50 protein-coding genes, 1 tRNA gene and 1 pseudogene (1 of these 52 running past the window's edge) are annotated in these 57671 nt (G+C 69.7%); 28 read left to right on the plus strand and 24 right to left on the minus strand.

The window, feature by feature from the left end:
* The 3 genes from AB0N29_RS19605 to AB0N29_RS19615 form a co-directional block, all read right to left on the minus strand.
* Positions 1-380: hypothetical protein (locus AB0N29_RS19605; RefSeq protein WP_364869554.1), on the minus strand; the 380-nt coding region annotated here is incomplete at its 3' end.
* Between the two features lie 59 nt (positions 381-439).
* Positions 440-1225 carry a crotonase/enoyl-CoA hydratase family protein gene (locus tag AB0N29_RS19610; protein WP_364869557.1) on the minus strand — a complete coding sequence of 262 codons (786 nt, stop codon included), beginning with the start codon at positions 1223-1225 and terminating at the stop codon, positions 440-442.
* A 5-nt stretch (positions 1226-1230) separates the two neighbouring features.
* Positions 1231-2052, minus strand: coding sequence for an SGNH/GDSL hydrolase family protein (locus AB0N29_RS19615; RefSeq protein WP_302268335.1), 822 nt, complete (start codon positions 2050-2052; stop codon positions 1231-1233).
* Between the two features lie 180 nt (positions 2053-2232).
* Between AB0N29_RS19615 and mptB the strand changes: the two genes are divergently transcribed.
* A complete protein-coding gene (gene mptB, locus AB0N29_RS19620; protein WP_364869561.1) occupies positions 2233-3669 on the plus strand; it encodes a polyprenol phosphomannose-dependent alpha 1,6 mannosyltransferase MptB in 1437 nt (478 codons plus the stop codon).
* Here the strand turns inward: mptB and AB0N29_RS19625 are convergent.
* Together AB0N29_RS19625 and AB0N29_RS19630 are read right to left on the minus strand one after the other, a co-directional pair.
* Positions 3644-4759, minus strand: coding sequence for a glycosyltransferase (locus tag AB0N29_RS19625; protein ID WP_364869564.1), 1116 nt, complete (start codon positions 4757-4759; stop codon positions 3644-3646). The genes mptB and AB0N29_RS19625 overlap by 26 nt on opposite strands.
* A gap of 1 nt (position 4760) precedes the next feature.
* On the minus strand, positions 4761-5879 hold the full coding sequence (locus AB0N29_RS19630; RefSeq protein WP_364869567.1) for a glycosyltransferase family 1 protein: 1119 nt from the start codon (positions 5877-5879) through the stop codon (positions 4761-4763).
* A gap of 91 nt (positions 5880-5970) precedes the next feature.
* On the opposite strand from AB0N29_RS19630, the gene AB0N29_RS19635 reads away from it, so the two are divergent.
* The 3 genes from AB0N29_RS19635 to AB0N29_RS19645 all read left to right on the plus strand — a co-directional run bounded on the left by AB0N29_RS19635 (position 5971) and on the right by AB0N29_RS19645 (position 9167).
* Positions 5971-6183 (plus strand): hypothetical protein, encoded by a 213-nt coding sequence (locus AB0N29_RS19635; RefSeq protein WP_364869570.1) that lies wholly within the window; start codon positions 5971-5973, stop codon positions 6181-6183.
* Between the two features lie 305 nt (positions 6184-6488).
* Positions 6489-8294 carry a thiamine pyrophosphate-requiring protein gene (locus tag AB0N29_RS19640; RefSeq protein WP_364869573.1) on the plus strand — a complete coding sequence of 602 codons (1806 nt, stop codon included), beginning with the start codon at positions 6489-6491 and terminating at the stop codon, positions 8292-8294.
* A gap of 483 nt (positions 8295-8777) precedes the next feature.
* Positions 8778-9167 (plus strand): helix-turn-helix transcriptional regulator, encoded by a 390-nt coding sequence (locus AB0N29_RS19645; RefSeq protein ID WP_364869745.1) that lies wholly within the window; start codon positions 8778-8780, stop codon positions 9165-9167.
* On the opposite strand, the gene AB0N29_RS19650 is transcribed toward AB0N29_RS19645, so the two are convergent.
* From AB0N29_RS19650 to AB0N29_RS19675, 6 genes are all read right to left on the minus strand, one after another.
* Positions 9129-9201 (minus strand) — tRNA-Lys (locus tag AB0N29_RS19650). The two genes, AB0N29_RS19645 and AB0N29_RS19650, sit on opposite strands and share 39 nt — an antisense overlap.
* Positions 9202-9787: 586 nt before the next feature.
* On the minus strand, positions 9788-10960 hold the full coding sequence (locus AB0N29_RS19655; RefSeq protein ID WP_364869575.1) for a HEPN-associated N-terminal domain-containing protein: 1173 nt from the start codon (positions 10958-10960) through the stop codon (positions 9788-9790).
* Positions 10961-11092: 132 nt separating this feature from the next.
* The gene (locus AB0N29_RS19660) at positions 11093-12811 is read right to left on the minus strand and encodes a UvrD-helicase domain-containing protein (RefSeq protein ID WP_364869579.1); all 1719 of its coding nucleotides are present in this window, start codon (positions 12809-12811) and stop codon (positions 11093-11095) included.
* Positions 12804-14906, minus strand: coding sequence for an AAA family ATPase (locus AB0N29_RS19665; protein WP_364869582.1), 2103 nt, complete (start codon positions 14904-14906; stop codon positions 12804-12806). Before AB0N29_RS19665 ends, AB0N29_RS19660 begins: the two co-directional genes overlap by 8 nt.
* Before the next feature lie 238 nt (positions 14907-15144).
* The gene (locus tag AB0N29_RS19670; RefSeq protein ID WP_364869585.1) at positions 15145-16158 is read right to left on the minus strand and encodes a hypothetical protein; all 1014 of its coding nucleotides are present in this window, start codon (positions 16156-16158) and stop codon (positions 15145-15147) included.
* 291 nt (positions 16159-16449) lie between these two features.
* The gene (locus AB0N29_RS19675) at positions 16450-18312 is read right to left on the minus strand and encodes a hypothetical protein (RefSeq protein WP_364869588.1); all 1863 of its coding nucleotides are present in this window, start codon (positions 18310-18312) and stop codon (positions 16450-16452) included.
* 316 nt (positions 18313-18628) lie between these two features.
* On the opposite strand from AB0N29_RS19675, the gene AB0N29_RS19680 reads away from it, so the two are divergent.
* The 3 genes from AB0N29_RS19680 (at position 18629) to AB0N29_RS19690 (ending at position 21949) form a co-directional block, all read left to right on the plus strand.
* On the plus strand, positions 18629-19645 hold the full coding sequence (locus AB0N29_RS19680) for a site-specific integrase (protein ID WP_364869591.1): 1017 nt from the start codon (positions 18629-18631) through the stop codon (positions 19643-19645).
* On the plus strand, positions 19642-21147 hold the full coding sequence (locus AB0N29_RS19685) for a hypothetical protein (protein ID WP_364869594.1): 1506 nt from the start codon (positions 19642-19644) through the stop codon (positions 21145-21147). Before AB0N29_RS19680 ends, AB0N29_RS19685 begins: the two co-directional genes overlap by 4 nt.
* A 295-nt stretch (positions 21148-21442) precedes the next feature.
* Positions 21443-21949 (plus strand): hypothetical protein, encoded by a 507-nt coding sequence (locus AB0N29_RS19690; RefSeq protein WP_364869597.1) that lies wholly within the window; start codon positions 21443-21445, stop codon positions 21947-21949.
* 1200 nt (positions 21950-23149) lie between these two features.
* Here AB0N29_RS19690 and AB0N29_RS19695 read toward each other — a convergent pair.
* Positions 23150-23692, minus strand: a complete 543-nt coding sequence (locus AB0N29_RS19695) for an SHOCT domain-containing protein (protein ID WP_364869600.1) — start codon at positions 23690-23692, stop codon at positions 23150-23152.
* Positions 23693-24202: 510 nt separating this feature from the next.
* Between AB0N29_RS19695 and AB0N29_RS19700 the strand changes: the two genes are divergently transcribed.
* Positions 24203-24916 carry a thermonuclease family protein gene (locus AB0N29_RS19700; RefSeq protein WP_364869604.1) on the plus strand — a complete coding sequence of 238 codons (714 nt, stop codon included), beginning with the start codon at positions 24203-24205 and terminating at the stop codon, positions 24914-24916.
* 594 nt (positions 24917-25510) lie between these two features.
* On the opposite strand, the gene AB0N29_RS19705 is transcribed toward AB0N29_RS19700, so the two are convergent.
* Positions 25511-25783, minus strand: a complete 273-nt coding sequence (locus AB0N29_RS19705; RefSeq protein ID WP_364869607.1) for a hypothetical protein — start codon at positions 25781-25783, stop codon at positions 25511-25513.
* A gap of 274 nt (positions 25784-26057) precedes the next feature.
* Between AB0N29_RS19705 and AB0N29_RS19710 the strand changes: the two genes are divergently transcribed.
* Positions 26058-28130, plus strand: a complete 2073-nt coding sequence (locus tag AB0N29_RS19710; protein ID WP_364869610.1) for a serine/threonine-protein kinase — start codon at positions 26058-26060, stop codon at positions 28128-28130.
* A gap of 437 nt (positions 28131-28567) precedes the next feature.
* Here AB0N29_RS19710 and AB0N29_RS19715 read toward each other — a convergent pair whose 3' ends face one another.
* The 3 genes from AB0N29_RS19715 to AB0N29_RS19725 form a co-directional block, all read right to left on the minus strand.
* Positions 28568-29164, minus strand: a complete 597-nt coding sequence (locus tag AB0N29_RS19715) for a hypothetical protein (RefSeq protein WP_364869613.1) — start codon at positions 29162-29164, stop codon at positions 28568-28570.
* Positions 29165-29629: 465 nt separating this feature from the next.
* On the minus strand, positions 29630-29938 hold the full coding sequence (locus AB0N29_RS19720; protein ID WP_364869616.1) for a DUF2442 domain-containing protein: 309 nt from the start codon (positions 29936-29938) through the stop codon (positions 29630-29632).
* Between the two features lie 975 nt (positions 29939-30913).
* Positions 30914-31276, minus strand: coding sequence for a MerR family transcriptional regulator (locus tag AB0N29_RS19725; protein WP_364869619.1), 363 nt, complete (start codon positions 31274-31276; stop codon positions 30914-30916).
* 187 nt (positions 31277-31463) lie between these two features.
* Here AB0N29_RS19725 and AB0N29_RS19730 point away from each other — a divergent pair.
* Positions 31464-31916: pseudogene (locus AB0N29_RS19730) on the plus strand (flavin reductase family protein).
* A gap of 15 nt (positions 31917-31931) precedes the next feature.
* Complete coding sequence (locus AB0N29_RS19735) at positions 31932-33254, plus strand: NtaA/DmoA family FMN-dependent monooxygenase (RefSeq protein WP_364869622.1); 1323 nt, start codon at positions 31932-31934, stop codon at positions 33252-33254.
* A 174-nt stretch (positions 33255-33428) separates the two neighbouring features.
* Here the strand turns inward: AB0N29_RS19735 and AB0N29_RS19740 are convergent, their stop codons facing one another.
* Together AB0N29_RS19740 and AB0N29_RS19745 are read right to left on the minus strand one after the other, a co-directional pair.
* Positions 33429-33560 carry a tyrosine-type recombinase/integrase gene (locus tag AB0N29_RS19740; RefSeq protein ID WP_364869625.1) on the minus strand — a complete coding sequence of 44 codons (132 nt, stop codon included), beginning with the start codon at positions 33558-33560 and terminating at the stop codon, positions 33429-33431.
* A gap of 791 nt (positions 33561-34351) precedes the next feature.
* A complete protein-coding gene (locus AB0N29_RS19745) occupies positions 34352-35107 on the minus strand; it encodes a tyrosine-protein phosphatase (RefSeq protein WP_364869628.1) in 756 nt (251 codons plus the stop codon).
* 99 nt (positions 35108-35206) lie between these two features.
* On the opposite strand from AB0N29_RS19745, the gene AB0N29_RS19750 reads away from it, so the two are divergent.
* The 9 genes from AB0N29_RS19750 (at position 35207) to AB0N29_RS19790 (ending at position 44106) form a co-directional block, all read left to right on the plus strand.
* A complete protein-coding gene (locus tag AB0N29_RS19750) occupies positions 35207-35836 on the plus strand; it encodes a hotdog domain-containing protein (protein WP_364869631.1) in 630 nt (209 codons plus the stop codon).
* 62 nt (positions 35837-35898) lie between these two features.
* Positions 35899-36993, plus strand: coding sequence for a phosphotransferase family protein (locus AB0N29_RS19755; RefSeq protein ID WP_364869634.1), 1095 nt, complete (start codon positions 35899-35901; stop codon positions 36991-36993).
* Entirely contained in the window at positions 36990-38531 is a 1542-nt protein-coding gene (locus AB0N29_RS19760) for an AMP-binding protein (protein ID WP_364869637.1), read from the plus strand. Before AB0N29_RS19755 ends, AB0N29_RS19760 begins: the two co-directional genes overlap by 4 nt.
* Positions 38532-38647: 116 nt before the next feature.
* The gene (locus tag AB0N29_RS19765; protein WP_364869640.1) at positions 38648-39865 is read left to right on the plus strand and encodes an ABC transporter substrate-binding protein; all 1218 of its coding nucleotides are present in this window, start codon (positions 38648-38650) and stop codon (positions 39863-39865) included.
* 3 nt (positions 39866-39868) lie between these two features.
* The gene (locus tag AB0N29_RS19770) at positions 39869-40741 is read left to right on the plus strand and encodes a branched-chain amino acid ABC transporter permease (protein ID WP_364869643.1); all 873 of its coding nucleotides are present in this window, start codon (positions 39869-39871) and stop codon (positions 40739-40741) included.
* A gap of 4 nt (positions 40742-40745) precedes the next feature.
* Positions 40746-41771, plus strand: a complete 1026-nt coding sequence (locus tag AB0N29_RS19775; RefSeq protein ID WP_364869646.1) for a branched-chain amino acid ABC transporter permease — start codon at positions 40746-40748, stop codon at positions 41769-41771.
* Complete coding sequence (locus AB0N29_RS19780; protein ID WP_364869649.1) at positions 41768-42544, plus strand: ATP-binding cassette domain-containing protein; 777 nt, start codon at positions 41768-41770, stop codon at positions 42542-42544. The genes AB0N29_RS19775 and AB0N29_RS19780 overlap by 4 nt, the downstream gene beginning before the upstream one ends.
* The gene (locus AB0N29_RS19785; protein ID WP_364869652.1) at positions 42541-43245 is read left to right on the plus strand and encodes an ATP-binding cassette domain-containing protein; all 705 of its coding nucleotides are present in this window, start codon (positions 42541-42543) and stop codon (positions 43243-43245) included. Before AB0N29_RS19780 ends, AB0N29_RS19785 begins: the two co-directional genes overlap by 4 nt.
* A gap of 69 nt (positions 43246-43314) precedes the next feature.
* Entirely contained in the window at positions 43315-44106 is a 792-nt protein-coding gene (locus tag AB0N29_RS19790; protein WP_364869654.1) for a LuxR C-terminal-related transcriptional regulator, read from the plus strand.
* 10 nt (positions 44107-44116) lie between these two features.
* Here AB0N29_RS19790 and AB0N29_RS19795 read toward each other — a convergent pair whose 3' ends face one another.
* A complete protein-coding gene (locus AB0N29_RS19795; protein ID WP_364869658.1) occupies positions 44117-45241 on the minus strand; it encodes an LLM class flavin-dependent oxidoreductase in 1125 nt (374 codons plus the stop codon).
* A gap of 119 nt (positions 45242-45360) precedes the next feature.
* On the minus strand, positions 45361-46575 hold the full coding sequence (locus AB0N29_RS19800; protein ID WP_364869661.1) for an ABC transporter substrate-binding protein: 1215 nt from the start codon (positions 46573-46575) through the stop codon (positions 45361-45363).
* Positions 46576-46709: 134 nt separating this feature from the next.
* Here AB0N29_RS19800 and AB0N29_RS19805 point away from each other — a divergent pair, with 134 nt between their 5' ends.
* Together AB0N29_RS19805 and AB0N29_RS19810 are read left to right on the plus strand one after the other, a co-directional pair.
* Positions 46710-48323, plus strand: coding sequence for an AMP-binding protein (locus AB0N29_RS19805; protein ID WP_364869664.1), 1614 nt, complete (start codon positions 46710-46712; stop codon positions 48321-48323).
* Between the two features lie 137 nt (positions 48324-48460).
* Positions 48461-49354, plus strand: coding sequence for an IclR family transcriptional regulator (locus AB0N29_RS19810; protein ID WP_364869667.1), 894 nt, complete (start codon positions 48461-48463; stop codon positions 49352-49354).
* Positions 49355-49429: 75 nt separating this feature from the next.
* Here AB0N29_RS19810 and AB0N29_RS19815 read toward each other — a convergent pair whose 3' ends face one another.
* Together AB0N29_RS19815 and AB0N29_RS19820 are read right to left on the minus strand one after the other, a co-directional pair.
* On the minus strand, positions 49430-50440 hold the full coding sequence (locus AB0N29_RS19815) for a hypothetical protein (RefSeq protein WP_364869670.1): 1011 nt from the start codon (positions 50438-50440) through the stop codon (positions 49430-49432).
* Positions 50441-50558: 118 nt separating this feature from the next.
* Positions 50559-51164, minus strand: a complete 606-nt coding sequence (locus AB0N29_RS19820) for a TetR/AcrR family transcriptional regulator (protein WP_364869673.1) — start codon at positions 51162-51164, stop codon at positions 50559-50561.
* 112 nt (positions 51165-51276) lie between these two features.
* Between AB0N29_RS19820 and AB0N29_RS19825 the strand changes: the two genes are divergently transcribed.
* Entirely contained in the window at positions 51277-52440 is a 1164-nt protein-coding gene (locus AB0N29_RS19825) for a CaiB/BaiF CoA-transferase family protein (RefSeq protein ID WP_364869676.1), read from the plus strand.
* A 37-nt stretch (positions 52441-52477) separates the two neighbouring features.
* On the opposite strand, the gene AB0N29_RS19830 is transcribed toward AB0N29_RS19825, so the two are convergent.
* Entirely contained in the window at positions 52478-53512 is a 1035-nt protein-coding gene (locus tag AB0N29_RS19830; RefSeq protein WP_364869748.1) for an MBL fold metallo-hydrolase, read from the minus strand.
* Complete coding sequence (locus AB0N29_RS19835; RefSeq protein ID WP_364869679.1) at positions 53509-54663, minus strand: acyl-CoA dehydrogenase family protein; 1155 nt, start codon at positions 54661-54663, stop codon at positions 53509-53511. The genes AB0N29_RS19830 and AB0N29_RS19835 overlap by 4 nt, the downstream gene beginning before the upstream one ends.
* A 197-nt stretch (positions 54664-54860) precedes the next feature.
* On the opposite strand from AB0N29_RS19835, the gene AB0N29_RS19840 reads away from it, so the two are divergent.
* The 5 genes in view from AB0N29_RS19840 to AB0N29_RS19860 are tightly spaced (at most 20 nt apart) and all read left to right on the plus strand, a layout consistent with a single transcriptional unit that may run on beyond the window.
* Complete coding sequence (locus AB0N29_RS19840) at positions 54861-55313, plus strand: MaoC family dehydratase (protein ID WP_364869682.1); 453 nt, start codon at positions 54861-54863, stop codon at positions 55311-55313.
* Entirely contained in the window at positions 55310-56047 is a 738-nt protein-coding gene (gene fabG / locus AB0N29_RS19845) for a 3-oxoacyl-ACP reductase FabG (protein ID WP_364869685.1), read from the plus strand. The genes AB0N29_RS19840 and fabG overlap by 4 nt, the downstream gene beginning before the upstream one ends.
* Before the next feature lie 20 nt (positions 56048-56067).
* A complete protein-coding gene (locus AB0N29_RS19850; protein WP_364869688.1) occupies positions 56068-56808 on the plus strand; it encodes an enoyl-CoA hydratase/isomerase family protein in 741 nt (246 codons plus the stop codon).
* Between the two features lie 16 nt (positions 56809-56824).
* Positions 56825-57628 (plus strand): enoyl-CoA hydratase-related protein, encoded by an 804-nt coding sequence (locus AB0N29_RS19855; RefSeq protein WP_364869691.1) that lies wholly within the window; start codon positions 56825-56827, stop codon positions 57626-57628.
* A protein-coding gene (locus AB0N29_RS19860) for an enoyl-CoA hydratase-related protein (protein WP_364869694.1) crosses the window boundary here: on the plus strand, positions 57625-57671 show its beginning. Its footprint extends 733 nt past the window's final position; only the first 47 of its 780 coding nucleotides appear in the window; the start codon lies at positions 57625-57627; the stop codon falls past the right edge of the window. Before AB0N29_RS19855 ends, AB0N29_RS19860 begins: the two co-directional genes overlap by 4 nt.

Consider the following 57671-nt stretch of genomic DNA (forward strand, 5'->3'; position numbering starts at 1 on the left):
GGCTCGGGGGGCCCCCCGCGGGGGCGCGGTGGGGGGGCCCCCCGCGGCCCGCGGCGGGTCCGGGGGCGGCGCCGCCGCGCCGGGGCGCCCCGCCGCCCCCCGCGCGACCCTGCCCGCTCCTGCCTGCGGCGGGCCGAGGGGATGATCACCGGCTCGAAGTCGAGCTGCAGCTGCTGCGGTGCGGAGGCCTCGAACAGCGGCGCCTCCACCTCCTCCGGTGCCGGCTCGAAGGACTCGTCGAAGAGCGGGTCCTCCGCGTCCACGTCGGTCGCCGACCCCGAGTCGACGGCGCCGGCGACCGGCGTGCGCGCGGCACCGCCCTGCTCGCGGTGGGTCAGCCACCGGTCGAGCAGGTCGGCGGGCTCACTCTCCTGCGCCATGCCCCACAAACTACGCGCGGACCCGCTCGTCACGGGCCGCTTCGGCAGGTCTGGTCCGGTCAGCGGTTCCGCCACTGGGGCGGCCGCTTCTCGGCGAAGGCCCGAGCGCCCTCCTGGGCGTCCTCGGAGGCGAAGACCGGGGCCATCAGCGCCGACTGCTGGTCCCAGAAGTCCTGGGCGCCCCAGTCGGCCTGCTCGGCGAGGATGCGCTTGGTCGCGGCCATGGCGAGGGGGCCGTTGGCGGTCATCCGGCCGGCCAGCTCCAGGGCCGCGTCCAGGGCACCGCCGGGCTCGGTGAGCCGGTTGACCAGGCCGTACCGCTCGGCCTGCTCCGCGGTCATCGGGTCGCCGGTGAGCGCGAGCTCGTGGGCGACGTTCTGCGGGATCTTCCGCGGCAGCCGGACCAGCCCGCCGGCGCCGGCGACCAGTCCGCGCTTGACCTCCGGGATGCCGAACCTCGCCTCCCGCGAGGCGACGACCACGTCGCAGGCCAGGACGACCTCGCACCCACCGGCCAGGGCCCAGCCCTCGACCGCGGCGACCAGCGGCTTGGCCGGCGGCCGGGTGGCGATCCCGGCGAGCCCGCGCCCGCCGGCCATCACGTCCTCGCCGCCGAGGAACGCCTTGAGGTCCATGCCGGCGCAGAAGGTCCCGCCCGCTCCGGTGATGACGCCGACCGAGAGGTCGTCGCGCGACTCGAGCCGGTCCATGGCCGCGGCGACCGCGGCCGAGACCGCGCCGTTGACGGCGTTCCTCGCCGCGGGACGGTTGATGGTCACGACGAGGACGCGGTCGCGCTCCTCGACGAGGACGACGGGCTCGGCGGTGCCGGCGGTCTCGCTCATGCGGCTCACCCTGCCGGGGCGGGGGACGCCTGTCCACGGCCGGGCTCGCCCAGCGGCACGGCGGGAGCGTGGTGGCCGTGCGGCAGCTCGTCGGCCAGCGAGAGGGCGACCAGCACGCTCGGCAGGACGGCCTTCGCGGTCCGCTTGTAGCCCGCGCTCGAGGGGTGGAACCGGTCGACGGCGAACATCTCGTCGGGCCGGGTGACGAAGAACGGACCGACCACGTCGGCCAGCGAGACCGCGAGCGCGCCCTGCTCGAGGGCGACGTCGCGCTGGGCCGCGGCCAGCTGGCGCGACGCGACGCGGGCGAGGGTGCGCAGCGGCTGCTGCAGCACGCCGAGCGCCCCGAGGTCTGGGCAGGTGCCGACGACGACCGGGACGCCGGCCGCCCGGAGCGTCGAGATCGCCTCGGCGAGGTGCCGGCGCGACTCCGAGACCCGCACCCGGTGGGTGACGTCGTTGCCGCCGACCACGATCACGGCGACGTCGGGGCGGTAGCCGCCGGGCAGGCCGGCCAGCTGCGCGCGCAGCATCGAGGACTCCGCCCCGACCACCGCGGCGGTGTGCAGCCGCACCGACCGGCTTGCGGCCTTGGCGAGCCGCTTGGCGAGCTGGGCGCCGAAGGTGCCGCCGGGGGAGTCCGCGCCGAGCCCGGCCGCGATCGAGTCGCCGAGCACGAGCAGGTCCAGCGGGTCGCCGTACGTCTTCTTCCACACCTTGTCCGCGCGGTGGGCGTCCTCGCCGAGCGGCTTGCCGACGATCCGCCGGGCGGCCGCCGCCTGCCGCTGCAGGACCCCGCGGCCCGTGAGCAGGCCTCCGAGCACCACCGCACCGCTGCCTCCGACCAGCCACCGACCCCGCACGCACCCACCAGACCCCGCCCGGACGGCCGGGAGGTGGCGGTGAGGCGACCGGACGGTGACGGCGGCCCGACGGCGCACGAGCGTTCGGGGAGCGTTCACGGCGAGGTCGCCGGGAGGTGCCGCCCGGTCCCTAGCGTCGACAGGGTGCTGACGCGTGGTGTCCTCGGCTACGTCCTGGTGCTGCTCGGCGGTCTCGTCGTGTCGGTGCTGCCGGTCTCGAGCCCCCTCGACGACCTCCCCCTGCGCCACGACACCCCCGGCCGCCTGGTCGGCCTGGTCCTGGTCATCGGCGGCCTGGGCCTCGGCGGGCACGCCTGGCTCGAGCTGCTGCGCGACGTGCGCCGCGGGGCCGGCGCCGCACGGATGCTGCTGGTGCACCGCGCGACCGCCTGCTGGTCGTTGCCGCTGCTGCTGGCGCCGGCGATGTTCAGCCGGGACGGGTGGAGCTACGCGGCCCAGGGCGTGATGGCGCGGATCGGCGTCTCGCCGTACGAGCACGGACCCGGGGTGCTGCGCGGCGAGGTGGTCGAGGCGGTCGACCCGATGTGGCTGGACACGGCCACGCCGTACGGTCCGCTGCCGCTCGCCTGGGGCGCCTTCGCCGCAGGCTTCACCCGTGAGCCGTGGGACCTCGTCGTCGCGCACCGCCTGCTCGCGCTGGCGGGCCTGGCGCTGCTGGCGTGGGCGGTGCCCCGCCTCGCGGCGGCGGCCGGCCGCGACCCGGCGTACGCCGCGGCGCTGGTCCTGCCGAGCCCGCTGGTGCTGGCGCACGGAGTCGCCGGGCTCCACAACGACCTCCTGATGGTCGGCCTGATGGCCGCGGCGCTCGCCGTGGCGGTCGAGCGGCACTGGGTCCTCGGCGCGGCCCTCGGCGGGGCCGCGGCAGCGGTGAAGCTGCCCGGGGGCCTGGTCTGCGTCGCGGTCGCCCTGGTCGCGCTGCCGGCGGCCGCCGGCCCCGCCGACCGGGTCCGCCGCCTCGTCGCGGTGGCGGGCGTCTCCGGCGGGGTGCTCGTCGTGATCGGCCTGGTGACCGGGCTGGGCGTCGGGTGGGTGCACGCGCTGGGCGTCCCCGGGGTGGTCCGCTCCCCGCTGTCGGTGACCACGCAGGTCGGAGAGCTGCTCTCCTGGCTCCAGCAGCTCGCCGGCCTGCCGGGGCCCTCGCCGGTCGAGGTGCTGCGCCTGTCGGGCACGGTCCTCGCGCTCGCCGTCGCCGCGGTCTGCGCGATGCGGGCGCCGACCGGCCGGGCGAGCACCGCGGTCGCGGTCACCGGCCTGGTCGCGCTGGCGACGGTGGTCCTCGGGCCGGTGGTCCACCACTGGTACGCGCTGTGGGCGCTGCCGTTCCTCGCCGCCACCCGGCTGGGGGCGCGGGCGGAGGCGGCGCTGGTCGGCTTCGTCGGCCTCGCCGGGCTCGTCGCGCCGCTCGACTCCACGCTGCGCGCCCGGGGCACCGACATCGCGGTCGCCGTGGTGCTGGTCCTCGGTGTCGCGGTCGCACAGGCGGTGGGCCACCGCCGGGCGCTCGAGACGGCCGCACGCGGAGCGGCCGAGCGTCCTACGCCGGTGTCGCAGCCCGGCTGAGCCCGAGGTCGTGGAGGGCGAGCATCTCCTCGACCGTCCGCGTCCACGGGAACCGCTCCGCCCGCCGCCGGGCGGCTGCCCGTCGGCCCTCGGGGTCGCGGGCGAGCACGCGGAGCACGGCGTCGGCCAGTGCCTCCGGCTCCGCCGTCGCCCAGGCACCGGACCACTCGTCGACCAGCTCGCGGGCCCCGCCCTCGTCGGCGGTCACCACCGGGGTGCCGCAGGCCAACGCCTCCAGCACCGACAGCCCGAACGTCTCGCCCGGGCACACCGACAGCGCGACGTCCGCCTCGGCCAGCCGGGCCGCCAGCCGGTCCCGACCGGCGAGGTGGCCGTGGAACCGCACCGGCGCCCCGTCGGCCATCCGCTCGAGCTCGCCGCGCTGGGGGCCGTCGCCGTACACGTCCAGCCGGAGGGGTACGCCGCGCCGGTGCAGCGCGAGGGCGGTCGCGACCGCCAGGTGCGGGCTCTTCTCGCGCGAGAGCCGGCCCGCGTGCGCCAGCCGCAGCGGCCCGCCCGCGCGCGGCCCCGGACCAGGACCCGCACCCGGAGTGAACGTCGCCAGGTCGACCCCGAGCGGCACCCGGTGCAGCGGGGTGGCGGCCAGGTTGGCCACCGCGCGCAGCTCGTCGCGGGCGTAGCGCGAGGTCACGACCACGCGGTCGTGGTGGCGCACGAGGGTGCGGTTCCACGGGGTCGCGCGCACGGGCAGGCCGGTGCGGAGCGAGAGCATCGCGTCGAGCCGCTCGTGGGAGAACAGCACCGAGGCCACGCCCTCCCGCCGCGCCCACCGGGTGACCGGCAGCAGCGTGGACTTGTCGGAGACCTCCAGCGACGTCGGGGCGAACCGCCGCAGCGCGTCCACCACCCGCCACGGCTCGACGATCAGCCGGTAGCCGCCGCCGACCCGCGGCGCGCGCAGCTGCACGACGTCGCCGGCGGGGGTCTCGAGCACGCGGTCCTCCGGCCCGGGGACGACCAGCAGCCGGGCGACCCCGCCGGCGACGTACCCCCGGCCGAGCGCCTCGAGCGTCGTCTTCATCCCGCCCGACGTGGGGCCGACGAAGTTGGCCAGCTGTGCGACCCGCACCTCAGGCCGCGAGCCGGTCGGGGAGGGCGCCGACCACAGCCGCGTAGTGCCCGACCAGCTCGTCGACCACGCGTGCCCAGCTGCGCCCTCCCACGGCCTCGTGGCCGCCGCGGGCCATCCGGGCGCGGGCGAGCGGGTCGGCCACGAGGCCCGCGACCGAGCGGCGCAGCGCACCGGGGTCGGTGACGTCGTAGAGGCAGCCGGTGCTCCCGGGCACCACCAGGTCCAGCGGCCCGCCGGCGGCCGGGGCCACCACGGCGACACCGCTGGCCTGCGCCTCCTGGACGGTCTGGCAGAACGTCTCCGCCTCGCCGGTGTGGACGAAGACGTCGAGCGAGGCGAACGCCCGCGCGAGCTCGGGCCCGCTCAGCATGCCGGTGAACGTCGCGTGCGGCAGCCGGTCGGCCAGCCAGCCGCGCTCGGGGCCGTCGCCGACCACGACGAGGTGGATCCCCGGCACGTCGGCGAGCTCGGCCAGCCGGCGTACCCGCTTCTCCTGGGCCAGCCGGCCGACGTACCCGACGACCGTCCGCTGCTCGCCTCCCGTCCAGGCGGCGCGCAGCGCCGTGTCGCGGTGCGCGGGGTCGAACAGATCGAGGGCGACGCCGCGGCGCCACAGGTGCAGGTCCGGCACGTCGAGCGCCGCGAGCTGGTCCCAGGAGGACGTCGAGGGCACGAGCGTGCGGTCCGCGCGCCGGTGCAGGTGGGCGACCCAGCGGTCGATGAGGTGCTCGGCGCGCAGGCCGTACTGCCGCGCGAACCCCGACACGTCGGTCTGGAAGACCGCCACCGTCGGCACGCCCAGCCGGCGCGCGGCGCGCAGGCCGACCGCGCCCAGCGCGACCGGCGAGGCCAGGTGCACCACGTCGGGCCGGAACCGCTCGAGCGCCTGGTGCACCGCCGGGTCGGGCAGGCCGAGGGGGAAGGACCGGTAGCCGGGCAGCGCGAGCGACCGCACCCGCACCACCTCCGCGCCGCCGTACGCCGCGGGGCCGGCGCCCGGCGCCACCACGAGCGCCTGGTGGCCGGTCGCGGTGAGCCGGTCGACCACGTGGCGCACCGTGCCGGCGACGCCGTTGACCTGCGGGAGGAAGGACTCGGTCACGATCGCGACGCGCATGCTCCGACCGTGGCGGTGGCCGGTGAACCCTGCGTGTCCCCGGCATGAGCGTCTCCTGCGTGCCGGGCGAACCGTCGGGTACCGGCCCGGCATGACGAACCAGCCTGACGAGTCCTCCCAGAAGCAGACCGGCCACCTGGACGACGCCGCCGAGGCGGCCCAGGAGTCCTCGACGACCGACGGGGCCGCCGCCGCGGGCGACTACGACCCCGCCCAGGGCTCCCCGGGCGGCGGCCACCCGGTCGGGGAGTCGTTCCCCGAGGAGTCCGCGAAGAGCGGCGAGGAGGGCCACCCGCGCTCCTGACCCCCGCTCCTGACCTCCGCCCGGGCCCGTTGCGGGCCCGGCCCGGGAGCAGTGGCGCACGCCACGCCGACGGCCCGGAATGACTGCCCGGATGGACCCGTTGACCACTTCAGCCGGTCCGGTCCATGCCCCCGGGCTCACCCCTTGCCGCTACGAGCGGCCACCCGCCGAGAGGCGGCTGTCGGGCCGGCGAGCCACAGCACACAGCCACCCGCCGGGTAAGCCCTGGTCCGGGTGGCTGTCGTGTTTCCGGGTACCTGACCGGCTCCCGCCCGCGGTCCACCGGGCGAACCCGAGGAGGCCCCGTGGGGGAGCAGAGACTGGTCGCGGACCTGGTCGTCGAGCGGCTGCGCGCCTGGGGCGTGCACCGCGTCTTCGGCTACTCCGGTGACGGCATCAACGGGCTGATGGGCGCCCTGCGCCGGGCCGGCGGCGACCCGGCGTTCGTGCAGGCGCGCCACGAGGAGAACGCCGCGCTGATGGCGGTCGGCCACGCGAAGTACACCGGCGGCGTCGGCGTCGTCACCAGCACCCAGGGGCCGGGAGCCGTGCACCTGCTCAACGGGCTCTACGACGCCAAGCTCGACCACCAGCCGATGGTCGCGATCGTGGGCCAGCAGGCCACCACCGCGCTGGGGTCGGAGTACCAGCAGGAGATCGACCTGACCTCGCTGTTCAAGGACGTCTCGGCGCAGTACGTCGCCACCGTGCTCGACCCCGAGCAGGCCGCGATGGTGGTCGACCGCGCCTTCCGCACCGCGCTGGCGACCCGGTCGCCCTGCGTGGTGGTGCTGCCGCACGACGTCCAGGTGCAGCCGGCCCCCGACGAGCCGTCCCACGAGCACGGTGTCGTGCCGACCGTCCCGCAGTGGCGGCCCCCGCGGGTGGTCCCCGCCGACGACGACCTCGCCGAGGCCGCCGCGGTGCTCAACGCCGGGCGTCGCGTCGCGCTGCTGGTCGGGCAGGGTGCCCGCGACGCCGGCGACGTGGTCCGCGCGGTCGCCGAGCGGCTCGGTGCCGGGGTGACGACCAGCCTGCTCGGCAAGCCGTGGTGGGACGAGACGCTCCCGACCAGCTGCGGCGTGATGGGCCACCTCGGCACCACCGCCTCGGGCTGGCTGCTCGACCAGTGCGACACGCTGCTGATGGTCGGCACCAACGACCCGTGGACCGAGTTCTACCCCGCACCCGGCCAGGCCCGCGGCGTGCAGGTCGACCTCGACGGCCGGCACGTCGGCAACCGCTACCCGGTCGAGGTGGGGCTGGTCGGCGACGCCGCCGAGACGCTCACCGCGCTGCTGCCGCTGCTCGAGGAGCGCACGGACACCTCCTGGCGCGACCAGGTGGTCGAGCAGGTCGAGCGGTGGCACCGGATCGCCCGGGAGCGTGCCGAGGGCGACGTCGGTGCCGGTGCCGACCCGCTCAGCCCGGAGCGCGTCGTACGCGCCCTGACGCCGCGGCTGCCGGCCGACGCCCAGGTGAGCGTGGACGTGGGGTCGGTCGTCTACTGGTACGCCCGGCACCTCACCCTGCCGCCCGGGGTGCCGGCGCACCTGTCCTCGACGCTCGCCTCGATGGGCTCCGGGCTGCCGTACGGCATCGCCGCCAAGCTGGAGTCGCCCGACCGGCCCGTCGTCGCGCTCGTCGGTGACGGTGCGATGCAGATGAACGGCATCGCCGAGCTGGTCACCGTCGCCTCCCGCTGGCGCGACTGGGCCGACCCGCGCTTCGTCGTCCTCGTCCTGAACAACGGCGACCTCGCCGAGGTCACGTGGGAGCAGCGGGAGACCGAGGGCGACCCGCGGTACGACGTCAGCCAGTCACTGCCGGACTTCCCCTACGCCGGGTACGCCGAGCTCCTCGGCCTGACCGGCATCCGCGTGGAACGGCCCGAGGAGGTCGACGACGCCTGGGACCGCGCGCTGGCCGCCGACCGGCCGGTGCTGATCGAGGCCGTCGTCGATCCCGACGTCCCGCTCCTGCCGCCGTTCCCCGGAGGGGAGCAGAAGCTCGAGAGCTTCCGCCGGGCGCTGGCGCAGGAGGACGGCGGCGAGCGCGCTCGGGCGCTGCTGGACCGGCAGGCGGAGCAGGAGGGTGGGGCGGGCGACTGACCCCGGTGGTCGGTGGCCGGTGGCCCGTGGTCGCGGCGTGCCACGGGATGGACGGCGGCCGCCGGCCGCCCGAAGTGGTCTAGGCTGGTCTTCGGGCTGAGCAGCGGCTGGTGGGTACCCGCGTGCCGCGGGTCGGCAGGACGGATCGTCATGACCACCACGAGCTCGACGTCCTCGACCTGCACGATCAGCGTCGGTGTCCTCAGTCCCCACGCGATCGTCGTGCACGGCGTCGCCGGCCTCGTCGCGGCGTACGACTGGGGCATCAGCGTTCACGACCTCGGCGGCGGTCTCGACGGGCCGCTCCGGTGGGGGGACGACGTGCTGCTCGTCGACTCCGAGCTGCTCGCGGGCGGCAGCACTGCCGCCCGGGCGGCCGTCGCGGGCGATCGTCCCGCGCTGGTGCTGGTGCGGCCCGAGCACGGCGCCTCACCGACTCCCGGCCGCGGTCGGCCGTCGTCGACGACCGTGCCTGCGCTGCCGATGAGCGTCGACGGCCCGACCATCGTCCACCGGATCCGGCGCGCCTCCCAGCTCGCCCGACCGGCGGTGCCCGAGCCGCTGCGGGCCGACGGCCCGGACCGGTGCGCGATCTCCCTCAGCGTGCGGGAGGTCGACGTGCTCCGGGGCGTGGCGGCCGGGCGCTCGAACGAGGAGATCGCCGCCGCGCTGTTCGTCAGCATCAACACCGTCAAGACCTACATCCGCACCGCCTACCGCAAGATCGGCGTCGGCCGGCGCGCGGAGGCTGTCGCCTGGGCGATGACCCACCTCTCGGCGCCGGACGCTCCGGGCGCCTGGCGGGTCGCCGGCAGCGCGGGAGCTCCGGAGGCGTGGGCCCCGTGGGACTCGAACCCACAACCAAGAGATTAAAAGTCTCCTGCTCTGCCAATTGAGCTAGAGGCCCGGGAGATGGGGACTTTCACCCGATTAACTCCCGGGAGAAGTTAGCAGTGGTCCGGCGAAGATCATGCACCCGACCGTGCCCCCGGCCGCTGGGAACGCCAACCACCCACGGGACTACCCTCCGGACAACAGCAATGTAGTTAGTCCTTGCCATCCGAGTGGTGAGCGCGCGGCGACCGACGAGCTGAGCTAGGGACTGGGGGCACGGCGAGTAGAACTGCGGTCCGCGCTCGTCGCGTGCCCGGGTGGGAGTCGACCTCCCAAGGTTGCTGGCTTGGACTGACTCGCAAGACACTGTGGATCCAACGCCGAGCGGTCGACGTCGGGCCAGCATGGTCGGCGTCTCTTCAGCCGACGCCCTCGCACGAGCCGGCACAGGGCCGATAGTCGCTCGGGCGCGGAGGCGCCTGACGCTGCCGCGAGTCCGTCCTGGTCCGCAGCGCCGACTGACCTAACCGCGACCTGGTGCAAGGTTCATGTGCATGGGCATTCGTCGGCGCCTTGCAAACACGGCAAGCCGTACGAACTCCCGCAGTTCCACACATACATATGCGGCGGTATAACGGGAGGGGCGCGGATCGCGAGCACTAGAGCGGCGAGTAGATGTAGCCGACACTGGATGGGTCCAGCAGCAGTCGGGTGCGCTCCGTCGCGCTTCCAAGTTCGGCCACTTCCGTGCTCGGTATGAATAGCACGCAAGAGGTCACGGAGGGGTCCTTGGAAGAGCGCCACAGCACGCCATCGACCGGCAGGTCGAAGCGGAAGGTCTCGGCCACGACCTGGGTAGGCACGTAATCAAGATTCTGCTTGTCGGTCGGATCCGCCACCTCTGTCGCGTCCTGGACGAAGCCGTACAGGAACTCGATCGGGGCGCGGAGATGCCGCAGATCGGGGTCAAACAGCGACGGATAGTCGGGCAGGTCACGCAGGTCGACCACGGTCAGGGATGTGGTCGTGACGAACTTTCCGATGCTGCCGTCGAAGGTTGGATCGGCGTAGCCAGCGACCTCGGCTCTTGCGCCTGCGGCGGTGGACGCACCATAAAAGGCGCCGATCCCCTTCGCCGTCATTCGGTTGTCCCGCGCCACTGCGTCAGGCGGGGTGCCTAGGTCGGCCGCAGACGAATAGCTCTCGGTGTTGGGGTGCGGTCGGATACGCCACCACTCCGAGCCGATGGGAAGCTCCGTCACGAGGCCAGCCTCCGCTACCGCGTGCGCGATGGCTGACGGCATTGCGTGCATGGGGATCGTGCCGGCGCCGTCTGCCGTCGAGTGGTCCGTTGTGAGGAAGGTGAAACGTCGCTGGTGCTTCACGATCCTGCGGAACGCCTCCCATCCCCACGTCAGCGCTTGAGCGGGGGTGGCTGCGTATGGGTCACGCTGGCACCACTGGTCGGTGACGATGGCGCTGTGAAGTGCCTGGTGCACGTCTTCTCGCTCAGTAATCTCCAGATCCCATAGGAGGTCCCTGGTGTCGTGAACGACACCGACGTAGCCGCCATCCCATGCCATGCCCTCCACAGGGTCCTCGTAGTCGAGTTTTAGACCGTCCACCACCAGCTCAAGCACCAGTTCGATGGGAGCGCTGCCCTCAGGAGCGACCGGCCGTTCCTCGCAGTAGTCGCATCGATCAGACCCGCCATGGGCCCGAACGGCAGAAACGAGGGCCTTTTCGACGACGCACCCGCTGCAGATGGTTGTTTCGAGATCGCTCCAACCCCGGGACTCGATCAGCTCCATATATCGCTTGGCGGCTCCCATTGCGCCATCGAACCCGTTCCTCCGGCGCTGGGCAACGTTTGGCTCGCTTCCCAAGAGAGAGCTGTATGCCCTACGGAGCGCGTAGGGCATTGGAGTTGGGCCTCCGGGATCTACTTCAGATCGGCATGACCGTCACCCAGAGACCGTCGGGACTCCGTCACTCTCCAGTTGCCTTTTCACAGCGTCGAAGACCGTTTCGTGGGCTGCCACAATGAGCAGACGCTCGGCCCGCGACGCCCCGACGTACAGCACGCGTCGCTCCTCCCCGCCGAGCCCCTCGCACCATTGCTGGACGCCGTCGCCTCCAGCTCGGCTTTCGGGTATGACGAGAGCTACCGCTGGCGATTGGCGCCCCTTTAGGCCATGGATCGTCGAGTGTGACAGCGGGGCTGCCTCCGCTTGGACGGTGGGCGGACTCGGCCAGGTGTCGCCTGCCGGGGATCTGAGTGGCTGAGGCGTCCAGTGCAAGTGCGCCTGGGATTCAGCGAGCGCTGCAAGACCCGCTCGGAACTCCGACGGCTTCATCTCGAACGGCCGGGGCAATGTCGCGGCTATGCGTAGGCAAGCCTCCCGGAACGTTCGCTCCGAGAGTCCGCAGGCGTCAAGGTAATCAGGGTGATCTAACTCGACGACGTCGGAGACGCCGAGTTCTCGGATCGTCCGCTCGAGCGAGCGCATCGCCGCGACGCGTTCGGGTCCGGACCGGTGGTGGTCGCCGATCACGTGGTGCGCTCTCGCGAGCATCACGAGCTTGCTGGTCGATTCTGGTCCGCTGCTAGGGGCGCCGGCGGCAATACGTGCGTGGTCGGCGCTGTGAGCGAGAACGATGAGGTCGCTGTGGGGGATCTCGTGCGCGTCGATGATGCTGGTGAGCAACTGTGGGAGGCTCTGACGACGACGGTACGGCAGGAGAACCACAGGAGAATTGACGTCGACGTGGCGGCCAATGGGGTCGTCGCGTTGAAATCCTGCACGGAGGCTATCGACGGCTGCGCAGATCGCAGGCGAAGACCGGAAGTTCCCGTTGAGACGCTCTCCGGATGCCAGCTTGCCCAGAAAAGTCGTGATGTCTGTCGGTGCGTCAGAACGGAACGAGTAAATGGACTGGTCCGGGTCACCGACGGCAATAATCGTCACGCCGAACTCGTGAAGGAAGTTGAGAACGAGTGTGTCGTCTGCACTGCAGTCCTGGACCTCGTCGATGATGACTTCCACAAACCTGTCGGAGAGCAGCGTGCCCAACTGTTGACGGCGCTCGGGGTCGGCGAGGTAAGACCGCAGCGCGACCCTGGCAGCCGAGGAGCTCAACGTTCCGCGGTCCACGAACCGGTTCCAGATCTTCATCGCTTCAACCTCGAGCCTTGCTCGGCTCTCCGCCGCGAGACCATCGGCCGCCCTGCGGCGTTCGATCGGGACTCGTCCCGAAACGAGGTTCGCCGCGCCATCGCGGATCGCGAACCAGTCGAGGCTGGCGATGAAGGGCACGCCGTTCACCTTTACCCGGCTGTGGGGCACCGCTGACCAGGACTCGTAGAACCGGGGGGCGATGCCGCGGCGGGCGAGGAAGGTAGGTCCAACCAAGTAGCGATTGATGAAGCCGTCGATGGTTCCGATGAAGTTCGGCGCTTCCATCAGAGTGGGATCGGAAGTGCATCGTCCCCGAGCTTCATCTATTGCGGCGTTCGTGAACGAAATCAGCCCGATGCCTTTGCGCGGATGCTCCAGCGGTCGATCGATGAATCGCTGGACGATGGTGTGGGTCTTGCCAGCGCCAGGGCAGGCCTCGACGTACGTTGCCGTCTCCGCGCGAATCAGGGACATCTGCGCGTCAGTGAAGGTCGCGCTAGGCATGGGGTGAGGGCGCTGTAATGAAGGTGATGGCCTTCTCGAGGTACTCCGGACAAACGAACGGGTCACCGATAGCGATGAGTTGGGCGACGTCGTGTGCGAACTCGCCCTTGCTAATGAGGCGCTTGTTCGCGCGGAGGTTCTCGTAGAACGCCTGTGGCGGGTCATCAGCGTCGGCGATCGCCTTCCACGCCTTGCTCGATCGGGTTTTCTGGCGTAGATAGGCCTTGCCTAAGAGTGTCCGATTATCCTCGGCCGGCCCGAGCAGGTCCGCCTCGAGCGTGTGGGGTGCCTCGGCGATGTGAACGACGTCAGCCGCATCCAGCTCCTCCGCGAGGGCCCAGAGATCCGCCGACCGGTTGTAGACGGTTTCCTCGTCCTCATCGCGGTCGCCGTCGTCCGCGTCGTGCAAGTCACCTTCTTCTCGCTCGCGGCCTCCCGTGCCGTTGTCATCCGGCGCCTGTCCGGACGGCTCGTCCTCCGAGTCCGTGCTTGCCACTAGTTCCTTCGTTTGTCCAACGAGTGTCGCGGCCTCTCGGGTCTCGCGGTGAACTTCGGCGGGCGCGCCGTCGACCTCCTGTGTCGATTCGGAGGTCCCAGGTGCCGAGGTCTCGGTCTTCGGCAGAGCTGGGTCGGCGTCTGTGATCACGCAAAGCGAGTCGACGAGTCGCTGGCCATCGACTGCCGATAGGAGGAGCTTCATGTAGGGCTTGAAGTCCACCGACCCAACGGTGATGAGGGAGACGCCGGCGAACGCGCGCCGTGCGGCGATGTCGCCCTCCGAACTGCCGGCGTAGATGCACTCGCGGGCCAGAACCGGAAGCAGGACGGCTTCGGCGATGCCCTCGACGAGGACGGCGCGCCGCGCAAAGAGGAGCTCCGAGCGACTCGCGTCGAGGTACTGGTTGATTTTGCGCTTCTCATCGGTCGTCAGGGGCAGCGCAGCAAGCGGGATGACGCTCGTTGAGGCCGTTGCTCTCCCGCCAGTGTCATCTGTTCGAGGACGCAGCACGACGATGTCCTCAATCCCCACGGCGCTGGCCAGGTTGGGAGAGTGGGTTGTAGCGACCACCTGAATCCGGCCAGCCGGGGCTAGGGCGTCACGACTCGCGGAGTCCGCGGCCTGATCGACAAGGAACTGCAGTAGGACAGCCTGCAGTTGCGGATGGAGATGCGCTTCCGGTTCCTCGACGAGGAAAAGCGTGAGCTCGGACTCCTTGGACTTTTGGAGTTCGAGAATGACCGTCGCCATGAACAGCAAGTTGGCGTAGCCCAGACCAGACTCGCTGAGGTTTGCCACGCTGAGGCCCGCCTCTGCCATCTTCAGACGCAGGTTCCTAGCGAGTCGTACGAGTTCGGGAGGGTCGTACGCCGCGTCCATGGACTGCTCGCGCCCAGGTGCGGTCAGGCCCGTCAGATGGCTCTGGATCGCCGCTTGTACGCCTCTCACCACCGGATGACCTGCCAGCTCCTCCATTGAGTTAGCGGCCGTACTGACGAAGTCTTCCTGCTCTTCCGGGCTCGCTAAGTATTGGATGAGGCGGGCCAGTCTTGTCCCCGAGTACGAGTCCAGTTCACGTTGCGCGTCGCGCAGGGGCGTGAGGTACACGTGGTTGATGTGCTCGCGCTTTTCGGGCTCCGGATCAGGCGCCGCCGACTCGCCAACCAAATGGTCCACGCGCCCGCGGGAGATGCTGTCGGTCGGCGGACGATAGATCGTGCAGTGCACGGCTTCGTTTGTGTCGAGCTCGAGTGCTCCGATGAAGTGCGCACGCTGGAATGTCGTCAGCCCAGCGAATCTGGAGGTTATCCTCACGGGCCCGGTGTGTCCGCGTGCCACGTCGTCGAGGTCGAAGTAGCGCGTTCGTCGCCCATTGAGCGGCGCTGTGGCAAGTCGAAGCGCCTCGATTACATTGGACTTGCCGGAGTTGTTCTCGCCGACTAACAACGTCACACCTGGCGATAGCGGGATCGTCACGTCCGCGCATGATCGGAACCCCTGGATCGTGAGTTCCTTCAGGTACATCGCAGAGACGTCGATGCCTGGCCTGTCTGCCTCTATCGGGTCGGGGCGACTATCTTCGGCTGCTGAGCCCACCGCTCACGTCTCTCTACTCGGCTGATTCCACGGAAGCCGTGTTAGCTGTCCAGGGAGCAGAAAGACTTCCTCATCCGCGACTCGTCGGCGAAGAGGCGCGCGGCCAAAGGAGGTGCGTCTTAGTGGGCGGGTTCCTGCACGTGCCAAGCCTTGTTGGTAGCCATTCGAGGGGTTGGACCGCCCCAGTTCCGCGGAGGACCAATCTGAGTCCGCGGACTTGCCTGCGTGGTTCGGGCTTTTAGTCGTCGAGGTCGAAGGTGTCGGGCTTCTTGGTGTGGGTGGCGGTGGCGCGGGTGGTGGTGTCGAGATGGATGGTGTCGTAGAGCTCGATGCTTGATCCGATCCCGGAGACCTCGAGGGCGGCGCGGGTTCCGAGGGTGCGGTGGGTGTGGGCGGCGCGCCACTTCCATACCGATGAGGCGCTGGTCTCCTGGCGCGTCGAGAGCCCGACGGCTTCGCGCATCCGCTTCATGATTCCGTCGACGCTGCTCTGCGCGGTCTCTTTCGCGTAGGCGTCGCGGGGACGGTAGGTGAGGCGGACGCCGTTGCCCGCGCGATCTGCTGCGTCGACGTAGCGGCACATCAGGGTCGTGGCGAACTTGTCCAAGGCCAGGACGCGTCCGGTGAGGCCGTGGATGCCGGGGGCCTCGACGAGCGCTTCCGTGTTGTTGCCGCCCTCGGGGAGCACCAGGTCCTCGATGTAGACCTGGGTGGTCTCCACCGGGGCAACGCCGGCGTCGCACATAGCGAACACCGCCGAGGCGCGCCGGTTGTTCTTGTCGCCGGTGGACTGGTGCAGGGCGAAGAGGCGCAGCATCAGCATCTCGTCGTCGGTGTGGGGGCGCTTGGTCTGCCGGGTGCGTCGCTTGTAGCTGGGAAAGAGGTCCGTGACCTTGCGGATGTCGCCGTCGCGGCCGCAGAGGCTGGCCAGGGTGATCGCGAGAAGGACGTTGCGGTGCAGGTGCAGCGGCTCGGCCTTCGCCTCGGGAAGGTACTCGTGGTGGTGCTTGCTGGGCAGGCCGCTGGTGGCGGCGATGATCTTGACCCGGTGCTCGACGATGTCGGTGAGACGGACGAGGCCCAGGTCGCGGGCGGCATCGCGCAGGGCGTCGATGACGGTGTCGATCTTCGCCTTGGCGTCCGTGGGGATGATCGCGTGCCGCTTGTCGAGTGCGTGCAGCCGAGCGACGGCGGCCTCGAAACTGAAGTCGTCCAGGTCGGGGGTCAGGTCGCGGCGGGCGTAGCGGGCCATGGTGGTCTCCTCGTTAGTAGTTGGTGCGGCCTTACGAGGTGGGACCGTCCGGACCCGGGCTTAATTCAGTTATCGCGCACGCCGGACGGAGGGTGTGACTCGCCTCACGGGGCACAGGCGGCCCGGGGGGTCATCGTTGGTCCGGCCGAGCGACGGGCCCCATGCCTCGCTGCGCGCCCGGCTCGGTGTCTGGCGTGTTGGCTGTGGAACGGGTGCACCCCGGGGATCCGTGTGGGGGTCCCCGGGGTGCTGGGCCTTGCTGCGTCGGGTGAGGGCTTCGGATGGTGCCGGTCAGTCGTCGGCGCGCCAGTTGGCCCAGGTCAGGGCGTTGCGCAGGCACGCGCCTCCGAGGTAGTCGAGGACCTGCCCCTCGATGCTGAGGGTGGCAGCGCGACGGTTCTTGGTGTAGAGCCGCGACTTGTACCAGTGGTTGAAGCTCTCGGACTGGTTGCGGTGGTTCGCGATGTCGGCGAACGACTGGGCGTCGCTGCGGCTGATGGGGCGCAGGTCGTTGAGCGGCGAGAGCTGCTCCTTGTTGGTCTGGCCGCGTCGCAGACGGATGCCCTTGGGCTCCCAGGCGGTGGTGAACTCGAAGTCGCCGTGGGGACACGGGATCGTCCAGACCTCCGTGGTCGCCCAGCGCCGCCCGTTCTTGTGCGGCGTCGAGGACAGGCAGGTCGCGGTGGCGGTCTTGACCAGGCATCCGCGCGCGGGGTCCATCTCGACGCTGTGTAGGGCGCCGTCCTCGATCCACAGCTCGTGCGTGCACGAGCCCTGCGCCCCGTGGTGGGTGTGGCGGGTCAGCCACGTGGGCTCGGAGCGCACGACGTGGTATTCGCCGTTGCCGGTCACGACCCGCGAGCCGGTGACGGCGGTGGCCGAGGTCGCGGGGTAGATGCTGAGGCCGAGCGGGAGCGGGCGGCCGGACTCGTAGTAGGCGGCCAGGTCCTTGCCGCGCCAGTAGTCCACGAGGGCCGCCTCGTTCTGGCGCTCCTGGTGACTGGGGGTGTGGGCGTTCCAGGTCTTGGCCGCGTCCATCTCGGCGTAGCGGTGCTCGGCAAGGGTCATCAGATGCCGGCCGTCGTCGGTGAGCTCGGCGTACTCCTCGTCGGCCTGGGCGCGCACGGCCTCCGTCCGGGTCGGGTCCTCAGGGAGCTCGTTCTTGGCACGGTTGGTGGCCACGCTCTTGTTGACGACCCGGACGGAGTGGCGGGCCATCATGTGGTCGAGAAGCCAGCCGGTGAACACGCGATCCCACAACAGGGTGTTGATGCCGCCCTTCGAGCGCGGCGCCACGGCATCGATGAGGTCCAGCGCGGCCCACTGCTCGGCCCCGTCGGCGAATCCGGTGCCCAGAACGACCCAGCCCCAGCGGGTCGAGGTCAGCAGCGAGACCATGTTCAGGCCGCGCAGCGTCAGCTTTCTGTCGTCGGTCAGGTCGGTGCCTAGCGGCGAGAGCCGGGGCTTGGTCTTGGCGCGGCTGCCCCGGTAGAACACCTCGCCGGTGGTGGGGTCCACGTGCTTGGCGACGTCGCTGAACGGCTTGATCACCGTGCCGTCGCCGATCACGGTGTGCTTCAGGCTGGGCTGGGTCCAGTCGATCGGGGTGTCGCGATCGAACTGCCCCATGGTCCGCGCCTGGGCCATGGAGAGGCTCTGGAACTCCTCCTGCAATCGGGCGAGGCGAGCGAGCCTGTCTCGTCTCTTCTGCTGCTGGACCTCAGGGGGCAGGGTCGCAAGCGTCTTGTTGACCTCCTTGTACTCCGGGTCGAGGAGACGGTGCTCGAAGTTCTCCACCTGGTCGCGCGTGGGCGGACGCCAGGGGAACATCAGGCCCTCGTTCTCGGCTCGGCGCTCCCACACGGGCCGGAAGATGTCGTTCCAGACCTGGTGATCCCCGACGAGCTTCACCGCACCGGCGCGGCTGCCGGCGATGCGAGCAGCACACGACGTCGCCAACAGCAGCGACGTCGGCATGGTCGACTCAGCCCCACCCTGGGGGTCATCGTTGCCCAACAGCTCGTCACACACAGCGCTCAGCCGGTACAGGCCGGGCCAGGCGAGAAGAGCCTTGAACTCCTCGATCTGACTGGCCCTAGTGGTGCCGGAGGAGCGGCGACGTGCCTCGGCGACGGAGTGGGTGATGGTGGACATGTTCGTCTCCCTGGTCGATGACCTCAGCGGTGTTGCTGAGGCGCATCGACTGGTGCGAGGCCCAACCCCCGGCGCCAATCACGCACATACGGACCCCCAACTCCATTGGAGAACCCAGACGACCAGTCCCACCGAAGACCGCGCCGAGCAGCGCAGCCGCGCCGAGCCGAGCCGAGCCCGCAGACGGGCCCGCCGAGGTCGCGAGGCAGCCGTTCCCGCGGCGTAGGTGGCCCGTTCCCGCGGCGGTGCGACGGGTGACGAGCGCGACCGGTCGGCCCTACGGTCGAGACCGCCGAGGATGTGAGGAGAGGTTCGGATGGCAACACCCGACATCGCCCCGACCAGCCCGACCAGCCCGACCAGTGCGGCCGGGCTGTCCAGTACGGCCGGGCCGACCGGTACGGGCGGGCAAGAGCGCGGCTCGCCTGCTCAGGACGCGTGCGCGCGGCCGGACCAGGACCTGTGGGCGCAGGTAGTCGACCAGTGGCGCGCGTCGGGCGACATCACCGAGCAGACCGCGCAACGCGCCGGTGAGACCCTGCAGCGGTTCCTGCGGCGCCAGGCAGCGTTGGGCGCCACCCGTCCCGAGACGTTCACCGCCGAGCAGTGCGCGGACTTCGTCCACGCCCGCGGCCTCAACGGCCGGGCACCCGAGGTGACCACGATGCACGCGCGACGCACCGCCCTGCGCATGGCGTTCCGCACCCTGCGCGAGCTCGGCTACGAGGTCGGCGACCCCACCGTGGACCTCGTGCTCCCGCCACGGACCAGCACCGCCGCGCGGCCCCTCACCGACGACGAGGTGGTCCTGTGCCGCACCAGCGCCCGCCTCGGGGAGGCGGGCTCCGCTTCCCTCCAGCGGGCCGTCATCTGGGCGCTGGGAGAGTCCACCGCGATCTCGAGTGAGATCTCGGCGATCCGGATCCGTGATGTCGATGACCCCGAAGCGCCTCGCTGGGTGCGGTTGCCCGGCACCCGGCGCTGTGACCCGCGCCTGGGCGAGCTCAGCGAATGGGGAACTGTGATCGTCGCGCGCCAAATCGGTCGGCTGCGCGAGCAGCGCGCCACCCCGACGACGTTGCTGACCTACAAGGGGGCCGGCACACCAGGGGAAGCGACCGCCCAAGCCTCGGTCGCCAACGCGATCGGCGCTGTCCTGCGCTACGCCGGCCTGGCCGCTGAGCCGGACGTACGGCCCGCCTCGCTACGCAACTGGGCCGGGCGACGCCTCTTCGATGCCGGCCTGCCCATCGACCAGGTAGCGCGCCGCATGGGCTGCCGCAGCCTCGATGCCGCCGCAGAGGACATCGGTCTCACCTGGAGAACCCGGTGAGCCCCGCTCGCAGGACCCGGGGCAGCGACATCAACACCCTCGCGCGCCTGCGTGCGGTCCTCACCTCACCGACCCTGCTCAGGCTCGGCGCGCGTCTGAACTTCGATCAACCCGTCGGCCGTCCACCTGTGCACCCGCCCTACGTCCTGCTGGCATACGGAACCCTGGCCAGGCTGGCCCGCTCCGGGGTGCGCGTCGAGTACGACCTCACCGAGTCGGCGACCTGGAAGATGGCACGCGAGTTGCTCGTCACCGCGACAGCAGACCTCGGCCTCGACGTGCCACCACCCGGACGGCGGCCCCCCAGATGGGACCACTGGCGCTGGATCCGGGATCACTACCTGACCACCGACGAGGGGCTGGCTCAACTGGGCCGCGAGTACCCCGCCGTAGCCGCAGACCTGGCGCGCTCACTTGGACTGTGCCGCACCGACGGGCCAGGAACCCTCACCCACCCCGACCGCACCCGCTGCGTCTACGGCGACGGGACCCTCGTCCGGCCCATCTACGCCCCACCCGAGACCGTCGAGATCACCCTCGACGACGGCACCCGCCAGAAGCGCTACCCCGACCCCCGCACCGGCGAGCTCCACGAGCAGCCCCTGCACCGCTACGACCCAGACCTCCAGCCGCACCACGGACGCCTCGGCCCCGTCCTGACCCACGGCTACGTCGCCTGGCACGTCCGAGGACCGAAGCCGTACCAACGCGTCGTCCTGGCCGTCGACCACGTCTCCGCGCCGGGCCAAGAAGCCGCTACCTCCGTGCGTCTCGCCGGCGAGGTCCACCGCCACCTCGGCCACGGCGTCCAAGCGGCCATTTACGACGGCGCCATGCACGGCGTCCACATCGAGCACCTTATGCGCCGCTACGGCTGGCTGGTCCTGGCCAAGACTCCCGCCGCGGGAGCACCGGAAACGGGGATCGAGAAGCCCCTGTTCGTCAACCACGCCGGCAAGCGCCAACGCAGCTACCCACTGGGTTTCCACACCCACGACACACCCGCCGGGTCCTGCCGCCACCAACTCGCCGCCCTCGACGGAGCCGTCGTCGAGATCGACCTCGACGACAACGGCGACCCGGTCGTCGTGGATCGCCTCGAACGGGGCGCGGTCAAACGGTCACGACGCGCCACCGGCGAGTACCACTTCAACATCGGCTACCGCATCCCGTGCCCCCGCGAACCCTGCACCACGTGGCTCTCCCCCCACCCCGGCCGGCGGAACGACACGGGCCGCCCCCACAACATCCGCATCATCGCGGAATCCGACCCCGACTTCGCCCACCTCTACGGGCTCCGCAACGACGCCGAGAACTTCCACTCCAACCTCAAACGAACCCTCATCGTCGACCGCGCCATGAGCCTGGGCTGGCGTCGCGGCCTCATCGACATCTACTGCTACGCCCTCCTTAACAACGCCCTCGCCGAGCACCAGGCAGCCCGCGCCCTCACCAGTTCGAACACGACCCTCACCCGGGTCCGGCGCCACTATTCCAGCTGACCGCGGCCCTCCACCCAGGCCAGTGCGGCCACCCCCAGGCGCCGCGGTCAGCCCGACGCCGGCGCCCCGGCTGTGGAGGTATGGCCGTTGGAGGCCTAGACACGTCGTTCCGTCGTTTCGTCGACTCAGAGAGGGGAACGCAGTGCCCCAACCACAGCCACGCCCGCCAGCCACGCCACAGCAGTTGCCCGCCGCCCCCCTCGGACCCGTCAGCTTCTCCGCGACGGAGCCGACCGCAGATGCCGGCCCGGCACCCGCCGCGGCCAAACCTGCGCTACTGATCGACGTTGATGGGGTGCTGAACGTTCAGGCCCGCGCCCACGAGCAGGAGTGGCAAGTCCACCAAGTACTCGGCCCCGGGGACCGCCGTACCTATGAACTCGTGCTCAACCCCCAACACGGCCAATGGCTCCTCGACCTCGCCGGGCTGTACGACCTGACCTGGGCCACGACCTGGTGGACCGTGGCCAACGAACGCATCGCCCCACTACTTGGCCTACCACCTCTGCCTGCAGTGCCGCTGCCAGCGGCCTTCGGGAACCGCCCCGACCACTACAGCGCAAAGACCCCTCACGTTCGCCGGTGGGCAAGAGGCCGCGCGCTGGCATGGATCGACGACGACATTGACGAACGCGACGCCATCGCCCTTACCAAGGACTGGACGGGCCATCGCCTCGAGGTGATGCGTGCCGATCCACCTCTCGCGGCAGTCCTCACCATCGGGATCGACCCGACTCAGGGACTCCAACCCGGTCACATCAGCCAACTTCGTCTATGGTCCCCGAACTCCGGGGCGCCGTGACCTTGCGGAGCCTTCCCTCATGGCACCCCAACCACCGTTTGGGGCGAGTGAGAGGACACCCCCCGGTGGCGTCCGACGGACCCAAGACATCACCAACAGCCTGCGACAACAGCGGGCTCACACCTCTGCAACTCACCCTCGATACCGCGAATGCGGCGAGCCGACGACGATAGCGAGGACGGGAGGTGAACCGGATAGACGGCCCGCCCACCGGCCTCCGCCGTACGCGCACCATCCGCCCGATGGCTTGCTCGGCATCAGGCGACACCTCTTCGACGAGCGGAACCCGAGTAGCCCCTGAGACCGTCAGAACGCCCAAGCGCCGGCGTCACGAATCGACTCGCCGCACGCCGCGCTGGCCGGAGGTGAACACGATGCCGTGTCTCGCGCGTTCAGATGTCCCCCGGACACGCCGTACGCCCCCTCCGTGTAGCCGTACGTCGAGGGTCGGCGAAAGGACTCGTGGTCGCGCGTGGCCGCGCGGCCGCGGGCAAGGCGACGACGGCTAGCTCCACCTGGCAGCGGCGGTGGGATGATCTTTCCCACGCTCGGCATTGGAGGCCATGATGACGCAAGCGCTACGGACGATCTGGGTGGACCCGAGGCGGCGGAGTCAGATCTTGAGAGAAGCTGCAAGGCGCAGCCGGGTCCGAGATCTCGTTGTCCTTCGCGCCCGGCAGGCGCGCGCTGAGAACGACACCACCCCTCTCCAGGCGACCCCAACGCCAGACCTGCATCTCAACTACTCGTCCGATTCATCACCCGTGCGCGAGTTAGCTCCCGCGACGCCGCAACGGCGCTCTGAAATCCTCCGCGAGGCTGCACGCAGGAGCCGGGTCCGAAACACAGTGGTTCTGCGCGCCCGTCACGCACACGCAGCCCAAGAGGCCCAGAAGGAACAAGCGACCGAGGGGGCCTGAAGAGACTGACGGCAACGCCCGGGGTTGGACAACTGCTGGAAACGGGCCGAGCGATGATTCGTCGGAATGCGGACCCCCTCGACGGGCGCTTCAGCGAGCTCAGTCCGCCGTGGCCCGCGGAGCGGTACATGGCACGCATGCGTCGCGGCATGGGCGGACGTGCAGTCCGGCCGGCAGCGAGCCATGAACGATTGCCACACCCGAAGCTCTGCGCGATGCAGAGCCGCCATACGCAGCTCGGCGCATGATTGGCGAACCTTCGCATTAAGTGCTGAGTCGCTCAGATGCCCAGCAGCCGTGCCTTGGCCGCCCTGAACTCCTCCAGCGTCAGCACCCCGGCGTCGTACAACTCAGCGAGCTTGACGATCTGAGCGACCTCCGCCGCCGCATCGCTTGTGACGGCTGGGGACGCGGCCGGGGACGGCGTGACGGGGAGAGGCTTGACGGGGTCCTCGTGCCGCTGAGCGATAACCGCATCGGCCGCGGCCTTCAACGATCGGATTGTGGAGAGGGCGGTGCCTGTTGGGTTCCGCGTCGTGTAAGTGCGTACGTTCGTCCGCTCGCCCACCACAGTGACGTAGACGACCCCGCGGTTGTTCGAGGCGAGAAGGGACAAGCCCCCAGTCAGAAGCGCAGCACCGCCGCGCCCGGTGACCGACTTGCGGCGCATCGAGTCGATGTCATGGTCGAAGCCAAGCAGGCGGTCAGGGGTTGACCCACTGCCGAATGCAGGCTTTGTGGAGAAGGTGCCGTCCTTGAAGATAGTCATCGTGACCTGATTGCTGACGAGCCCGAGCGCCAAGGCCCCCGTCGCTGCAGACATCTTCCTACCCCCGTGATCAGCTGCGCGTGAATGCCTTTTCGGCCGCACGCTACCTCTGGGCGCTCGGGTCCCGCAGCGGAAAGGTTGCCCTGATCCGGCGGTGCGTGCGTGACTCGAATAGGCCGCGCGACCAAGCATCTCGTCCCGGTGTCGTCCCTAGGGCCGCTAAGTCGCTGGGAGCCAGGCCTTCCCCACCTTCGCTCTGCTCCGCTCAAGCGAGAGCGATCACGGCCTGTGGCACTACGTGGCGTTGCTGCTCGTCCCCGTCTACCGCTTGCGAACGTGATGACAGCAGCCGGTGCGGCTCGCCCATCGCTGATCGCGCGCGCGCGGGAGACGCCGTGCCGGGCCGGCCAATGCCGAGGAGGGCAACTACAGCTACAAGTCGGCGTACGCGATCTGCACGAAGGGCTGAGCCGCTCACGGGTGAGGGAGCTGGGTACCCCCGATCGGGCGACTGGTCGTGGGGACCCGTGACTTCCGTCGGCGACCGTGCCTACGGTGCCGCCCATGACTCGGAAACTCCCTCACCTCGTGATCGCGCTCTTCCTCGCGATCGCCGCGCTCGTCACCATCCCTGCCACAGCCACCGCGGTAGCCGATAAGGACTGTGGCGACTTCGCCACCCAGGCCGCCGCCCAGAAGTTCTTCATCAACAACGGCGGCTCGAAGAACAACGACCCCCACGCCCTCGACGCAGACGGCGACGGTGTGGCCTGTGAGTCCAACCCCTGCCCCTGCTCGACCAACCAGGGCGGCGGAGGCGGCGGCGACAACGGCGGCACCCAGCCCGAACCCCAGCCGGTCACCAAGCGGCAGAAGGCCAAGATCATCCGCGTGATCGACGGCGACACCGTCCAGGTCAAGCTCACCGCGGTCCAGAAGCGCGCCCGCGTCCGCCTCATCGGCATCGACACCCCCGAGGTGTTCGGCGGCAAGGAGTGCGGCGGTCCCGCCGCGTCGAAGTCGGCGAAGAAGATCCTCCCGAAGGGCACTCGTGTGCTGCTGGTCTCCGACCCGACCCAGGACCTCAAGGACCGCTACGGCCGACTGCTGCGCTACGTCATGAAGGGCAGCACCGACGTCAACCGCCTGCAGGTCAAGCGCGGGCACGCCGAGGTCTACGTGTACGGCGGCAAGCCGTTCAAGCGGGTGAAGAAGTACCGCGCCTCCCAGGCGGCCGCGAAGAAGGCCGACCTGGGCATGTGGGGCGCCTGCAAGTAGCAGGCACGGAGGTGCCGTGATCGGCTGACAACCAGCCGACGGCCGTCGTAGCGTGACCCACAGAACCCGCCGTGCACCCGAGAGCACGGCGGGTTCTTTCATGTCCGTGGCCGCGGACGCTCAGTTGGGTTCGGAAGGTTGTCACCGATGCTCTTCGCCGCAGTAGGAATCCTTCGGGGGAGGTCAGTGCTGACGGCACGACGAGTCGCCGCTCGGGCCGACACGAACGGCTTCAGTCCAGCTTTCCGGGCATGAACCGGGATCGAAGCTTGGGCTCAGGGGGCTTACTGGGTTTGGTGCGGCGCTACCACCATTGGCGGATGTAGCCCTCGCAGGCGGCGGGGTCCCCGGTCGGGTGCAAGCGAGCGGCCTCTTCGACGGAGGAGCAGTTCCGGCACCGCGCGACGACGAACTCGAACGGCCCGTCGCCGATCTGCCTGTACTCCACCCGGAGCGCCTCCCTCGCACATCGCGGGCACCGCTCAACCTCGATCCGCCACCGCTCCATCCCCATGCGGGGGATCGGTCCCCGCGGCCGCCCGACTCATTCCGCCCGACCAGCGGCACGACCGGATGGCGCTCAGGGGAGAGTGCTCAACCCAGTCGATTACCGACGACAGCGATCACGACCGCAAGCAGAAGAACGAAAACTCCCGTGAGACCAATCCCCCTCATGGTGCGCTGGATGCGCGTTTGACGCTCGGCGCGAACCCGGGCTGGCAACCGCTGTCCCATCTTCCGATCCCAGGCGATCAACACGAGTCCAACGACCACGAGACCGATGGCGAGAACGACGCCCAAGATCGAGACCTCCGTTGCTCGCTGGAGTGAAATCAGTACCCGGCGCGCCTTCGCGTAGGCGTCCATTCATTGGCGAATGCAGTCACTCCGCCCGGATAGCGGTAAACGCGCCATGGTGGATGTTTGAGCTGTCGCCGTCAGGCGGCGGTATGGGTCCGGCACGGACGGCATGACCGCGTCGGTCGCCTCGACTTCGGCCTCGTGACCGATACGGGCCGGCTCAGCCGGACCCGGTGGTCATCTGGGTGCGCCGGGGAAGATCTCTTCGAGATTCGGTGCGCACCGCGCCCCTGTTGCGCCACGCTGTCTGCAGACTCCCTTACCAAGGCAGGACAACGACGTGGCTTCACACCCCAGGCGCATCGGCGCGTGGCGCGTCGACGGCGTCTTGGGGTTCGGGGGGATGGGAACGGTCTACCTCGGTCACCGCGGAGGGCGGGGTGCGGGCAGCGGCAAGGCGGCCATCAAGGTGATTCACCCCGGCCTGGCTCACGACGCGGAGTTTCGGCAACGGTTCGAGCGTGAGGTTGCGATCGCGCGACGGGTCACCGGTCGCTACACCGCGCCGGTGCTCGACGCTGACGTCGCAACCAACCCGCCCTGGTACGCGACCGAGTTCGTCGCCGGACCCACGCTGTTGCAGCGCGTCACTGAGCACGGGTCGCTGTCGCGCCCGCAGGTCGAATCGTTGGCCGTAGCGCTCGTCATCGCCCTGCGCGACATCCACGCCGTCGGCGTCGTGCATCGCGACCTGAAGCCGGGCAACGTCATCCTCGCCCAGCACGGACCTGTCGTCGTCGACTTCGGGATCGCCTTCGCATCGGACCTCACCGCGATGACACGCACCGGCCGGGTCCTAGGTTCGGCTGGCTGGATGCCCCCCGAGCAGCTCGAGGGTCGCGACACTACCGCCGCAGTCGACGTGTTCGCGTGGGCAGCGACCGTCTGCTTCGCCGCCACCGGACGGTCGCCGTTCGGCAACACCGCCGCAGCCGCCTACCGAGTCCTGACCGAGGAGCCCGACCTCGACGGCGTGCCGGAAAGTCTTCGCGGGCTGCTGGCGCGGGCCCTGTCCCGAGAGCCCGGCGACCGTCCAACCGCCCGCGCACTCGCCGAGGAGGTCACGTCACTTGTCCTCGGCGAGGATCCAGCGGCACCAACCCGGGTCTCGGAGGACGCGGTCGCGGTCACGATCGCGCAGCCCTGGACGACCCACACATTCGCAATCCCGGGCGATGAGCGGGGCGGACGGACCTACAGACGCTCACCGCTGCGCATCGCATTCGCAGCGAGCGCCGCGATCGCGATCTCCCTCCTAGCCGGCGTCCTCATCCTGAATGGCCCGGGACCGAAAGCGGATCAGTCCGCTGCCCCCGTCGAGGCCAGTCCCGCCGCGGCCGAGTCCGCGGCAACGGCGGTACAGCACGAGACGACGCCAGGTGTGGTCGGGTGTCTCGGCGGCAAACCCGTGATCGAACCGGACGTCATCGAATGGGCCTGCGCCAACGCCAACATGCGCTTGATCGACATCGACTGGGAGGTATGGCAGCCCGACCAAGGCCGCGGCGTCGGGACGGTACAGGCGAACAACTGCCAACCGTCATGCGCGGCTGGCAGCTACATCGACTACCGGACCGCCGTGACCGTCGACCATCCCGTCAGTCAGGGACGGTGGTTCAGCCGAGCCACCATCACCTACCTGGACGGCGACAGCCCCTTTCAGGACGGGCGCCTCGTGGACATCGTCGATCTCCCCGGATCACGCGTGATCCGCAACTCCACGCAAGACCGGCCCGAAGAGCCGATTGACACGTCCGAGGGCAGCACCGCGATCGCGCCGGTTTTCGACGCAGCCGCGGTCGACGCCGCACTCAACCGTGTGCCTCTGAATCGCGACCAGGCGATGTTCGACGACTCGGCCCCCAACAGCATGGCGGTCCCCCCGATCACCCAGGATCCGATCTTCAGTGGCGCGTTCTGCGGCAGTGCATACCGGCCGAGCGGTGCGCTCGAAACCCGTTCCTCAGCCGGATACGGGGTCGAAGGGTGGGACAGCGACATGCGTGAGATTTTCGGGTTCGCCACTGCCGCGGACGCCATCGACGCAGTCTCCAAACTCGAGGGCGTCGTTCGCGCCTGTCCCTACGAGGCGAGTACCGGCATGAGGCTGCGCGTGATCGGCGAGCCCGTGAGCGGCTACCCCGAACTCGCCTTCACCGAGTGGTACGAGGACCCCGGCGACTACCCCCAGGCGATGCTGTGGCACGTCATGCGGGTCGGTGCCGCAGTAGTTATGCAGGTCCGCGGCAGCTACGGCGGACCTAACGACCTAGGCCCCGTCACGGCACAGATCAGCGATACGGCCAACGACCTCGCCCCGCACCTATGTTCGCTCACCGCGGCGGGCTGCTGAGCGCCACTTCGAGCAGCCACCGTACTTAGGCACAGAATGCCGGGCCGTCGAGGTACATCAACTGATCGCTTGTAAGGTCTTCGACGCAGCTTCAGCCGCCGGCTGATCAACTGGCCGAGGTGACGCTTACGCGGTGCGGCCCGCGCGGCGTCCACGACAAGTCGCCTGGTTTGGCGTCGTTGACCGCTTACTGGACCACCCGGCTCTCACAGCGCCCTGCCGGGGGCGGTCGCTAGTTCAGCGGACCGGTTTCGTGACGGGCGGTGACCGACGCGCTAGCAGGTTGCGCCGCCTCTAGGAACAGGTGCTCGCGAACGAGCGACTAGTGGGGTTGCGTGGGCGAGCGTTTGCCTCAGGTGCTGGCATCTGCGGCTCAACTGCCCGGTGGATACCCCGATGGTTTGGCTGCATGCCTTCGTTGTGCAGGCGGACCGCCCTTAGTCGTGGTCGACGTCCCAGTATTTCCTGACGACCTTGCCGTGTCTGTAGACGACGACCGACCAGCGCCAGAAAGCCATCATGTCGTAGGTACGGGTTCGTTCCCCGGCGTACACAGGCGTGGCAACTCCGCCGTAGCCGACGATCTGCCGGACACGCTGGGGTGTCATACCGACCTTGACGCGACGAAACTCCGCCTTCGAGACCGTGGTCTGGTGGGTCTTCTGTCCCACCTCAACGCTGTGCACGTCGCGGGCCTTGGCTTTTCCGCACCATGCCACGACAGTCGAGCGGTAGGTGCCGGCCTCTACGCGGGGGAAGTAGAGACCCGGCAGGGAGCCGCGCCACCTGAAGGTGCGGGAGTAGCCGGTCTCGGCGTTCGCCAGCACCCAGCGGACACGAGGCTCGGTGCGATAGTTCGAGCAGTACGGGACAGGGTTCATGACCCCGCCCTTCGCGTCGATGGGGGCATCGAAAGCCACTGCCTCGTAGATCTTAGGTGCAGACTTCGCGGTCGCTGGGGCGCCGAAGACGGTCATGGTGGCAGCGAGCAGCGTCGCGACCAGGGCGGTGTGCGACGTGGTCTTGATGTTCATGGCTCCCCAGACTGGTCCGTGTCAGCGTGCGCGATACAAGGCTCAGGGTAGGTCCCGCCGGCGCTAGCCGGCAGTGTCTCCGCGTTGCGAGCGGCGTGCCTGACAGCGACCCCGGCTCAGGCTCCGGATTCGATGCCCGGCTGCTGTGGACGTGAGTCTCAACGCAGTCGTCAGGGTCATCGAAGGCGGACTGCCAGACCACGACCGTAAGTGCGGCCACCAAGTCCCTGAAACCGAGTGACAGCCTGCGCAGGTCGTCGTAGCGTGATCCACAGAACCCGCCGTGTACCCGAGAGCACGGCGGGTTCTTCCATCCTCAAGGCTGGGTCACGGCAGGTCGGTGCGGGTCCACGTATCACTGGGGGTGGGTGGGCCAACCGATCGCTGAGTCGGGACTCGTACTGACGCCGTGCAGACGCTGTACGCATGGAGCGGGGACCTGTCGAACGGCCCTCTGCTGCCCCGTCAGTCGAGTTTCTTGCGCCTACTGGCGAAGGGCACGGCGCTCTTGCTCCTCGAGTAGAGCTCATCGGGCGCCCAATCCGCGCCATTGGGCCACAGGACCGTGCCCGAGCCCGGGTCGACAGTGACTTGGCAGAACAGGGCGTAGTCGGAGAGCAGCGGCTGAAAGACCGGGCCTCGCATGAGGGGTTCCATGTCGAGGACTCTGACCTCGCCCGTGTCGAAAGCCAGCTCGAGGATATAGCGACCAAGAACCCGGACATGAGTGACCGTCACCAGGTCCACCAGGGCGTCGTCGTCGGTCTCGTCCACCTCACGGGTCCTCTCAACTCCACTTGGTCCGGCACGGTCTCGCGCGAGAAGCGCTCCACCATGATGCCTGCGCTTCTCGAACGGTAAGCAGCGTCGCCGGCCGTCTGCGCCCAGGGGACGGATTAGCTCTTCGGAACGCTCACCACACGCCGTTGGTTCTGGATCGCGGGTCGAAAATGCAGCAACCCCCGCGAGCTGGTCGCGGGGGTTGCTGGCTGAGTTCAGTGGGGCTACCTGCGGACGCGGACGGCCAGGGCCGCGCTGGGAGCGCCTCAGCTAAATCCGTCACTCGGCCCGGACAGCGTCCTGCGAGCGCACGCTCGTTGGCACGTCCATGGCGCGGACAGCGGCAGGTGAGTGCGTTGCCACGTGGCAATCGGCTGGGAACAGGAACCTGTCCAGATGTCTGTGCACCTCGCGGCCAGTGCCCTCCGAGCATTCTTGATGCTTGCTTCGGGTGTGCCCTTACCCTGTGGCTCGTGCTCCGGGGCGCGGACGCCGAGCGGAGCGTTGCCCTGGTAGTGCTGGGCGGGTGTGGCTCCCTGGTCCAAGAGAGGCGTGTCCGCTGATACAGCCTCGGGGTCCTCAGTGTGTTCCTGGCCCTGTCTCTCGGAACCGTGACGGGGCTTATGTTCGCGGGGGCGATGACGGGCTACGTCGACTCGGTCTTCGAGCCCTTCAAAGCAGGCCACCCAGCGTCAGTCGAGGATGCCCCGCCTGGCACCTATCAAATCTGCGGAGAAGTGCGCCAGGAACGTATCCCGGTCATATCCCTGCTTGGAGTCGTTGGTCTCGCCGCCCTGGCGGTTCGTGCAGGAGAAAGCAGAGCCGAGCAGGGTCCCGAGTCTCCCACCGCCGCCGCTTGCTGAGGAGCACGGACAGCGGCAGAACCGGATGGTTCCTGCTGCTTTGGCTCAAAGGCTCCGGGCCGCAGCGCGGCGGGCGGAGACGATCCGGTCCCGCTCACGTGGTGGTTCAGGCTGTGCGATCCATGGCCGCGATGTACGAGGTGAGGGCGTCGCGGCTCTGCTGCAGGAAGGTGAGCCGCTCGGTCATCTTGTCGCGTTGCTCGATCAGCCTCTCGCGCAGTTCTGGGTCCGGAGCGACCACCACGATCTGTGACCTGCGGTGGAGGCACGGCAGGATGTCGCCGATGAGACGGGTAGGGACGCCTGAGTCCAGCAGGCCTCGGATCTGGCGGACGCGGTCGACGAGGTACTCGTCGTACTCACGGTAGCCATTGGGCAGGCGTCGCGGAGTAATGAGTTCCTGCTCCTCGTAGTACCGCAGCATCCGGGTGGGGACCTCGGTCCTTTTGGACAACTCGCCGATGCGCACCGTGTCACCTTCTTGCATGTTCTGGGCGCTCCGCGGCGGCTCGCCGAGTACCCGGCCCGCGCCCCGACCTAGTGCTCTCACTGGCGGCCGCGGTCTGACCATGAGCGATTTGACCTTACCATGGATGTGAAGGTTTGACCATCGACTCGTGACCATTCAGACCACCCCCACGGTGACCCCCGCCGCGATGCGACAGACCCTCGCCGGCTTTGCCACCGGCTTGGCCGTCGTCGCCGCCGAGGTCAAGGGCCGCACGGTCGGGATGCCGGCCAATTCACTCGGATCGGTGTCGCTGGATCCCCCCCTCGTGTCCCTGGCGTTCGCACACACCTCCACCACCTGGCCGGTCCTGCAGGGCGCGACGCGCTGGGGCATCAGCGTCCTAGGAGAGAACTAGGCGCAAGTGCTGCACAACCTGCGCCGGCCCGCCGCTCAGCGTTTCGACGGCGTCGAGATGGACGCCGTCGACGGTGCTGCATTCGTCCGTGGCGCCCTCGCGATGATCGCCGCGACTCAACGCGAGGCCGTCCGGGCCGGGGACCACACCCTGGTGCTGCTCGAGGTGACGAGCCTGCACCGAGACCACGCGCGGCGTCCGTTGGTGTTCTTCGACAGCGCGATTCACACACTCACCCACTGAAAGGAGTCTTGTCCGATGGGCAAGCAAATGATCCTTGGCATGGCCCTGACCTCCGGCTACGGCAACCTCGCCGGCGCCTGGCGGGCGCCCCACGTCGACCCCGGCAACTACGCAAACATCGCAGCGAACATCCGCTACGCGCAGGCCGCCGAGCGCGGCGGCTTCGCGTTCGTGTTCACCCCCGACTTCCCCGCCGTCCGCGGCGACGTGGAGGCCTCAGGGATCCTGAACATCTCGGAGCCGATGATGGAGCTGGCAGCCATCTCCCAAGCCACCAGCCGCATCGGCTTCGTCGCCACCGGTTCGACCACGTTCCAGGAGCCGTTCAACACCGCGCGCCAGTTCAAGGCGCTAGACGTGATGAGCCACGGACGTGCCGGGTGGAACGCGGTCACCACCAGCGACCCAACCGTCGCGGCCAACTACGGCCAGCGCGTCGCCGACCGTGCAGTCCGCTACCAGCGCGCCCACGAGTCAATCCAGATCGTGCAAGAGCTGTGGGGCAGCTGGGAGCCCGACGCCTGGACCAAGGATCAGGCCTCCGGACGGTTCCTCGACATCTCGAAGCTGCAGCCCATCAACCGCCAGGGCGAGTACGTCGCCTCCCGCGGCCCACTGGCCATCCCGCCCTCGGACCAGGGCCAGCCGGTGATCTTCACCTCGGGGGGACCCAGCCCTCACCTATTGGCTCTGGCCGGCCGCTACGCCAGCGGATTCATCGCCGAGGTCTGGACGATCGAGGAGGCCCACGCCCAGCGCGAGATGGTGCGCAACGCTGCCCGGCAGGCCGGACGCAACCCCGACGACATCAAGTACTTCGCCGGACTCATGACCACGGTCGCCCCGACGGTCCGCGAGGGGCTGGACCGGCGCCTGGCCCTGTCCGGCGACGTCATCGACGCCCGCCTTCCCCACCTCGGCGCCCTCCTAGGCCTACGCATCGACCCCGACCACTACGACCAACCGATGACCGCAGAGCAACTCGCCGCCGCTCACGCCTCGCCTGTGGACCCACGCTCTGGCAATGCCCTAACCGTCGCGCGCGCGGGATGGTCCCCGCGTGACGTCCTGGCACACGGCGCGATCGACTACCACCCCACCACCGTCGGCCCCGGCCACGTCCACGCCGACCACCTTCAAGAGTGGTTCGAGGCTGACGCCGTCGACGGCTTCTGGGTCTCCCCAGACGTCTACGAGGATGGCGTCGACGCCTTCGTCGACGAGGTCGTCCCGCTCCTCAGGGCACGCGGTATCTACCCCACCGAATATCCCGGGAGGACCCTGCGGGAAAACCTGGGCGTCGGACGGCAGTACGGATCGGATCCGCGCCTCTCGTGATCTCGACCCCGCCCAACGACGATCTCCGCACCACAAGGGGACCGGCGGTGGCGCCGGCGATTGCGCACCCAAACTCGGCAGAGGCGATCAGGTCGCCGATGACATGAAGTCGGCAAGGACGTAGTTCGGATGACGGTCAAGGTTGGTGCGAGCCCGGTCATATCGCATCGTCGTTCAGGGGTCGGCGTGGCGCGCGGCGATCTGCACGTCGCGTAGGTCAACGCCGGCATCGAGCATGGTGGTCACGGTGTGGCGCAGCGTGTGGGGGTGCATGCGCTGCATCGACAAGCCGGCGGTGCCAGCCAACGCCTTCGACCGTCGGGTCGCGACGTGTCTACCATCCGATGTCGGCGCTTGAGCGTAGAAGTGGACTGCGGTCTCGACCGTCCGTTGCGTGGTCGATGGCGCGGCCAACCGCCGCCGGCAGCGGGACGAGGGCGGCTGTTGTCGCCTTTCCCATGCACACGCAGCACGCGGTGACCATGCACCTCGCTGATCGCTTCGACGTCAGCTCCGGTTGCCTCGAAGATGCGCAAGCCGAGCAGGCTCAGGGTCGCGACGAGAGCGAAGTCGTTGTCGCTGGCGGGCTCACGCGCTGCGGTCAGCATCGCCTCGAACTGCAGGTGACTGAGCCCAGGGGTCGGCGACTCGACGGGAACTCGACGGCGGCGAACGTACTCGGCCGGTGAGTGCTCGAGGACGCCGTCGACAACGCAGGTGCGGTAGAGGCAGGCGACCCCTGAGAGACGCCTCGAGACGGTGGAAGGCCGGAGCTGCCTGATTTCTTGTAGCCATTGCAATTAGAGCTCGATGGGCGCGCGTTCCGCTGCCAGTGGCGGGAGGCCGATGTCGCTGCACCAGGTGAGCAACGAGGACAAGTCAGACGCGGTATGCGCTCGGGTTTGCCCCTAGTAGCGGGCCAGGTGGGCGGCCATGGCAAACCGCAGCACTTGGTCGTCGAGCGGCGCTGACATGTGGACGAGTCCGATGGAGGTCAAGCTGCACGCCGGAGAACAGGGTCTTCGTCAACGCGGCAGGTCCGGATGCCTCGCATCGCCGGCTACTTGAAGTGGGGGGAGCGTCGCAGGACCGTCCGCTCAGCCCACCAAACGACTGCGCAGCACGCCTGCGGTCCTCGCCGTCACGCCAAGACCAGAAATGAGGTAGTCGTCGAGGGACCCGTAGGAGCGTCGTACCTCTGCCAGGGCCGCCTTGAGGTACCGCACGTCGCACCGGTAGGCAGGCTCGAGGACCGGCGCGCGGTCCGCTCCGTGCTGGGCCCCGATGGACTCCAGGGTTGCGGTACGACTGCCAGCGGCGTAGTCGTCGGTGAGCAGGTAGTCAGCGAGCGCCAGCTCCTCGTCGACCCCGGCCACGTGGTGCAGCAGCCAGGTCGCCCAGCCGGTGCGGTCCTTGCCGGCGGCGCAGTGGAGGAGCTGGGGACCGTCGGTTGCGGCGATCGTGCGCAGCAGGCTCGCGAAGCCGCTGCGGCGCCGGGAATCGGCCACGAAGCCGCGGTAGATGCCGACCATCATCTGCGTCGTCTCCTCCGGTGAGGTCAGGGACTCCACGACGCGGCGGTCCGCGCCCGCGACCTCGTGGTGCCACCAGCGAGCTTCGGCCGGGGCCCGATCGGGGTGCCGCTCGACCTCTCCCGCGTCGCGCAGGTCGTGGACGGCGACGAGCCCCAGCGAGTCCAGGTACCGACCGTCCCCCTCGTCCGGGAGGAGCCTGTTGGAGCGGTACACCGACCGGGGTCGCAGCCGTCCGCCGCGGGCCGGGTAGCCGTCACCGGCGCCGGCAATGTCGCGGAAGTTGTCCACGGACCTCAGGTGCGGCAGCGGGGAGTGCATGGATTGCGAACCTACGGGCCATCGAGCGGCGACACGAGCCGACGTCGAGATAGCCGGACGGGTGTTGCCCGTGCAAGGGCTCGCCGCGAACCTGCACGCGTGAGCGACGTGGACGAACTGGCAGCGGCGGAGCACCTGGCCTCCCGGATGCGCGACCTGATCGAGCGGGTGGTGTCGACCGACTCGGACGCAGCTGCCCTGTCGCGCGCCGCGGAGCTGGTCGCCGCGGCGATCGGCGTCCTTCACGGCGAAGCCCGTCCGTACGCCGAGCCGGCTCGCCTGGACAGGGCCATGCCGCCCGGGCTCCGGGCACATGGGCTGGTCGTCGGGCCGGGGCACCCGATGGCGCCGCCGGTCAGCCTGACCTGGGACGGGGACCGAGTGCTCGGTCGGCTGCGGCTGCGACGCTCGTTCGAGGGGCCCCGCGGGTACGCCCACGGCGGTGTCAGCGCGCTGGTCCTCGACGAGGTGACGGCGAAGGTGCGCGCCCTCATGGACGTGGGTCGGGTCACCCGGACGCTGACGGTGAGCTACCGCCGTCCTGTGCCGGTGGACGTAGATCTGGTCGTGTCGGCAGAACTGGTGAGCCGGGAGGAGCGCCGCGCCGTCGCAACCGGCTCGATCGCGCTCTCCGACCGACCCGACGTTGCACTGGTCACGGCCGAGACCCACTTCGTCTTGCTGGGTGGGTCGGACACCTCGACGGCGCTGGGCAGGCTGACGCTGTAGGAGAGGTCCGGCACTGTCGAACGGGCGTTGCCGACCGCACCGGCGCGACCCACGATCCGACGGTGATCAATCAGACCGTTGAGCTCGTCGACGTTGTGGACACCCCGGCGGACGCCGCCGACCTGGCCCACCCGCCGCTGCTGGTCCGCAGCACCACCACAGCCGTGCTGGACGCCGCTGGTCTCGGCACCGGCCCCCTGCGCGCCACCCGGATCGGGGACGGTCACTCCAACGTGACGTTTCTTGTAGAGCGGGAGGACTGGCGCGGCGTTCTGCGTCGTCCGCCGCGGCCGCCGTACCAACCCAAGGCGCATGACATGCTGCGCGAGGCCCGCATCCAGCAGGCCCTCGCGAGCACGGCGGTCGCCGTGCCCCGCATCCTCCACGTCGAGCAGGACCTCGGAGTGCTGGGTGTGCCGTTCTACGTGATGGAGTGGCACGAGGGCGTCTTCGTCGCCAAGACGCTCCCCGCGGTCCTCTCCGCGCCGGAGCGTCGGAGGGAGGCCGGGCTGGCGTTCGTCGACCAACTCATCCAGTTGCACCTGGTCGACCACGCAGCCGCGGGGCTGGACGGCCTCGGGCGGGGTGAGGCGTTCGCCGCTCGCCAGCTGCACGTCTTCGGGAAACTGTGGCAGAGCCACCGGACCCGGGACCTGCCACAACTCGAGGCCGCCGAGGAGTGGCTGCGCCGGCACGTCCCGGCCGACGCCGGAAGGCCGACCCTCCTGCACGGCGACTTCCGGCTTGCCAACGTCATGTTCGCGCCTGATGAGCCGGTCCGCGTCCGCGCGCTCCTCGACTGGGAGCTGTCGACCGTGGGTGACCCGATCGCCGACCTCGGCTACCTGCTGTCGACCTATCCGGAGCGTCCGCAAGAGCGGGGTGCCCTGCTATCCGAAGCCGCCGCGGCGGCGACCGGCGGGTTCCCGAGCCGCAGGGACCTGGTGGAGCGGTACGCCGCCACGACCGGCGCCGACCTCTCGTCGCTGTCGTGGTGGGTGACCCTCGCCTTCTGGAGGACGGCGGTCGGGCTGGAGAGCTTCTACAAGAGGGCGGTCGACGGGACGACGGACGACCCGTTCATCCACGCCCTGGAAGCCGGGGTGCCGGAGCTGGCCGAGCGCGCGGTGCGCGCTATGGAGGGCGAGGCGCTGTGAGCCTGTTCGGACTCGCCGACATCCTCATCCGCCCGCGGACGTCGAAGGACCACCACCCTCGGCACACGGCCGTGGTCCTCGGCGAGCGCCGCATCAGCTACGCCGAGCTGACCGACCGTGTCCTCCGCCTCGCTACAGGCCTGCACGAGCACGGGTTCCAGCGGGGCGACGTCGTCGCGATTTACCTGAAGAACCGCGCCGAGTATCTCGAGCTGGTGTTCGCGGTCGCGCACCTCGGCGGTGTGCTGGTGCCGATGAACTACCTGCTGCGGCCCGCCGAGGTCGCGCACATCGTCGCGGACTCGGAGGCGCGGTGGCTGGTCACCGAGCCCGCACTGCTCGAGGGCGTAAGCACGAGCTCGGGACCGGAGTTCCTCGTCGTGACTGACCCGGCGGCCGAGGCGGCCGTCGAGGGCGCTGCCACGGTGGCGTACGACGACCTGGTCGCGGCCACGGCGACTCCGCCCGCGGCCCACGTCCGGAGCGAGGACCGGGCGCTGCTGCAGTACACCTCGGGGACGACGGGGTTCCCGAAGGGTGCCGTGCACACTCACGGCACCGTGCTGTTCAACGCGCTGGCCCAGGTGGTCGACTTCGGTGTCTCGCACGACGACGTCCACGTCGTGGTCCCGTCGCTGAGCTGGGCCGCCGGCCTCCACTGCCTCACCCTGAGCACGCTGTGGCGCGGCGGCACGGTCGTGTTAAAGCCGACCGGCGGCTTCGACGCCGACGACCTCGCTGCGCTGGTGGAGCGGCACGGCGTCACCACCGGGATGTTCGCGCCGTCGGTGATTCGCATGCTCCTGGACTCCGGCGCACCCTCCGCACGCGACCTGTCGTCCCTGCGCCTGGTGCTCTCGGGAGGTGAGCCCGTGCCGGCCGACGAGATCGGCGAGTTCAAGGCCCTCGTGCCCGGCCTCGACCTGCACCAGGGCTACGGCGTCTCCGAGTTCCCCAGCACCATGCTGCACCTCGCCGCCGCGGACGTGGTCGAGCACGGGGGCGCGGCCGGCCTAAGCTCGGTCGTCGCCAACGTTCGCGTCCTGCGCGAGGACCACAGCGAGGCCGACCCGGGCGAGCACGGCGAGATCGTCGTGCGGTCACCGGCGACGTCGTCGTCCTACCACCACCGTGACGGCGATCCGACGACCGCGGTCGTCGACGGGTGGCTCCACACCGGCGACCGGGGCTTCGTCGACGAGGGCGGCTTCGTCCACGTCGCGGGCAGGTCGAAGGAGATGATCGTGAGCGGCGGGCTCAACGTGTACCCCGCCGAGGTCGAGCGCGTGCTCGCCGCGCACCCCGGGGTGCTCGAGGTCGCGGTCGTCGGTGTGCCCGACCGCAGGTACGGCGAGGTGGGTCATGCCTTCGTCGTCGCAGCGGACGGAGCGGCGGTCGACGAGGAGGACCTGCGCAGCCTCGCGCGCCGTGAGCTCGCGGGGTTCAAGGTGCCGCGCAGGTGGACAATCCGGACCGAGTCGCTCCCGCGCACGGTCACCGGCAAACTCCGTCGGTTCGAGCTCGTCTCGTCGACCTGAACGGTTGTCGAGGGCAACGTCCGTCAGTGCCGGACAGCGCTGTTCCCGGCGGCGGCACTCCTGTGACGCTCCTCTCACCTCGCCCGGCCGGGCGACGATCCAGGAGGAACCCAGTCATGACTCGTAGTCCCCACCGCAGGTCGCGCCGCACGGCGCTCGGCGTGGTCTCCGTTCTCTCGGTCGTGTCGCTCGCCGCTTGTGGATCCGGCGACGCGGCCGGCGCCGGGTCGGACACCGAGATCGTCATCGGCGCGTACGGTCCGCTCACCGGCCCCGCAGCGTCGCTCTCGGTCCTCTACGACGCCCAGAAGGCCTACTACGACGAGCTCAACGCCAACGGCGGTATCGACGGCCTGAAGGTCAAACTGGTCGTCAAGGACGACCAGCTCAACCCGGCCAACACCCCTGCGGCCGCCCGCCAGCTCGTCGAGAGCGACAAAGCCGCGCTCCTCTGCGGCCCGGCGGGCTCACCGACGACCATGGCGGTCAAGAGCTACCTGGAGCAGCGCAACGTCGGGATCGTCCCGGGTGCGGGCTCCTCGGAGCTCGCCGGCGAGACGTCCTTCCTGCTAGTCCCCGACTACCTGCAGCTGGGGGCACAGCTCGCCCAGTACGCCGCGGAGACGGCCGGCGCGGCGAAGGTCGCCATCGCCTACACCGACGACTCGGTCGGCCAGCCCACGCTCGCGGGCGCGAAGTGGCAGATGGAGGAGCTCGGTCTCGACCTGGTCGCCGAGGTGGCCTTCAACGGCACTGCCCCCGACCAGTCGGCCACGGTCGCGAAGCTGAAGGACTCCGGCGCGGACTTCGTCATCATCAACAACACCGCGCCCGTGATCTCCCAGGTATTCAAGGCCGCGGAGAAGATCGGGTACGCCCCGACGTGGGGGGCGACCTGGCCGGCCCAGACCAAGGCGCTCCTCGACCTCGCGGGCTCCTCGCTCGACGGCGGGAACATCGTGTTCTCCACCCCCTTCGTGCTGGGCGAGTCCGAGGCGGCCGCGGAGTTCCGGCAGGTGCTGGACGAGCGCGCGCCCGACGTCGACCAGACCGACACCATCGCCATGCTCGGATGGTCCGTCGCCGACACCTGCACCGCGGTGCTGGAGCGCGCAGTCGAGGCCAACGAAGGCAAGGTGCCGACCAGCGAGCAGGTCGTCGAGGCCATGCCCGGCACCACACTGGACGACGGTGTGGTCAACGGCCTCGCCTGGACCGAGGAGGACCACTCGGGCCAGAAGAAGGCGATGATCGTCGGGCTCGAGAACGGTGAGTTCGTCGAGCTCACCGAGTTCCAGGACCTCCCGGCCGTCCCCGCCTCGGCCGCGGAGTGACCGGTGTTCCTCTTCGAGTCGAGCCTCATCTCCGGGATCGTGAGCGGGCTGATCTATGCCCTCGCGGGGATCGGCCTGATTGTGATCTACCGGGTCTCGGGCTACATCAGCTTCGCGCAAGGTGACATCGCCGCATTGTCGCTCTACGTCGGCTACTGGATGCACCAGGGAGGCATGCCGTACGCCGTCGTGGCGATCGGCGTCGTCCTGGTCGGAGCCGTCGTCGGCGGCCTGATCGGCTCCTTCGTCGTGGTGCCGTTCGAGCGCTTCGGCCTGCTGGTCGCAGCCATCTCCACGATCGGGGTCAGCATCGCCATCCAGGGTTTCGAGAACCTCATGTTCGGTTCGCAGGCCCGGGCGTTCCCCTCGGCGGGCTCCAGCTCCGCCCTCACGATCGGGTCGGTCAACCTGAGCCGGGCGGACGTGGTGTCGTTCGTCATCTGCGGCCTGGTGGTCGCCGCGTTGTCGGTCGGCTTCCGCAAGACGAGGGCCGGGGTGGCGATGCGCGCGGTCCACGACGACCCCGCCGCCGCCGCGGTGCTCGGCATCAACGGCGTCACCCTCAAGCGGGCGAGCTGGGTCGTCGCCGGCGCACTCGCCGGCATCTGCGGACTCTTCATCGCGCCCATCTACGCGCTCACGCCGACCAGCGTGAACCACATCCTGGTCTTCGGCTTCTGCGCCATCGTCATCGGTGGCTTCGACAGCCTGGTCGGCGCGGTCGTGTCCGGCATGCTGATCGGCTTCGGGACCAACCTGACCGCGGCCTACATCAGTCCCGACCTGGTCACCACGATCCTCTTCGTGGGCTTGGTCGTCGTCCTGCTCGTCCGTCCGCACGGCATGTTCGGACGTCGACCCATCGTGAGGGTGTGACCCCATGTCCGACTCGACCCTGTCCCGCTCCCAGCCGGGGCACAGCTGGGCCGCGACACTCGCCTCGGGGCGCGGTCGACTCCTGCCGATTCGCGTAGTCACCACCGCCCTGGTGGCCGCCGCCGTGCTCCTAGCCGGCGCGGTCAACGAGTCGACGGTGCGGTACTCGCTGGTGATCGGCACGATCTATGCCATCGCGGTGCTCGGGAACAACGCCATCAACGGTGTGCTCGGCGAGATCAACCTAGCCGCGGGCGCCTACATGGCCACCGGTGCATACGTCATGGCCTGGATGCTCAACAACGAGCACGGGCTCCTGCTGTCGTCGCTGTCGGTGCTGGCGGCCGGGACGGTCGTCGGCGTGCTGCTCGCCATCCCGACGGTCCGCCTCGGTGGCATCTTCACCGCACTCGCCACCTTCGCCCTCGCTTTCGCCATCCCGGACCTCGCGATCTACCTGCGCGAGTTCACCGGCGGCGACGCAGGGACCCCGGTCCCGCCCGTCATGATCGGGGACACGTTCCTCGACGGGTCCTCCATGACGATGCTCGTCGTGGTCTCTGCGGTCTTCCTGATCGCCGCGGCGCTCACGCTGTGGGCGACCGGCAGCCGGTTCGGGATCAGCCTGTTCCTCGTCGGCGAGTCCTCACCGGCCGCGCGGGTCTTCGGCATCCGGGCGACGATCGTCAAGATCGGGGTGTGGACCTGGGCGACCGTCCTGGGAGCTGTGGCGGGCGCGCTCTATGCCCTGACCGTCGGCTTCTTGAACCCGACGATCTTCGTCACCTTCTTGTCCATCTCCTTGTTCGTGGCCGGACTGATTGGCGGCACCCGCAACGTCGCCGGAGCGTGGCTCGGCGGCCTGGTCGTGGGCACGCTGCCCCCGAACATCCAGAACTTCGTCCCGGCCTCGGCCTCCGGCGTCGTCTTCGGCCTCGTGCTGCTCGCCGCCCTGATGCTCGGCACGGGCGGCCTCGGCGGGCTCATCGACCGGGCCGTGGCCCTCCTCGCGGAAAGGCGGAGGCGATGACCTCGAACCTGCTCACCGGCACTGGACTCACCATGAGGTTCGGCGGCGTCGTCGCCCTGAACTCCGTGGACCTTGTCCTGGACGTCGGCGACCACCTCGGCCTCATTGGCCCGAACGGATCGGGGAAGACGACGCTGCTCAACGTGCTCAGTGGCGTCTACCTGGCGACGTCCGGAAGCATCCGGATGGACGACGTCGAGCTGGTCCGGCGACGGGCGGGGGAACGTTCCCGCCGGGGCATTGTTCGCACCTTCCAGCACCCGCAGATGGCGGCCTCGCTCACGCTGCACGAGAACGTGCAGGCGGGTGAGCGCCTCGGCCGGCACCGGCGCACGACATCGCACGGGCACGGGACCCGGAGTCGGGAGCTCCTTGAGCTCTTCGGCTGCGCGGACTACGGGCACCTGCTGCCCCGTGAGGCGCCGTACGGCGCGGTCAAGCTCGCCGAGGTCGCTCGCGCGGCGGCGGCTGAACCCCGCCTCCTGCTGCTCGACGAGCCTGCCGCGGGGCTCAGCGCCGAGGAGCGCACCGAGCTCGTCGCGGCCCTGCGCCGCTACCGCGACGAGCGCCCGGACCTCGCGCTGTGCCTCGTCGAGCACGACGTCTCCCTCGTCTCCGCCGTCTGCGACCGGCTGCTCGTCCTCAACGCCGGCACCATGATTGCCGAGGGCGATCCCGAGAGCGTGCTGGCCGACACCCAGGTCCGCGACGCGTACCTCGGGCCGACCGAGCCGGCCGGTGCCGGCGCGAGTGAACTGAAGGGGTCGCGATGACGCTCGAGATCAACGGACTGCAGGCCGGGTACCGCGCGGGGGTTCCGGTCGTCCACGAGGTCGGGCTGTCGGTCTCGGGCGGCAGCGCGGTCGGAATCATCGGCCGCAACGGCGCGGGCAAGACGTGCTTGGCCCAGACGGTGCACGGCGTGCTGTCGACCCAGGCCGGGACCATCGTGCTCGACGGCGTGGAGGTGCACGGCCTCTCGGTGCGTCAGCGAGTCCGGCGCGGACTCTCGCTCGTGCCTGAGGGTCGGATGATCTTCGCGCAACTGAGCGTCCGCGAGAACCTGGAGATGGCGGCGTACGGCGCGGACAAGCCGTTGGGCCGCGCAGAGCTCGATCGCGTCTGCGACATCTTCCCCCTGCTGCGGACCAAGCTCGACGATCGCGCGGGCACGATGAGCGGTGGTGAGCAGCAGTGGTTGGCCTTGGGGCGTGCGCTGGTGCAGCAGCCAAGCACGATCGTCCTGGACGAGCCGTCGCTGGGGCTCTCGCCGGTGGCCATCGCCGGGCTAGGTGAGTCCCTGGCGGTCATCCGGGACCACGGAGTGGCCATCGTCTTGATGGAGCAGAACCCCCACCTGCTCGAGCGCCTGTGCGACACCGTGCTCCTGCTGGACCGCGGCACCTTCGTCCGCGAGCTCGACCTGGTCGCCAGCGGCCGGGACGTCATCGAGCAGGCCTACCTCGGCGTCTGACATACGGCCTCTGTCAGTCACGTCGTTGGAATCTCGTTCGGTCCCGAGCCGGGGGGTCCATCGCCAATCGTGAACGGTCTCCTCGTCGCAGCCCTTCTCCATGCAATGAGTCGGTTCCGATCCGCCGATTCGGTCGAAGTCCTCACCCATGACGCTCCAGAACTGATTGGGCGACTGGGCTTCGACCGAGTGCTGGTGTCACGCGTTGATGAAGGAATGTGGGTCCCCGAGGCGATGCACGTGCACCGCGACTCTGCGTGGGCCGCAGCGATCATCGAGGCGGGACGCAACGAGCAGGCACCGTTGCATACGGTCGTCGAGTCGGACGTAGTGAGCTTCGAGCGGACACTCGTGGTGCCCGAGGTGCAAGCTCATCCGCGCGTGCACCGCGGCATCGCGCGAATCTCCCGATCGGACAATTATGCGGTGGTGCCGATCACCGTCGGGTCGACGGTGATCGGCATGGTCCACGCCGACTGCTACTTCCAGCAGCGCAAGGTTCATGACGCTGAGTGCGACGTGCTACGCCTCGCCGCTGAAGGATTGGCCGCGCATCTCGGTCGATTGCTACTGCACGACGGACTTCGGAACCTTGAGCGCGACGCCGTGGCTGCCTGGACCTCCACGGCCCGTCCTAGTGGCCCAGCGCCGCAGCGCCAGCCGCTCGCACCGGGCGGCGGCAGTCTGACCGCTCGGGAGCAGCAGGTCATCCGCCATCTGGCAGCCGGTGAGACCAATCAGGTGATCGCTCGACGCCTGCGGGTCTCAGAGGGGACGGTCAAGACGCACGTGTCCCACATACTGCAGAAGCTCGACGCGGCCAACCGTGCCCAGGCAGTCTCCCTATGGCTCGGCAGGTGAGGGATGTCGGTCAGAGCCGCCCGGCTGCCCGGCTGATCGTCTCCCACACGTCGAGGTCCTCGACGAGGTCGGCGTGCCGGCCTAGCTGGACCTGCGGCCCATAGCGGAAGACGAGTCCAGTGGCGCCGGAGTCGAACCATGCCGGCAGGCGCTCGGCGATGCGCCGGTGCGATCCGACGAGGAACATCGTGTCGACCAGCTCGTCGGGCACGGCGGCCAGCGCCTCAGCGTGACGGCCGGCGGCGGTGAGCTCGGTCAGCCGGTCGCACAAGCCTGAGAATCCCAGTGCCTCCGTCTGGAAGCGGAGCGGCTCAGCCCAATCGACAATGTACGACCGAAACCGGTCGAGGCCGGCGCGCACGTCCTCGCTCACTACGAGGTCGACGATGGCCCAGATGTCGAAGTCGTCACGCCGCTTCTCCGGGCCGGCCCTCTCGAAGCCCGCCGCCAGGAGCGGCTCGAAAGCCGGCATCATCCCAGGGGCGAAGCCCCACGGGAACCAGCCGTCAGCGATCTCCGCTGTCAGGGCGATCATCGCCGGTCCGACTGCGGCCAGGACTACTGGCGGCATAGGTGCCCGCTCGAGCGTGTTGACCCATGGCCGCAGACCGAGGGAACCGGGCCCGTCGAACGGGATCCTGAAGTGAGTGCCCTGCAGCGTGACGGCTGCGCCCAGGCGTTCGCGCACGCCTTCGGCGTACAACTCGGTAGGTTCGATCTCGGTGCCGTCGGCAGCATAGGCGCCAGCCGTGTCGAATACCTGACGAACCACGTCGACATACTCACGCATCCTGCTCACCGGACGCGCCCAGGGAACGCCGTGCCAGCCTTCGGCCGAGCTCGGGAACCCGCCACCGATTCCGGCGATGAGGCGACCGCCTCCGGCCATGGCATCGATGGTCATGAGGCCCTGAGCGAGCGTGGTAGGCGGGCGAGCAGTGAGGGTGGCGACGTGCGTGCCCAGCTGCATCCGCTTCGTGACCGCCGCCAAGTAGCCGAGTGGCGTCAGCGAATCCCCTCCGACCCCTTCCGCTGTGAAGACGGCGTCGAAGCCGAACTTCTCGCAGCGTCGGATGCGCTCCAACGGGAGTGTGAAGCGGCGCTCACCCCATGGCACCTCGGTGGCAATCTTCATCGGTTCGCCTCCTCATCCGCGCCGGTGACGTTCGACCAGCGACTCGCAAGCACGATGCCGCGCCGGCGGAAGCGGCACATCTGCCGATCGGCCGACGCGGCATCCGTCGTTCGGACGAGTCAGTGCTCCTCGCCGAGCCTCACCTCCGGCGCCTCGGCATACGGTGCAACCTCGGTGAAGCCCTCGTTGGTCGCGGCCACGATCCGCAGGTCGCGGGACCCGTCACGGGAGTCACGGGTCCAGGCCAGGCCCTTGACGAGCTCGGAGTCGATAGTCGTCTCCGCGAGCGCGTCGAGCAGCTGCTCGCGGTCGGGCACGCCTCCAGCGGTCTCGACAGCCCGCCGGATCACATCGGTGCACACCGAGCCCACGACCCAACCCTCCACCGTGAGGAAGTCGGTCTCGTCGACGTCCGGGTTGTCCTCCGCCATCGCCTCCCGGTAGTCGGCCAGGACCGAGTCGTCATGGTCGGGGAAGGGCGTCACGAAGACGGCGTGGTCGACCAGGGCGCCGTCGCTGAGCTCCACGACCTGCTCGTTCAGCGCAGGGTAGGACAACCCCCACTGCGGGGTGAAGCCGACTTTCGTGGCTGCTCGCACGACCTGGCCCACGACGGGTGCGACGTGGTTGAAGAGCACCATCTCGGCGCCGGACTGCCGGAGCTTGGCCGCGGCTGCGCTCTGGTCGGTGGCCGCAGCGTTCAGCTGCACCTCGGCGACCGGCTCGAGCCCCGCCGCCTCCAGTTGCTGCTCCGCGCCCGACTTGAACGGCAGCCCGATGCCGTCCTCGGTGTAGGCGATCGCGATCTTGGACAGGCCCATCTCCTCGACGGCGTGACGCACGAGGGTGGCGGCCGTGAGCTCGTACGGGGTGAGGACGCCGAACCCGGTCGCGTCGCCCTGGAAGAGCGCGGACTCACCGGTCATGGGGACCGAACCCACGCCCTTGCTCGTCAGGTAGTCGCGCACGGACGCGAAGGTGCCGGAGCCCTGGTTGGCGCACAGCATCTGCACCTCGTCCTGGTCGACGAGCGCGCGCATGGCGGCAGGGGTGTTGACCGGGTTGAACTGGTCGTCCTTGACGACCAGCTTGATCCTGACGCCGTCGATTCCGCCCTCGGCGTTGACCTTGTCGAAGTAGGACTTCATCGAGTGGTAGGAGTTGCTGAGCGCCTCCTGCGGACCGCTCATCGGCATCGTCGTGCCGATGACCAGCTCGTCGTCGGAGGCGCTGGCTCCTCCGCCGCCGCACCCTGCGAGGAGCAGGAGGAGCGTGCTGCCGGATGCAGCCAGGACCGAGGACCTGGTGCGGGTGCTGCTCGAGCGTCGAGCCATGACCGTTCCTTTCGCCGTGCGGCCGGGGGCCGCGGGGGTTCACAAGGTGACCGCCGTCACGAAATTGAGGGAAACGTCGTTCGGGGATCCCGGACGCGCGTTGTCCCCGCCGGCGGCGCGGACCACGGTGCGAGTTGTGGGCCGACGAGGGCCCGGAGCGGAGAGTGGTCTCGATGGATCTCGGAACGATCGTGCGCCAGACCGGATGGATGCACCGGGACAACCGGGCAGTGCAGTACGAGGGGCGCACGCTGACTTGGGGCGAGGTACTCGATCGTGCTTCCCGGCTCGCCAACGCCTTGAGCAGCCGGGGCGTCGCGCCGCAGGAGCGCGTGGCCGTGCTGGCCGACAACGTGTACGAGACGGTCGAGATCAACTGCGCGTGCGCTCTCGGCAACACCCCGATCGCGACCCTGTACACCTACTACTCGATCGACACGAACATCTACCTGCTCGGCAGGATCGGCGCCCGGGTGCTGATCGTTGACCCGGCCCACCTGGCCCAGGTTGAGTCGCGATTGGCCGAGCTCCCCGATCTCGAGGTCGTGCTCGTCCTCGGCGACGAGGGTGCGCCCGGCCTCGAGCGGTACGACGACGCACTCGCCGCGGCCTCCGCCGACGTGCCCGAGGTGCTCGCGAAACCCGAGGACGTGCACATCATCAGGTTCTCGAGCGGCACGACCGGGAAGCCGAAGGGGATCTACTACGACGTACGCGGCTGGCTGGCCTACAACAGCGAGTGGCGCTGGCGCACCCCGCAGCTGACCGAGCACGACGTCTACCTGGCCGCTGGGTCGCTGGCCCACCTCAACGTCGCCTACCTGTGGGGCATGATCGCCGTCGGGGCGACCATCGCGCCGATGGGCAGGTTCGAGCCGGCCGAGTTTGGGCGACTGGTGGAGGAGCTCGGGGCGACGTACACCGCGATGGTCCCAACGATGATCCAGAAGGTGCTCGCCGACGACTCGGCTGCAGCCCGCGACTACTCGAGCCTGCGGTGCCTGACCTACGCCGGATCGCCGATCTCGCCGTCCACGATGCGGGGGGCGATGGAGGTCTTCGGCCCGGTGCTCCACCAGATGTACGCCCAGAGCGAAGTCGCCCCGCTGTGCATGCTGATGCCGTGGGAGCACGTCCTGGAAGGCGATGAGAAGCAGGCCCGGCGGCTCCGCAGCGCCGGCCGTCCGTCGCCCAACGTCGTCGTGACCATCGTCGACGACGACGGGCGACCGCTCCCGCAGGGACAGGTCGGCGAGGTGGCCGCCTGGTCCCCGGGCGCCATGTCCGGCATCTGGGGTGACGAGGATGCCTCCGCGAGGCGGTTCCTCCCGGACGGCAGCGTCCTGACGAGGGACATGGGCTACCTCGACGAGGACGGCTACCTGTTCCTCGCCGACCGCAAGGACGACATGATCATCTCCGGTGGCTACAACATCTGGCCCCTGGAGCTTGAGGACCTGCTGACCCAGCACCCGGGCGTCAGTGCTGCCTGCGTGGTTGGCGTCCCTCACGAGGTGTGGGGCGAGACGCCGTTGGCTGCCGTCGTGCGCGCAGAAGGCGAAGACGGCAGGGCCGTCACGGAGGATGAACTGATCGCCATCAGCCGCGACCGGCTCGGCAAGGTCAAGCGCCTGTCCCGGGTCGTCTTCGTCGACGCGCTCCCCGTCTCCGAGGCGGGCAAGGTGCAGCGCAGCGTCCTCCGCGCGCCGTACTGGGAGGGACGCGACCAGCAGATCGGTGGTGCATGACCGGGGGCCGCAGTGCGGCCCGACCCCGAGCGGGTGGAACTGGTCCGGCTTTTGTCAAACCACCGCTCGCAGAGAATCCGAATCTAATCTAGAATCGGATTGTGCCCCGGGTCACAGGGGCGGGAAGGGGTCTGCGCGTGCTCAACACCATCGTCCGCACCGGTCAGGTGCTGGAGCTCTTCACTCGAAGTCGTCCCGAGTGGGGCGTCACCGAGATTGCCTCGGTGCTGGGCGTCCCGAAGTCCAACGCCCACGAGATCGTCTCCAGTCTGGCGTCGATCGACCTGCTGCGGCGCACCGGACGCTCTCGCTACCGTCTGGGCTGGCGCATCATGACGATGGCCAGTGAGGTCGTGGAGGCTCGAGCGCTCCGCCAGCATGCGCCGGAGTACATGCGTCGCCTGGCTCGCGCCACCCACGAGTCCTGTCACCTGGCGGTCTGGGACGGCCGCCGGCTGATCTTCGTGGCACGGGTCCTCGGCGACGACGGGGTCGTCCAGCAGCATGCCGAAGCCGGCAGCATGCTCTTCGCCCACTGCACCGCATCCGGCAAGGTGCTTCTCGCTGACCTGCCCTGGGACGAGGTCGTGGACCGGGTCGAGCGTGGCGGGGGCTTGGTCGCCCGGACGCAGCACAGCATCACGTCGTTCGACGTGCTGCGCGAGGAGCTCGCGCTGGTCCGCGAGCAGGGCTGGGGAACGAACCGCGAGGAAGCGGACCCCGGGGTGTCGGGGGTCGCCGTTGCCGTGCGACAGCCCGATGGCCGGCCCATCGCGGCGCTCTCGGTCTCGATGGCACGAGAGCGGTTCGACGGTCTCGTGCGACTCCACCTCCCGCTGATCCGCAAGATCGCCCGCCGGCTCGAGAAGGCGATCGCAGAGGAGATCGCGCTCGCCGAACGCGAGGAGATCCGTGAGGTCGACTACCCCGAGGTGCGGCCGCTCGCGGTGGAGCGCTCGACGAAGCCCACTGCGGCCTCGAGCCTTGCAACCGCGTCCCCCCTGAGCCAAAGCTCGATCCTCACCGTCTGACGGTGCCGGCCCGCGCCCCACCCCTCGGTGTGGGGTGCGGGCCCGCATCGAGGCACCACCCGACGCTCAGGCGTCCTAGAGCGAGGGTCGGTAGGTGTACGACGGGCTCCGGGTCACCGCGAACTCGAAGACCCCGGCGCCACGCTGCCCGTCCACGACGAACGTCGCCGGCCTGTCGGTCAGCGGCATGTCCAGAGTCCGCGGGGACACGCTCCCGTCCAGGGCGAACGAGTCCTGCTCCACGTGGCCGGCGCCGTGGGCCTTGCCGTGCCAGCCGCCGTACCCCCCACCCGAGAGGAACCCGCCTCCGGCCGTGCCGTCGACCTCGACCCGGAGCTGCTCCCCGGCCTGCGTCGTCACCAGGAGCCGACCGGTCCGGAAGTCGAGCCCGGCGTCGAACTCAAGGTCGTGCCGCACGTCGACGATGGGATCGATCGAGCCGTCCGTGTGCAGGACGGCCCCGTCGCACAGGTACATCTCGTGGGCGCGCGTCTCGTCCATGATGAAGGCGACCGACCGATCCGGGAGCTGGGCCTGGACCCACAGGTGCATGCCTTGGCCGCCGGCGACCACGCGCACGCCGCGCGACCGGTCGCGCTGCCCGGTCCAGCCGTCGACGGAGGTCGTCGTCCCGTTCCAGGTCATCGTGCCGGTGTAGCTCCCGGACTGGAAGTAGTGGCTGAAGTCCGAGGTGCCGCCGCGTCCGTTGTCGACCCTGATGTCCTCGGTGCGCCACGCGGCGGTGCGGGCGGTCCACGTGACGTCGAGCTCCAGGCCGAGCGGGTTCTGGTCGACCGACAGCCGCCAGACCCGCAGGGGCTGGACGGTCTCCCAGCGCAGGGGACCGACCGACGAGCGCGGCGGGCCGACGTCGGAGAAGCGCAGGTTGTGCTGGGTGTCGCCGTCGACGACGAGGAGGTACCCGTCGACGACCCGGGCCGGCGGGTAGACGCCGGCGCCGATCATCACAAGGGGCGTCGGCTCGGCGCCGTGCAGGTTGAAGTAGAAGCGGTCGAAGAACGCAGGGTCCGCGCCGGGGGGCGCCTCGTCCGTGAGGGCGTCGATGGCGGGCTCGGGACTCTTCATGAATTCTCCTCGGGGTCGTCCATCTGCGCCGCGGCCGGCGCGGCCCTGGCGACGCTAGGTCCACCGAGAAGGGGTGGCACGTGACGTTCGGGAGTCCCGAACGCGGGACGACCAGGGGTCAGACCGCGAGCCCCCGGCGGACGAAGCGCTTGGCCTCGGACACGATCTTCTCCAGCGAGCCCCGGCCCGGGTCCCACCACTCCGGTGCCCAGTTGAGGGCGCCGATGATAAGCATCCGCGCGTCGGCGATGTCGACATCCGCATCGAACTCGCCGGCCTGCTGACCGGCCTCGAACAGGTCTTTCCACATTTGGCCGTAGGTGCGGCGTCGTGACACCTGGCGGGTGCGCATCTCGGCCGGGAGGTGCCCGAGGTTGCGGATCGAGGCCGAGGCGTACTCGGACTCGGTCAGCACGAAAGTCAGGTGGGCCTCGACTGCGGCGAGGATCTTGTCGAGGTTGCTAGCCCCAGACATCTTGGCGAGCGCGCCGGCGACGTGGTCGATCACGCTCTGGTGCCCGGCCGCCACCACGGCCTCGATCACGTCGTCGCGAGAGGGGAAGTAGTAGTAGATGGCCGGTGTCTGAAGCTGGGCGACCGAGGCGATGTCGCTGAGGCGGGTGCCGGCGTAGCCGTTCGCGTTCAGGACCTTCGCTGTCGCGTCGAGGATGCGGGCGCGCGTGCGAGCACCGCGCTCGGTGGCGCTCTGGACGGCGGGAGGCATGACCGCAGCGTAAGCGCATCTATGCCGGCAATGCTCTGGTGCGGGGAGTATCGTTGAGTTTAATTTAGATTCAGAACACGGTGGATCAAAGTCTGGTGAATGGAGCGCAGTGGTGAACGACGACAGCTCAGGGATGGTGACCGGCCCTTTGTCGGGCATCCGGGTGATTGAGCTCGGGGGGATGGGGCCGGGGCCGTTCGCCGGCATGGCCCTGGCGGACATGGGTGCTGAGGTGATCCGCGTCGAGCGCCCTGGTGGCCTCGGCGTGTTCCCCGGGGACCCTGCCCTCGACGTCACGAACCGCGGCAAGAAGATCGTGTGCCTCGACCTCAAGCGACCCGAGGCCGTCGACGCGGTGCTGTCGATGGTGAGGACGGCCGACGTCCTGACGGAGGGCAGCCGACCGGGTGTGGTTGAGCGTCTCGGGCTCGGGCCGGATGTGTGCTGGGAGTACAACCCTGCACTCGTCTACGGACGGATGACCGGTTGGGGCCAGGAGGGACCCCTCTCGCAACGGGCCGGCCACGACCTCTCCTACATCGCACTGACCGGCGCCCTGCACGGCATCGGTGAGTCCGGGGGACCCCCACAGATCCCCATGAACCTCGTCGGTGACTTCGGTGGTGGTGCGACGTACCTGGTGATGGGTGTCCTGGCTGCGCTGCTGGAGGCGCGTGCCACCGGCCGCGGGCAGGTGGTGGACGCTGCGATCGTGGACGGAGCCGCGCACCTGCTGGCCGGGACCCACGGCCTGGTCAACACCGGGACCTGGCGTGACGAGCGGGGGGTAAACATGCTGGACGGCGGCGCGCCGTACTACGCCGTCTATGCGACGGCCGACGGAGGACACATGGCCGTGGGAGCCATCGAGCCCAAATTCTTCGCCCAGCTCCTCGTGGGCCTTGGCCTGGACCTCGACGCGAGTGCCCAGGACGACCGCGCGAGGTGGCCCGAAATTCGCCGGCGGATCGCGGAGGTGTTCGCCGGCCGGACGCGCGCGGAGTGGACGGAGGTATTCGAGCCGACCGACGCCTGCGTCGCGCCGGTGCTCTCGATGATGGAGGCCGCTTCCCACCCGCACGTCGCGCACCGCTCTGGTGTTCGGGTCGACGACGGGTTCGTCCAGCCCGGGCCGGCGCCGCGGTTCTCGCGGCACGGACGGGAGGAGTTCGAGCGTCCGCACCGGCCGGGCGCCGACACACGCACCGTGCTCGAGCAGCTGGGTCTCGACGTCGACGCGTTGCTCGCCAGCGGGGCTGCCCGCGAGGACGTCTGAGCGCGGCCCGGGCGCCCATGAACGGGCGCCCTGCCCCTCACTTGGTCTCGTGGTGGGCGACCCCGGCGCGGGTGGTGCTCGTCGTACGACCGACATGGTCGAGGTACTGCAGGTGAGAGGCCACCTCCAAGATGGCGGTCATGGCGTGGAGCGCACCGAGCTGGTCGAGCTGCCTGGCGTGGCGGGTCCACGGCATCGCGGCAGCGACCTGGTGGGCGGTCGTGAGGCCGCCTGCGACGTGCGACTCGATCACGGCGAGCCGTTCGTCGTGGTGGGCGATGAGCTCCGCGGCGCGAGCGGCGGTGCTCGGCTGAGGCAGGCCGTGGGCAGGGAGCATGCCGAGGTCGGGTCGCTCCACGAAGAGGCGGAGCGACTCGAGGTAGCGGACCAGTGCCAGCGGGTCAGCGACGTTCTCGAAGGCGATCGACGGGGTGATGCGGGGCAGGATGTGGTCACCCGTCAAGGCGACGCCGGCGACCTCGTCCACGAAGGTGACGTGCCCGCGGGTGTGGCCGGGTGTGTGCACCGCGGTGAGGTCGACCCCGCCGAGGTCAAAGCGCTCGCCGTCGCGGATCCAGTGGTCGGGACTGCCGAAGTCCACCCCCCGCTCGTGCGGCGGCCGGATGCGCGCGTCCATCTCGCGAGCCAGGTCCGGCGCTCCGCACGCCCGCAACAGTTCAGCCTGGTGCAGGAAGGGCGGGGCATCCACGGTGTAGTCCTCGATGCTGTGGCGCTCCTCCCGTCCCAGTGCCAGGTGCGTGCCGTGCTCCCGGCGCCACCGGCAGGCGAGGCTGTAGTGGTCCCAGTGCTGGTGGGTGGCCAGGATCCGACGTACGTCAGGTGGGCCCGCGCCGAACGAGGCCAGGGCTCGGACGAGAGGCTGCTCGCCGTCGGTCCAGGCCCACCCCGGGTCGACGACGGTGATGCCGTCGTCGCCCAGCACGAGATAGCAGTTGACGCTCTCGAGCTCAATGGGGAGGGCGAGGGGGACCCGGACGAGGTTCGCCGTGACCTGCTCGGGCCGCCAGCGCTCGTCCTCGGGCGACGCGTCGGCCGGGGTGTGCGCGCTCAGCGGTCGATCCCTCCGCGCGCCACCAGCTGGGAGGCGATGACGTTGCGCTGAATCTCGTTGGTCCCCTCGCCGACGATCATGAGGGGCGCGTCACGGAAGTACCGCTCGATGTCGTACTCCGTCGAGTAGCCGTACCCGCCGTGGATGCGGACGGCGTCGAGCGCGATCTCCATCGCGACCTCCGAGGCGTACAGCTTTGCCATCCCGGCCTCCATGTCGACGCGCTCGCCGGCGTCGTACCTCTCGGCGGCGTGGAGCACGAGCTGTCGAGCGGCGACGAGTTTGGTCGCCATGTTGGCGAGGTACGTGCCGATCTGCTGGTGCTGCCAGATGGGCTGGCCGAAGCTGGTCCGGCTCTGGGCGTAGGCGAGGGAGTCCTCGAAGGCTGCCTGGGCGACGCCGAGGGCTCGCGATGCGACCTGGATCCGGCCGGTCTCGAGGCCCTTCATCATCTGCCCGAAGCCCTTGCCTTCCACGCCGCCAAGGACGGAGGCGACCGGTGTCCGGTAGTCCTCGAAGGCGAGCTCGCACGTCTCGACGCCCTTGTAGCCGAGCTTGGACAGGTCCCGGGACACCGTGAGTCCCGGACCGTGCTCGACGAGGAGGACGGAGATGCCCCGGTGCCGCGGCTCGGCCTTCGGGTCGGTCTTGCACAGCAGGGCGATGAGCTGTGAGCGGCGAGCGTTGGAGATCCACGTCTTGGAGCCGTTGACCACCAAGTCGTCGCCGTCGCGCGTGGCCACCGTGCCCATGGCCTGGAGGTCGGAACCCCCGCCGGGCTCGGTGAGGGCCATCGTCGCCCGGATCTCGCCGGTCGCCATCCGGGGCAGGTAGTGCTGCTTCTGCTCCTCGGTGCCGTAGGTGAGGAGCAGCTTCGCGACGACCGTGTGACCGCCCATCGCCCCGGCCAGGCTCATCCAACCCCGCGCGAGCTCCTCCGTGATTGCGACGTAGGCGGGCATGGAGACGGGCGCGTCGCCGTACGGCTCCGGGATCGCGAGCCCGTAGATGCCGAGCTCCTTCATCTGCTCGATGAGCTTCTCGGGGTACTCGTTCGCGTGCTCGAGCTCGTGGACGCTCGGCTTCACCGCCGAGTCCACCCAGTCCCGGACGACCGCCACCATCTCGCGTTCTTCGGCCGACAGTGCCATCTCTTGCTCCTCCACTCAGGTCGTCCAGTGAGTCTAATTTGAATTCATATTAAGTCAACGACCCCGGTGCTCGCTCTCACGGGCTCCGCGGGCCTCGACGGCGGCGGCGCGATCCCGGCGCCAAGTTGCATGAGGCGTTGACCACACCAGCTTTAGAGTCTAATTTAGATTCGATTCTGCGACGAGAGGACCAAAGTGTGAGGACGTTCGACGGCTTGCCAGCACTTGCTGGCGCAGCGGGGACCGACCTGGGAGTCGGCTCCTGGAGCGTGGTCGACCAGGTCATGGTCGACGGCTTCGCCGGAGCCACCGGGGACCATCAGTGGATCCACGTCGACACCGAGCGGGCCGTGTCGGGACCCTTCGGCGCGACGATCGCGCACGGCATGCTGACTCTGTCGCTGCTTCCGCCGCTCATGCACGAGCTCTACGAGGTGCGAGGCGTCTCGATGGCGATCAACTACGGGTTCGACAAGGTGCGGTTCGCGGCCCCGGTGCGGGTCGGGAGCCGTGTCCGGGTCGGGGCGTCGATCGCGGCGGTGGCCGACCTCGACGGCGCGGCACAGGTCACCTTCGCGGGCGTCGTGCACCTCGAGGGGTCCCCCAAGCCGGCGGCGGCGGCCGACTTCATCGTGCGGTTCGTCGCATGAGCGGCCTGCTGGAGGGCCGCCGCGCGATCGTGACGGGGGCGGCCCAGGGCATCGGGCTCGCCATTGGCGCGGCGCTGGCCGACCACGGTGCTCGTGTGGTGCTGGCGGACCTCGACGGGAACCGCGCGGAGGCGTCCGCCGAGGCGATCGGCCGAGGCGCCATCGGTGTCGGGTGCGACGTCACGGACGAGTCCGAGGTCAATCGCCTCGTGGACCGGGCGGTCGACGAGCTCGGCGGCCTGGACCTGTTCGTGAACAACGCCGGCATCACCCGCGACGCCTCCCTGAAGAAGATGTCGGTGGCGGACTTCGACGCCGTCATCACCGTGCACCTGCGCGGCACCTGGCTCGGGCTGCGCGCCGCCAGTGCGGTCATGCGCGAGGCGAAGAGCGGCAGCATCGTCAACCTGTCGTCCATGTCGGGCAAGGTCGGCAACCCCGGCCAAACCAACTACTCCGCGGCGAAGGCCGGGGTCGTGGGTATGACGAAGGCCGCGGCCAAGGAGCTCGCGCACCACGGGGTCCGGGTGAACGCTGTTCAGCCCGGCCTCATCAGGACCCCGATGACCGCCGCGATGACTCCGGAGGCCTTCGCCACGACAGAGGCCACCATCCCCATGAGGCGTGCCGGCGAACCGGGCGAGGTGGCTGGTGCTGTCGTGTTCCTCGCCTCGCACCTCTCGAGCTACATGACGGGGGCCGTCCTCGAGGTCGCCGGCGGGAGGGGGATGTGAGCGAGCCCGTCCTCGTCGAGGTGACCGGCAACGTCGGACGGATCACTCTCAACCGGCCCGAGGCGATGAATGCGATCACCGTGGAGCTGGGGCACCGGCTCGAGCTCGCGCTGCAGCAGCTCGGTGCCGACCCGGACGTCGACGTGGTCGTCGTACGGGGTGCGGGCGGGAACTTCTCTGCCGGTGGCGACTTCCGCGAGGTGCAGCGGCTCCGGGAGGGGGGTCCGCAAGCTCTGGAGCCTCTGTTCGCGCGCTTCGCCGCCGCGTGCCGGGCCGTCTGGGCGATCCCTCAGCCCGTCGTGGCGGTGGTCGAGGGCGTCGCCATGGCGGGCGGGTTCGAGCTGATGCAGGCCTGTGACGTCGTGCTCGTCCATGCCGACGCTCGCATCCGCGACACCCACGTCGTCTACGGGCAGGTTCCCGGTGGAGGGAGCACCCAGCGGCTGCCGCGGCTGGTCGGGAGACAGCGGGCCCTCGCCCACCTTCTCTCGGGCGACCACCTCAGCGCCGCGGACGCCGTCGCGTGGGGCCTCGCCTACCGATCCATCACGGGGGAGGCGTTCGACCAGGAGGTCGAGCAGTTCGTGTCGACCCTCGCCGGCCGCCGGCCGGCCGCCACACGTGGCATCAAACGCCTCGTGACCGACGGGCTCGCCGGAACCCTGGCCGACGGGCTCGTGCTTGAGATGACCGCCGTCGTCGACCACATCGCCGGAGAGGCCGGGGCGGCCGGTGTCTCCACCTTCCATGCCAAGTCATGACGAAAGGACTGTCCGCATGACCACCCTGATCGCCGAAGGACCCGTGCTCCTCGACATCGAGGACGGGATCGCGCGGGTCACGCTCAACCGCCCCGAGGCGTCCAACGGCGTCGACGTGCCGACGTTGCAGGCGCTGCACGCAGCAATCCTGCGGTGCCACGCGGAGCCGACCGTGCGGGTCGTGCTCCTGCGGGGCGCCGGCCGCAACTTCTGTGCCGGCGGGGACGTGAAGACCTTCGCAGCGAAGGGCGAGGACCTTCCGGAGTACCTCCGGGAGGCGACCGCGTGGCTCCAGATCGCCACCTCGGCGATGATCCAGCTCAAGGCCCCGGTCGTGGCCGTCATCCAGGGCTTCGCGGCAGGTGGTGCGGGGTTCGGCTTCGTGTGCGCCGCCGACCTGGTGGTCGCGGCCGACGACGCGAGGTTCTTCTCCGGGGCCGTCCGGGTGGGCATGGCGCCCGACGCCGGCACGACGGTCACCTTGAGCCGCCTCGTCGGCCTGCGGCGTGCTTTGGACATCCTCCTCACCAATCCGACGCTGAGCGCGGCGGAGGCACTGGACCTCGGCATCGTCAGCCGAGTCGTCCCTGCGGACGAGCTCGAGGCCCAGGCGCACGAGCTCGCGGCCGGCCTGGCCGCGCAGCCGCCCCTGGCCCTCGCGGCCACGAAGCGACTCGTATGGGGCGGGCTAGGAGCGGGCGTAGAGGAGCGACTGGCGGAGGAGGCTCGCGTCGTTTCGGAGCTGTCTGGCACCGCCGACTCCCGCGAGGGCCTCGCCGCCGTCCTCGAGCGGCGTTCCCCGACCTTCATCGGCGCATGAGCCAGGACGATCCGGTCCTGGTCGAGGACCGCGGCCCCGTGCG

The organism is Nocardioides sp. NPDC092400 (assembly GCF_040684155.1).
Lineage (GTDB): Bacteria > Actinomycetota > Actinomycetes > Propionibacteriales > Nocardioidaceae > Nocardioides.

Coding starts and splice junctions, on each gene's coding strand:
- fabG (WP_364869685.1), top strand. CDS start 55,310: ATGAGCGGCCTGCTGGAGGGCCGCCGCGCGATCGTGACGGGGGCGGCC.
- AB0N29_RS19820 (WP_364869673.1), bottom strand. CDS start 51,164: ATGCCTCCCGCCGTCCAGAGCGCCACCGAGCGCGGTGCTCGCACGCGC.
- AB0N29_RS19705 (WP_364869607.1), bottom strand. CDS start 25,783: ATGGACGCCTACGCGAAGGCGCGCCGGGTACTGATTTCACTCCAGCGA.
- AB0N29_RS19610 (WP_364869557.1), bottom strand. CDS start 1,225: ATGAGCGAGACCGCCGGCACCGCCGAGCCCGTCGTCCTCGTCGAGGAG.
- AB0N29_RS19630 (WP_364869567.1), bottom strand. CDS start 5,879: ATGCGCGTCGCGATCGTGACCGAGTCCTTCCTCCCGCAGGTCAACGGC.
- AB0N29_RS19835 (WP_364869679.1), bottom strand. CDS start 54,663: ATGGCACTGTCGGCCGAAGAACGCGAGATGGTGGCGGTCGTCCGGGAC.
- AB0N29_RS19800 (WP_364869661.1), bottom strand. CDS start 46,575: ATGGCTCGACGCTCGAGCAGCACCCGCACCAGGTCCTCGGTCCTGGCT.
- AB0N29_RS19855 (WP_364869691.1), top strand. CDS start 56,825: ATGACCACCCTGATCGCCGAAGGACCCGTGCTCCTCGACATCGAGGAC.
- AB0N29_RS19695 (WP_364869600.1), bottom strand. CDS start 23,692: ATGTCTGCAGCGACGGGGGCCTTGGCGCTCGGGCTCGTCAGCAATCAG.
- AB0N29_RS19775 (WP_364869646.1), top strand. CDS start 40,746: ATGTCCGACTCGACCCTGTCCCGCTCCCAGCCGGGGCACAGCTGGGCC.
- AB0N29_RS19715 (WP_364869613.1), bottom strand. CDS start 29,164: ATGAACATCAAGACCACGTCGCACACCGCCCTGGTCGCGACGCTGCTC.
- AB0N29_RS19660 (WP_364869579.1), bottom strand. CDS start 12,811: ATGCCTAGCGCGACCTTCACTGACGCGCAGATGTCCCTGATTCGCGCG.
- AB0N29_RS19780 (WP_364869649.1), top strand. CDS start 41,768: ATGACCTCGAACCTGCTCACCGGCACTGGACTCACCATGAGGTTCGGC.
- AB0N29_RS19670 (WP_364869585.1), bottom strand. CDS start 16,158: ATGGCCCGCTACGCCCGCCGCGACCTGACCCCCGACCTGGACGACTTC.
- AB0N29_RS19700 (WP_364869604.1), top strand. CDS start 24,203: ATGACTCGGAAACTCCCTCACCTCGTGATCGCGCTCTTCCTCGCGATC.
- AB0N29_RS19815 (WP_364869670.1), bottom strand. CDS start 50,440: ATGAAGAGTCCCGAGCCCGCCATCGACGCCCTCACGGACGAGGCGCCC.
- AB0N29_RS19735 (WP_364869622.1), top strand. CDS start 31,932: ATGGGCAAGCAAATGATCCTTGGCATGGCCCTGACCTCCGGCTACGGC.
- AB0N29_RS19765 (WP_364869640.1), top strand. CDS start 38,648: ATGACTCGTAGTCCCCACCGCAGGTCGCGCCGCACGGCGCTCGGCGTG.
- AB0N29_RS19745 (WP_364869628.1), bottom strand. CDS start 35,107: ATGCACTCCCCGCTGCCGCACCTGAGGTCCGTGGACAACTTCCGCGAC.
- AB0N29_RS19635 (WP_364869570.1), top strand. CDS start 5,971: ATGACGAACCAGCCTGACGAGTCCTCCCAGAAGCAGACCGGCCACCTG.
- AB0N29_RS19655 (WP_364869575.1), bottom strand. CDS start 10,960: ATGGGAGCCGCCAAGCGATATATGGAGCTGATCGAGTCCCGGGGTTGG.
- AB0N29_RS19680 (WP_364869591.1), top strand. CDS start 18,629: ATGGCAACACCCGACATCGCCCCGACCAGCCCGACCAGCCCGACCAGT.
- AB0N29_RS19675 (WP_364869588.1), bottom strand. CDS start 18,312: ATGTCCACCATCACCCACTCCGTCGCCGAGGCACGTCGCCGCTCCTCC.
- AB0N29_RS19785 (WP_364869652.1), top strand. CDS start 42,541: ATGACGCTCGAGATCAACGGACTGCAGGCCGGGTACCGCGCGGGGGTT.
- AB0N29_RS19645 (WP_364869745.1), top strand. CDS start 8,778: ATGAGCGTCGACGGCCCGACCATCGTCCACCGGATCCGGCGCGCCTCC.
- AB0N29_RS19795 (WP_364869658.1), bottom strand. CDS start 45,241: ATGAAGATTGCCACCGAGGTGCCATGGGGTGAGCGCCGCTTCACACTC.